Genomic DNA, 57,671 nt, shown 5'->3' with positions numbered 1-57,671 from the left:
CGGAGGAACTTTATGTTTTTCAAATTAATTAAAAGCACAATATTTCTGTGCTTGATTGTTTTTTATAGCTCATCTCTTTTTGCCCAAACAATAACTGGAACGGTAACTGATGCTCAAAGCGGGGAACCGCTGGCCGGTGCAAATATTGTGCAGGTTGGTACGTCAAATGGAGTTTCAGCAGAAGCCGATGGTCAGTTTTCATTGGATTTGATCGAAGATGAAGCTCAAAAGATTTCGGTTTCATTTGTGGGATATAAAACCCAAACCGTTGATCTTATCGAAGAGGAAACCTCGATTAATATTGCACTGGCACCAAAGACCATTATGAGTAATGAGGTTTTTGTAAACGCGCTACGTGTTGATGAAGCCTCACCGATGGCATTCGAAAATATCAGTCGAGAGGATATCGAGCAGCAAAATTTGGGACAAGATATGCCCTATCTGATTAGCAGTACGCCGTCGGTAACCACAACATCGGATGCCGGAGCCGGGATCGGATATACGGGCCTGCGCATTCGGGGAGTGGACCAGGCTCGTATAAATGTGACGGTAAACGGTATTCCCATTAATGATGCGGAATCTCATGGTGTCTTTTGGGTTAATATGCCCGACTTGGCCTCATCGGTAGAAAATATTCAGATTCAGCGAGGCGTGGGTACTTCTACTCAAGGTGCTGCCGCTTTTGGTGCAACCATGAATATCCAAACTTCGCAGATGAGACCGGATGCCTACGGAGAAGTGAATACGGCTGTGGGTTCTTTTAACACCCGAAAAGCAAATGTGATGCTCGGTTCAGGCCTGATGGAAAATGGCTGGCAGTTTGAGGGTCGACTCTCAAAAATTGATTCTGACGGATATATAGACCGTGCTTTTTCAGACTTGAAGTCGTTCTACCTGTCCGGAGCAAAACACGGCGAAAATAGTTTGCTGCGTGTTGATGTATTTTCGGGAGCAGAGGAAACCTATCACGCTTGGAATGGAGTGCCGGAAAGTAGGATTGAAAGTGGAGATCGAACATACAATTCTGCAGGCACTGAAAAACCGGGTCAACCTTACGATAATCAGACTGATAACTATCAGCAGGATCACTACCAGCTGCACTACTCATATCAGTTGAGCAATAATTGGAATGCGAATGCTTCGCTGCATTACACCTATGGACGCGGTTATTATGAAGAATACAAAGCGGATCAGGCATTGCCGGAGTATGATTTTGATCCTATTCAACTGCCGGATACAACCATCTCACAGAGCGATTTGGTTCGCCAACTCTGGCTCGATAATCATTTCTATGGAGGAGTATTTTCAACGCAGTACAACAAGGGGGATCGCTGGTCGCTAACTATCGGAGGTGGATATAATGAGTACGACGGTGATCATTTCGGTGAAGTTGTCTGGGCCGAATTTGCCGGAAGTACGGACGTTGAAAATCGTTATTACAAAAATAATGCCTTTAAAACAGACTTTAACAGTTATGTTAAAGCAAATTATAGTATCACTGATGATTTAAGTGCTTTTGCTGATGCTCAGATTCGTCATATTACCTATGAGTTTTTAGGTAAAGATCGTCAGGCGGCCCCGGGTGGTGGACAACAAGTGGTGAATGTACAGCAAACCGATCGCCTGACATTTTTCAATCCCAAGGCAGGGCTAACATATAGCTTTCAAGATAACCAGCGAGTATATGCCTCAATGAGTGTTGGCAATAAGGAGCCGACGCGTGATGAGTATGTGAACTCTTCACCCGAAAATCGTCCGAAGCATGAAACGCTCTATGATTGGGAAGCTGGGTATAAAGGAGAGTTTGATCGCTTTTTCGTAAAAGCTAATCTGTATTATATGGATTATAAGAACCAGCTAATTCTAACTGGTGAGATTAACGACGTAGGAGCTAACATCCGCCAAAATGTTCCCGATAGTTACCGAGCCGGAATTGAATTACAGGCTGGTATCCAACTTCTTGAAAACCTTGAATGGTCTGGGAATGCTACGTTTAGCCGCAATAAGATTCAGGAGTATACTTATTATCTGGACAATTATGACACCGGTAGTCAGGAAGAAACCACCTATACGGATACTGATATTGCCTTTTCTCCGGGATTTGTAGGTAATTCCTCGTTGCGTTTTACTCATAGGGGATTTTCGACATCGCTGAATACCAAATATGTTTCTAAACAATATTTGGATAACACCCAGACCGAAAGCAGAACGTTAGACCCCTATCTGGTGAACGATTTGCAGTTGAGTTATGACTGGAGCACCACTCCGCTACTGAATAGTCTCGCGGCAACCTTGAAGGTAAATAATATTTTCAATGAGATGTATGAATCCAACGGTTATACCTATGGATACATAGCCGGGGGGGAGCAGCAGTTCTTTAATTTTTATTATCCTCAGGCGGGACGCAATATTCTATTGCAGCTATCGTTTAAATTTTAGAAGATAGTTATGTTTAGATGATTAGTTGAAAGGCGGGCCGAAAGGTCCGTCTTTTTTTTATTATAAAATTAGTTTTCCTGCTTGGTTTCAGTAAAAAACGTCAAGTCTTCTTCTTTTTGTGTAGGTGTTGTGGATGTAGTTCCCGCCTCGTTGTCTATAACCTGAATAAATATTGCACCGGTGATAATAAATATCGCTGAAATTATTTCCATTAGGCTTGGATTTTCACCAATACTAAGCCAGGCGATAACCAAAGCAGCAATTGGCACCATATTACCGTAGAGCACTACTTGGGTGGGTCCCAGTATTTTTAGCGCTCGTACCTTCACCCATTGTCCAACTCCTACGCCGATAGCTCCACCGGCTAAAATAGCGATCCAGGTCCAAAGACCTAACGACATCCAAGTTACTTCAATTAAATCAGGGGTAGCTATGAGGATGTATAACGAACCGCCAATAGCAGTACGTAACGCTACGATAGAAACAGATCCGTATTCGCGTGCCAGAGGTTTTATGGCGTGCAATTCAATAACCGTAAGTGCCAATGCTATGATAAGGATGAGGTCGCCCAGCCAGTATCCCTGTTCCGGACGTAAGCCATCCCAAGCTAAAATAACAGTACCTATAACAGCAAGCAGAACTCCGATATATCCAAAGTTCCCCATTTTTTCGGTTCGAAACAGGTATCCTATGCCCGTACTGATAGCTGGTCCAAGAGCCAGCCAGAGCGAAGCACGTGCACCATGGGTTAATCCTAATCCTTCAATTCCCAGCCAAGGCGCCAGTGTAGCACCAATTACCGAAACAAAAAGGAGCCGGGGCCAGTGATCTCTTTTTATTTTGGGTAAAAAGGCGACTTTGCCCGGGGTATTGTTGCATTCGGTTCGGTATTGCAGGTACATTACCAAAAACATAGCAATGCCTCCCATCGCAAAGCGTGATACGCTAAATGAGATGGGAGACATTTCGGCAAGGGCTATTTCTGCCAGTATAAAATTAGCGCCCCAAAAAAAGACGAATAATACGAGTAGACCGTGATGGGGTAAAGCTTCCCCGTGTACCGATGGTTTAAGAGGATTAGGAATCGAAATAATGCACTCTATATATTAATTGTAAAGGGTACTTTAGTAGTATCCCACCGCAATACAACCGTTGCTGATTCATTTGTAACATCCTCAAAATAGAACAGTAAGCGCTCTATAAAGTCGGTATCCTGTGGTTCTACAGTAAACCTTAGTACATCTTTGGATTTATCATATTGCGTACCCCAGGAGAGTTTCGAATTTATGATTATTGTCCATTTATCTTTTCCGGGTACGGTATAGAGTGAATAGGTTCCGGCTTCCAGCTCATTTCCCTCAATGGTTACGTCATCAGAAACGACTAAAGCTGTAGATTCATTAGCTCCTGTTCTCCAAACCTCACCATAGGGGACCAAATCCCCAAAGATCGTTCGATCATTGACAGCGGGCCGTCCATAGGTTATGGTGATATCGGTGGTGCCAATAGTTTGGCTCACCGTTGCATTGGGACTTGTTCGGGGTTCATCATTGGCACGGTCTTGTGCTAAGGTGCCAATAGTTATGGAAAAGCTCATCAAGACAACAAGCGAAGTCTTAAGTAAAAAAGATGGAATAGTTTTCATAATAATTTTGGTTGGTTAAGAATTGGCGATGCATTCTTTTAACTTAAAATGATAGTAGATCGTTTCTATATAGTTAGCTAAAGTACGATGCTTATACAAGCTTTTAAAATGAAGCCCCTCACCTATTGTGACCATTAATTAATAAATGGATTGTTTTATTAAAAGCTGTTAATTGCTTATATATGTATGAATAAATGGTTTTGGTGGTAGAAATAAATTAGAGAATTAGGATCAGATAGCAGATGCAAGAAAATTCAGGGTTCCGTTTTTCTAAAGGTATAGAAGCTCTCTTTAGTAGTGGAACCGTTATCCTGTTTACTTGTGCTGCTACTTCAGATTTTCCAATCCTATCGGTTAGTCAGAACTCAAAGAAGATTTTAGGGTTTACGCCTTCCTATTTTATTGAACACGAAAACGGATGGTCTGGTCGGATTCATCCAGATGACAAAGAAGAAGTTTTCGATCAGTTTTCCAAAGTAATTGAGGAGGGAGGGGGAGCAATTAACGAGTATCGTTTTAAGACAAAACGAGGAGATTATATTTGGCTGCGCGATGAAATAAAAGTTATTGAGAATGAAGATGGTGATGAACTTATTTATGGTTCCTCAATAGATATTACCGGACGAAAGAAAGCAGAAATAACCCTCAAAGAGAATAAAACCGAGGAACTAAAGCAGGAAATCGCTCGCCGAACCCAGGCAGAAGAAGAATTGCAGAAACGGCTCGCATATGAGAAAGTAATCTCAAAATGTTCAAAACTGTTGTTGAAAAGTAACTCTACTGAAGCTCTGAAAAAAAGCTTGGAATTGCTTCAGGAGGTTACTGAAACCGACCGTGTTTTTATATACAAAAATAAAGAGATTGAGCCCGATTTGTACTTGGATCCGGTATTAGAAGTGACCAAAACCGGAGTTGAGCCCATTGTAGATCAATTAGACCGCAAATTTAAATACTCCGATGTTCCGTGGTTGTATAAAAGGTTGTCATCATTGCAAAAAGTGCATGCCCAAATTGATGAACTGCCGGAGCCTGAACGATCTATTTTACAAGATCAGCAGGTGCAGTCAATTTTGATTGTCCCCTTTACTATAGAAGATGAATGGAAGGGGTATGTTGGATTTGCCGATACGCGGAAGAAAAGAAAATGGGATGATGAAGAAATTTCATTGCTGGAGACAACATCACGGCTTATAGCCGCTTTTGAGAAACGGAAAATTATTGAGGAGTCGCTGGTTGAACAGCGGAACTATACCAATACTATTTTAAATAATCTTCCGAGTATTTATCTGCTGTTGGATGAGGACTTGGAGTTTGTACAGTGGAATGATTCTGCCGAGCAGTATAGCGGATTTGGAGGGGATGAACTTAAAACAAAAACGGTTTTTGATCTTATTAAACCCGGGCATCATGATTTGCTGAAGGAAGCAGTAGATCAGGCACGAGAACAACAGGGAAGGGGCACTGAATTAGATATTCGGACAAAATCGGGTGAAACGATCCCCTTTTTCTGGCATGGCTACTTTATAGAACTTGATAATGAGCAGTATTTCTTGTGTGTTGGTATTGATATTACGCAGCAAAAAGAAACCGAGGTGGAGTTGCGACATGAAAAACGATTTAACGAAGCCTTGTTAGAAAGCCTGCCGGGTATCTTCTATATGTTTGATGAGGAAGGAGAATTTCACCGCTGGAATCAAAATTTTCTTGATCAAATAGGTTATTCAGAGGAAGATATGCAGCAGGTTACACCGGATGATTTCTTAGGTGAAGAAGAATTAGGGGTCGCACAAAGAGCAATCGAGAGAGTGTTTGAAGATGGACATTCAGAGGTGGAAACGAAGCTTAAGACAAAAAATGGCAAAAAGGTACCATATTATTTAACGGGTAAATTATTTGAGCGAGATGGTAATAACTATTTGATTGGCGTTGGTCATGATATGTCGGAGCAAGTCAAAGCGCGGGAAAAATTACGTAAAAGTGAGAAGCTTTTTCGTAATCTGTTTTTGAATGCACCGGCTGGCATTGTAATGGTTGGACCCGAAAATGAAGTGCTGGATGTAAATAGGAGCTTTGAAAATATGTTTGGGTTCAATAAGGAAGAGCTCAAGGGTAAAGATGTTGATGAGTTTATTGTGCCAGAAGAAGAGCGTGAAGAAGTCCCCCGAATGCCATTAAAGAAGTATGCTTCTGAAAGTTTTCACAGGGAGGCCAAGCGTTTGAATAAAGACGGAGATCTTATCGACGTATTTATTGCGGTGATACCGGTTTATATTGATGATGAGCCCATTGCCGGTTTTGGAATGTATATCGATATTACGGAAGAAAAGCAGTATGAAAAGGAAATTTCCAGCTCACTTAAAGAAAAGAAAGTGATGCTGAAAGAAATTCATCATCGGGTAAAAAATAATCTGGCTATTGTGTCCGGTTTACTTCAGCTACAAATGTATGAGACAGATAACCCACTACTCCGTGATACACTGGAGGAAAGTGAGCGCCGTATTCAAACGATGGCGCTTATTCATGAGCAGCTCTACAGTTCCGAAAGCCTGGGAAGTATCTCCTGCGATACCTATATCGGTGATCTCGTAGAGACTATTCGAAATACTATTGGTTCGAATCGAGAAGTTGATGTGACTACTGATATCGAAAGTATAGAGTTGAATATTGAACAGGCAGTGCCCTTTGCACTTTTAGTAAACGAAGTGGTTACCAACTCATTTAAGCATGCTTTTGATGGAGATAGGGATAATGTTATCACTATTCGGATAACGGAGGAAAAAGGACAGGTCCATGCTCGGTTAAGTGATAATGGCAAAGGTCTGCCCGATGATCTGGACCCCGAAATGAGTGATACGCTGGGGATGAGTCTGATTGATAACTTTGCCCAACAGTTAGAAGCGAAGTGGGAAATGGGCAGTGATAATGGGACTTATATTAAATTACAGTTTAATATTAATGCCGAGAAGAGTTCAGCGTAAATCTCTTTATAGAGATATAAGCTATAGATTTACTCTTTTACCTTGTCTTTAAGCAGGTGAGGAAAGTCCTTCCGAAACTTTTTAAGCTTGGGAGCAATTACTACCTGGCAATATCCTGCATTGGGATTATTTTCGTAATAGTTCTGATGATAGTTCTCAGCCACCGAATAGTTTGTCAATGGTTCTATTTCAGTAACAATGGGGTCTTCCCAAAGGTCAGATTGGTCGGTTTTCTCGAGTGATTTTTCAGCAATTTCTTTCTGTTTTTCATTATGGTAGAAAATAGCTGATCGATATTGGGGCCCTACATCAGCTCCCTGTCGATTTTTGGTAGTAGGATTGTGTGTGTGCCAAAAAACTTCGAGCAGCTGTTCGTACGAGATAGCAGAAGGATCAAAAGTGATGCGTGCCACTTCAGCGTGACCGGTTTGTCCCGATGAGACCTGTCGATATGTGGGATTGGGTAACTTGCCACCGGCATAACCGGCAACAGCTGATTGTACGCCCTTTAACTCTTCAAAAACGGCCTCGACGCACCAGAAACAGCCAGCCCCAAACGTAGCTTCTTCCATAGTTTTTGAACTCATGGTGTCAGTGGTATTATTGGTTTGAGCGTGTACTACAGCTGATGAAAGTATTACGAAAGTAATAGCTGCAAACAGTAAACCCGATATATTATTAACTTGTATTATACGTGTAATCATAAATGTTCTCTTTTAGGTACACATAGTAACACAAAAGCAGGGGCAACCGTTTACCAAAAAAATGAACTCCAGAGTGGCTACTTACGGATCTCTTCGTAGGCTTCAATAAACTCATCCGGTGTATGTTTGCCGATTATGGTTGAAATGGCCTCCAGCGGTAGATCAGTAACCATATTAAAGCGGATACAGGAACGTCCCATATCCATTTTTTTACCGGCCTTTTCAAACTCTTCTTCCAACCAATCTTGCAGTTCCTCGTCCTGATATACCGACATCAGGTAAAGAGAATTATGATTTTCCTGTGCGGCCAGACCGATGTAGTTAAGAGGCTGGTTATTGTAGGTGTCAGGATATTTTTCAAGAGGAATCTCATAGCTGATCATTCCCCAACTGATTGTTTCTTCATAGCCTTCGGGAATATTATCGAGAATCAACTCTCGTATTTCCTCAATCGGTTCTCTGCGATATTCAGGAAGGTCTTCAATATATTCTTCTACAGTTTGAGCCATACTCTTTGCCATGACAGAAATTCGTTAGTTAATTTTTGAAAATTAAATAGTATCGAAAAATAATTGAGCTCAGCAAATTACTACTGCTGGTAATAGTACTGTTCTTACGATCATATTTAAACTGGCTCTCTATCAAGTAGAAACCCATTTTAATCAACCATAATATAAGTGCTATTAATACCAATTTCTGCCCCTAAACTGTTCTTATTCAATTGCGCCATCATTAAACGATTTTACTTTGAAAAACCTTGTAATTATGCCTTGACGATACACTATTAATCTAACTATTAAAGAGCTAATGCATTATTATGGAATACCGATTTTTGGGACGATCAGGACTTAAAGTTTCTGCTCTTTCATTCGGATCATGGGTTACATTTGGTGATCAAATTGATGAGGATAAAGCTTATGATTCGATGAAAGAAGCCCATGATGCGGGGGTCAATTTCTTTGACAATGCTGAGGTGTATGCCGAGGGACAGTCAGAAGTAATGATGGGAAATATTATCCAAAAAGCCGGGTGGAAGCGTACCGACCTGGTGCTGTCCACCAAAATATTTTGGGGCGGAGAAGGTCCCAACGATCAGGGACTTTCCTTCAAGCATATAAAGGAGGGCACCGAGGCAGCACTACAACGCCTGCAAACCGATTATGTGGATCTTATTTTTTGTCACCGTCCGGATAGGCATACTCCTATAGAGGAAACGGTCTGGGGTATGAATCAGATGATAAAAGAGGGAAAGGCGCTATACTGGGGAACCAGTGAGTGGTCGGCGCGGCAAATTCGTCAGGCATATGATTTTGCCCGACAGGAGCATTTGCGTCCACCGCTGATGGATCAGCCCCAGTACAACATGTTCCGGCGCGAAAAGGTGGAAAAGGAGTTTGCTCCACTGTATGATGAAATCGGTTTGGGTACAACAATTTGGAGTCCGCTGGCCAGTGGATTACTAACGGGCAAGTATAATGATGGTGTCCCGGAGGGGAGTCGCCTATCACTTGAAAAATACGACTGGCTGCGCGAAAAACTACTCGAGACCGAGAGTGGTCGTCAAAAGCTTAACAAAGTGAAGAAGCTGGCCGAAGTGGCTGATGACGCAGGAATACCTATGCCTCAATTTGCACTGGCGTGGTGCCTGAAAAATAAAGATGTAAGTACCGTAATTACCGGAGCTTCAAAGCCAGAACAGGTTCAGCAAAACATGAAAGCAGTTGATGTTGTTGATCAAATGACACCGGACATTATGGAGCGAATTGAAGAAATCCTTGATAATAAACCGGAACCGGAGGCCAATTTTCGAAGCGACTGATATTTAGTTGTCTTATTACTACTGAATCTGTGCCCGGGGATAGTACTCCGGGCATTATTTTTAAAAATGATATCCCATATTGAGTTTTACAGCATAACCGCTGGTAAAGTCGGGAGTTGAAAGGGCAACTTCGATGGGCCCCACAATTGATGTTGCTCCAAATGAAAGGGAATATCCCGTTTCCAGACGTTCTTGATCCATATTAAAGGTCCACTGATCGGCAAGATGAGCAACGTTCATGCCCCCGCCAATATAGATATTCTTGTTTATTCTAACCTGTAACTTTGAACGGAGTGCTTTCATATTCGCGGCGCGAAGCTGCTGGGTGGGATGCCCCATAAATGGTAGCTGTTTAAGTTCAAAAACAGGATTTTGTGATAACCCCCCCGCATAGTAATAGTAATGGAAGGGCAGGTCCGAAGAAGATGAATATCCGGCAAAAATTTCGTTGGAAATGTTTACTCCACTAATGAGTTGAATGGTAGAGAACCACTTGCCGGAGGTTTGAATAAAGCTTGCCGAGCTTCCCCATCCGGGTTCAGAAAATTCAGTTTTTAAATTCAGGGATTGTCCTCTCGTCGGGAAATAGCTGCGATTAAGCGTATTAAAATCTACGGTCAAAAAGGGTTTGAGCAGAAAAGTGTTATTGCCCAGCACAAGCGTATTTCCGATAGCTTCATTCAAGTTGTATAATTCTGTTTCGAGACCAATTTCAAAATCAGCCTGTTGCCATAATTGGGTAGCGATCGACGGTTTAAACGTCAGCTTTTCCACATCTATGCTTGATAAGGCTTGATTCTGGTTATAGTAATTAATGGGAGAACGCTGCAAGCTTAATCCTGTTTTGATATGCGTTAGTGGAGCAAGGCTGATTGGGATGCTGTAATCCGAGGTAAGTTCTAATATTTCACCGGCTCTTAGCTGCATGGTGATCCGGTCATTTAAAAAGATATTATCGGTAAATGAAGCACCGAATAGCAATGCCGCTTTGTATTGACTGTCGTATCGCATGCTAAAGCCGGCATATTCCTGTTCTTTGTGCTGAAATTCCAAGACAAGCTGATTTCCCTCGGGATTTTGGTCTTTTTGCAGGCGGTATGATATTTGGCTAAAAAGTCCCGAATCGTAAAGCTGGTTTATTTTCTGTTCGATCTGTGAGAGGGTAAGCTTTTCGGGTAGTTGTATATCAAGAGCAAGGAGTACCTGTTCTTGTTGGATTAATCCACTTAGATTATTGAATGAAATATCTGAGACAAGGATGGTATCTTGTCGTGTTGATTGAATGGGCTTAAAAGTTGAGGGGGCTGTTTCGTACTTTGCCAGCGCTTCTTTAATTTTTGGCAGTGCTTTCCGGGCTGCCTGTTCTCCACGACGAATAATTGCGTCTACTTGGTCATAGCTGAATGTGGAGAAATCACTAATATCCGGCCGGATATAGATATCTGTTTTTTCTTTTTGGATGACATCTGATTCCTGTTGATGAAATCCTACCGACTGAAAAAGTATATCCACGAATGTTTTAAGACTATCAACCTTTCTTATGGGTTCGCCCACATCGGATGCAATTACAAAATCAGCCCCGATATTTTGTACATCCTCGACTGGTATGTTTCGGGCAACACCACCGTCGATATATGATTCTCCGTCAATTTTAACCGGCTTAAAAATGCTGGGAATAGCAATACTGGCTCGAACAACATCTGGCAGGTAACCGCTGGAAAAAGATTTGGGTTCTCCAGTAGCTAAGTTGGTTGCCACCGCCGCAAAGGGGATTGGGAGCTCGGTAAAATCTCTTACATCATGAAAGGGAAGCATAAGCCGGTAGAGCATCATGGAGATGTTTTGTCCATCAACAAGGCCGACGGGAAGCGTAAGTTGGTTGTCAGTAAAGGGAAAAGTAACAAGGTACGTATCCTTCTTCAGGATGCTGTTTGATATTTGCTGTGGATTAATCTGATAGCTGTCATTTAAAAGAATATTCCAGTTTGAAGTTTGTGCTATCTCTTCGATCTCTTGAGGGGAATAGCCAATGGCATACAATGATCCTACGATTGAACCCATACTGGTACCACTGACCATATGCACGGGAATACCTTCTTCCTGAAGCACTTTGAGTACTCCAATATGGGCAAACCCCTTGGCTCCCCCTCCACTTAATGCAAGCCCCAGCTTTATTTCTTCGTTTTCGGTGCTTTTTTCGTTTTTCGTCTCGTTTTGTTGGGCAATTCCTAAAAACGGGATGCACAAAAAGAATATCAGCAGTAAGGTCCTTTGTATATCGAATTTATTCAAAATTGGACCGGTCATATAGGTTGGTTTTGATGAATTTTATTGAGGGTAAATATATGATAATATGAAAAGATGAGCGAATGGGAGGTATTAAATTTATAGGGGAGTGCTTTTGGTGAATATCTTAAAAATGGGATTATGAGATTTGGTAATATTTTGAAAGCAGGAGATAAATCAAGTTAAAAATCCAATTTTTGTTTGTATGAAAATCCACTTTTAAGTGTATCGGGGAGCTCTCTGAATTTTACATGTACCGACTTTGGCCCAGCCAGAACACCGAAGTGCAGATGTGGAGTGGTGGAATATCCGGTATTACCACTAAAACCAATAATTTCTCCGGCATACACTTGTTCACCCATATTAATGAGAGTTCCTTTGTGCCGCAGATGAGCATAGACAGCTACGGTTCCGTCGTCATGACAAATCATAATCTTATTAGCTTGCTGTAGGTAATCTTCATTGTTGCCGCCCCTTTTGTTATTCTGGCTTACAAATCCGACAGTACCACCGCGGGCAGCACTTATTAGACTGTTTTCGGGCATATAAAAATCGAAGGCATATTTCGAGTTTGGTAAGTTATGGGTGAAAGTCGAGTTGTTTCCCTGGATAAGGATATGTGATTTTTCCCGGGGATAGGGTAGTAAATATTTATAACTTGGATCGTGAATAGCATGGGGGTTGCCGAGGGTGAGGTGATAGCGTAACTGACCTTTAAATTTTTTTGGAGAATCTAAAGAATCGATGGGCAGTTGACCAAGCTTGTCTTTAGCACCTTTGGGAATAAAACGATCAAATTCTATATCCATAGAGTCGGGTTTGGCTTTCAAGTAAACAGGGCAGGGTAGGTTATTTTGAGCCCAAAGTGTGAAATCCTCCTCCGATATATCATCCCAAATAAAGACCGCCTGGGCGCTGGACTCTTGTCCAATCCCTACTATTAGAAGAAAAGTAAAGAGTACGCTGAGTATTCGCATAGAATCATTGCGTTGATTTTAAACAACCCTTTTTATCCAATTATAGACTATATAACAGTATTATATATTACGGAATTTGTGTATTAGCTAAGTTTACTTCCATTTGGGATATTTTTATCGGGTACCGCCAGTACTACATTGCCATCATTTCTGTGGAATCCGGTAATGAGACATTCAGAGATAAAAGGACCAATTTTTTTAGGCGGAAAATTTACAACGCCAACGACTTGTTTGTCAATTAAATCAGTTGTTGAATACAGGTCAGTAATTTGGGCACTGCTCTTCTTGATTCCTATATCATCTCCGAAGTCTACCCAAAGTTTATAGGCAGGTTTGTTTGCTTTAGGAAATTTCTCTGCTCTTGTGATGGTTCCGACCCGAAGTTCGACTTGCTCAAATTGCTCCCAGCTGATTGTTTGTAATGACATGCTCTTATTTTTTAAGTAATCAGATTACGAAGGATATATGAGTTGACCAAAATAATGTATTACGTCTTGTTGCATTTTGTAGTAAAACAATGAGCATAGGCTCACTATAGTCATCTCATGTTCCATACACACTGTTATCGATATCGAATGTTGAAATAGAACAAGTCAACCGCAAGAACTGAATGCGATCTATTTGTCATTTAATATAATTTTTTAGGTTTTAGTTTGTTAAAAGGAGGGAACAAATGATAAACGAATGCTTTTAATAGTATGAACACATAAAAGCATTAAATCGAATACCAAGTAATGATGTTATCCCAAAGATATTTTCCCTTCTCGCTAATTATTCTTTCCATTTTTTTAATGATGATATTCACCGGTTGTGACAGTAGTAAAAATAACGGTGGGGAAGAAGTTGAGATAAATCTCATTGAGGCGAAAACAGAGGTGCCTTCGAAAATCAGATTATTTTTTAAAGTAGATCTGGGGGAAGCGCATCAGTTTACTACTCTTGAGCCTTCAGATTTTGAGATATATGAAGATGGCTCCCAGATATCACGTCTCGAATCGCAGGCTGATATTCAAAGGGAGAGCGGGGATTTCTTGTATTCTTCTATTTTGATGCTGGATCTTAGCGGAAGCATATTGAATAATGCCGATCTGCCCAAATTAAAGGAGGCCGCTACGACTTTTATTGATCGTACAATGCCCGAAGAAGGGGAAAGTCTCTACGGAACCCAGGAAATGGCTGTATATTGGTTTGATGGTGAGAAAAACGTCCATCCCTTGGTATCGTATACCCATGAAGGTGACAGCTTGATCAGTGGAATAGAATCGATTAATGAAGATATAAGTAATGATGTATCCACAAACTTGAATGGAGCTGTAATTCAGGGCTTGTCAATCATGGATGGTCGCGTAAAGGAAATAAGGGAAGATTCTGATATTGCTACAGCCGGGTCCATGGTCCTTTTTACTGATGGAACTGATCAGGCCGGAAGGGTAAGTACTTCTACTGCTCTTGATTCGGTTAATGCCGCCAGCGATGAGTATTCGCTGTTTAGCATAGGTCTCGGAGGAGAAATTGATCAAGAGGTGTTGGAAAGTTTTGGTAAAGATGGATTTGAATTAGCCGAAGATTCACTGGCACTCAATGAAACGTTTCTTGCTGTTGCAGAACGGTTGGAAGCAGAATCAAATTCTTATTATGTCTTAGAGTATTGTTCTCCGAAACGTAGTGGCCAACACACGCTGGAATTGCGTGCAATTTACGAGGATAAGTTCGGAAGTTTTCAAACTGAATTTTCGGCCGAAGGCTTTACCGGTGGATGTTCCGTCGATTAAAATGTCAACTTACTCATGCCGGGAAATAAAAAAGGAGGATGTATCTTAACATCCTCCTTTTTGTTGTCTATCTACAAATAAATTCAGTGCGTTGATAGCTTGCTTGGAATTCTGATCATGCTGGTTCCCTCAGCCCCCCCTCCTTGCAGCGTTAACCTGATTTAAGTCGATCAGAGTGTTCCAGACAGAGTGATAGATAAAATATACCAACCTATCGTGCTTTCGGTGCATGACCTTAAAATTATGATGTGATCGATAAAACCTGCAGTGTTGTTGTCCACTGCAGGTTCAAATTGGAAGAGTTATCGTTTTCTATTCAATCGGACTCCAAAATGGAAGGCCATCATATTTAGAATGATTCGTTAAGTTATCCGGAATTCCACTGCCATCTGCATTAATTTTATAGATTTCGCTATTACCGTCACGACTCGTTTCGAAAATAATTTCCGACCCATCGGGCGACCAGCTGGAAAAAAGTTCCATAGCATTATTATTTGAAACCTGTTGTACATCTGTGCCGTTGGGATTCATCGTATAAATTTGGTAGTCACCGGATCGATTACTGGTAAAAGAAATTTTTCTACCATCGGGCGACCATCGAGGAACAGCATCTTCGGAAGAATTATCAGTTATCTTCTCGACCCCTGATCCATCGGGATTCATCATAAAGAGTTCGTCATCTCCATCCCGGCCACTGTAGAAAATGATTTTATCACCTTCAGGTGACCAACTTGGGGACCTGTCCGGTGCTTTATTATCTGTAAGTTGCGTAAATTCACTGCCATCGATCTTAATGGTATAAATATCCCAATTCGAATCGAACTTTCCGCTATTACTACTACTAAAAGCAATTTGTGAACCGTTTGCTGACCAAGTGGGATAGTCTGGTACATCCGAAGTATGGGTAAGCTGTCTCACTTCAGACCCATCGACATTCATTACGAACAAATTATCGTTTCCATTACGATCACTGGTGAAAGCAATTTGGGTGCCGTCGGGAGATATAACAACTTGACCTTCATCAGTGGTATTGTCAGTTACTTTTTCTGGGTTAGAGCCATCGGCATTCATCATAAATATTTCAGAATCTCCATCGCGATTACTTATGAAAGTAATTTTGTTATTGGCTACTTCTTGGCAGCTAATTTCGAAAGTAGCCGAGGTAGTATTCTCCGCAGTAATATCTACTTGCTGTGGGTTGTCCCCATCCACCGAGCAGTTATCAGCAAGCCCAGAGAGTTCGACATCGTAATTGCCTTCTTCGAGATCTTCGACGGTTACCGTCTCGTCGGTACCCAGGGTATGGTCAGCCCCGTCCACGGTAAGCGTATACCCGTCGGGATCCTTGTCAGATCCACTTGTGGAAGTGATTATTTCCAAAGTACCGGTTGTAGACTCTGGTTCCGGCTCAGGATTGGGATCAGGTCCAGTGCCGCCATCTCCGCCACAGCTAATTATAAAGAGTATTATAAATAAAAAACTGAAAATACTTGGTAATCGTCGCATGTTATAGAATTAATTACAATTTTAATTGCCGTATATAGCATATGCGTACCAGGAAGAAAAGAGAGGACAAATAAAATCTTCTTAAGGATTAATCTGATTTAAAGTGATCGGAGTATTCCAGACAGAGTAACAAGGTAATGCCATAGCCCAAGTGCATAATCAATCCTGCTATTATATTGAGTACAGGGAACCAGGTATCAAGATAAAATAGGCCAAATGATTCGCCGCCGGCCATAGAAATTGCGGGGGATATAATGACTGCCGCGATAATTGATATCCCAATACCATACATAATTCCTTGCACCAGCCAATTGCCCGGGATGCGGTCATCCAGAAAAACGACCCAGATTAAAGCCAATAATATTCCACCAATATAATAGGCTGCATTGCCCCATAGAATGTTGTAAGGATCCTGTTCATGAATATGATTGAAGATTTCTTTAAGCATGTATCCCACATCAATAACGGGAAGGCCAATACCGCTTGATAGAAATGAAAGCATGGACATCATAAACGTAGCAATAAGTCCGCAAATAACCGTCTCAGTAAAAGAATAGGTGCGTTCCATAATAGATTTACCCTACTAATTTGTTGAAAAGTTTATTTATATATAGTTAGGATGGAGAACAGAAACAAATAAAACCTATCTATAGAAGAGGGGTACTGAGATTACTTGATACTCATCGTAAACCAATCCACCTGTAATATAACAAAAGCCCGAAGCAAGGCTCCGAGCTTTTGTATAGTTTCTCCAACAATTATATACTGCGGATTAATCATCATCGTCATCCACTTCGATTTCTTCGACGCCGTTTTCAAACTCGGCTTCAAACTCAAGCAATTGCTGATGCTGATCCCAGTCTTACTGGGTAAGGTCGATGACGGACCCGTCAGATTGTTTAAACCATGTTGTGGGGTTGATACGTACTGAAACCACTTGCTGAATATTATTCTCCGTAACCTCAAGCGGTGGATTAAATTCTCGCTCAATCTCTATTTCCGCTTCAGCAAAAACGGTAAAAGATTGCGGATCACCATCAGTAGGGGTGAAGGTACCTACTATGACCATACTTGCTTCATTTGGCCAATCCGCAAATTCGGAGCGGATGGAATCAGCCAGGGTTTGATGCTCCTCGTCTTCTCCTTCCTCCTCATCTTCGAAGTCCAGGTTCTCAACCTCAAATTCTAATTCGTCGTACAGGCCGGCCTGAATCTGATTATTTGCCAGGCTCAGTGCCTCATCTACGAACGGCAGATCAACGAAAAAAGGTTCGGATTCAAACTCTTCGAGCTCGGTGGAGTTATCATCAGCCTCGGAGGGATCCAGCTCAAATTCTGCAACGATAAATCGAATATCATCAATCTGCAGTGTGCCGTTCGTGCCCTCTATGAGCAACGAATCATGGGAGGATGACATTATACTGCAAATGGGCACTCTTTGTTCAAGGTTGTACATAAAATAATAAACCCTTGCAAGATAAGAACTTACAAGGGTTTTTGTGCCCTGGACTAGAGTCGAACTAGCACTCCCAAAATGGGAACTGACCCCTCAAGCCAGCGCGTCTACCAATTCCGCCACCAGGGCAATAAACTTAAATAGCTTTCTAATCCTATTGTGTCCGCCGAAACTTTAGTACAGGCGGATCACCAGGGCAAAGATATAAAGTGCCATACTAAAATAAATCCAGGATGACACTTTCTTATTATTTTAGAAAGAACAATGAAATCACTACTGAAATAGAAAGCTGATCTCACAGAGTGATTTTCAAGGCCTCAAATATAGGAGTTAATCCCGAAAACTAGAAACAAAATTTATACAGAAAAAGACCTTCTACATTTCGCCGAGCTGCTCGTTGACGTACTCATTTTCCGGATCCATTTTGCTGGCCTGCTGATAAAATCCTCTGGCTTTCTCCTCCTGTCCGGCGCGCTGCAGAAGGTCGCCCATCAAGATCCAGTTCTCAACATCCTTCGGATTTTTCTTGATGCGGTCAAGCAGGTACTCATTTGCTTTGCTTGCTTCACCATTCATAATCATATACAGCACCTTGTTGCGGTGTGCGGCCGGAGAATCATCCAGGTCGATGGCCTTATTAAAGTCCTCTATGGCCTGGTCGAGGTTTTCAAGCTGCATGTTCGCAAAACCGCGCAAGTTATAGTAACCGCTGTTTTCCTCTTCCAGATCAATAGCTTTTTCCAGTGCTTCAATACTTTTTTCCCACTGGTTAAGCTTTTGAAATACTAACCCTTCTAAATGAAAACCATCAGAATATTCCGGCTTCTTTTTTTGTAGCTGATGGGCAATATCCAGCGCATGATCAAAGTCGCCTTCGTGCAGTAGCGATAATCCTTCTTCGAGCTGATCTTCGTAGTTCATGAGAAATAGCTGCTTTCGTGGTTAAGTATAAATTCAATAATGCTTCGAAAGATAAGGAATGTTCAAGCGTTAATCAGATGATTTTGAGGTTGTTTTTTCCTCGTCGGTAATTTCCTCAAATTCAGCCTCTTCAATTTGATCAAAGTCTTGCTTAGATGAATTCTGAGATCGCGAATCGCGATTCTGCTGGTTTTGTTGCTGCTGCTGTTGATACATCTGATAGAAAAAGTTTGATCCCTTTCTGCTTTTCTTTTTTGATTTGGAAGGCAGAAAAAGTCGACTGATGACCTTTATTAGAAGATACATCACCAAAAAAAATAAGAGGGTGCGAAAAATCATTACTGTTAATCTGTGATGTGAATATGTGTGTTGCCGCGAATAGGCTGATTGAAAATTTGTTCTTCTATGTAATCTAAGTGTTTTTCGTTACTAACGAAATCAATCTCTGATGTATTAATGATCATCAGGGGTGATTTATTGTAATGATGGAAGAAATGATTGTAGGCATCGCTGAGTTCCTTTAGGTATGAACGTGAAATATCGCGCTCGTAGTCCCGATCTCGTTCTTTAATATTTTGCATCAGTCGATCAACGTTAGACTGCAGGTAGATAACCAGATCGGGCTGTGCCGAAATGCCGGCCATTATCTTGAAAATGGTATCGTATAGCGCCAGCTCGTCGTCCTCAAGATTGAGCCGTGCAAAAATGCGATCTTTTTCAAAGATGTAATCCGAGATCGTCATCTGTTGAAACAGATCTTTGCTGAGCATTTCTTGTTGCTGCTGAAACCGACTGGCTAAGAACGACATCTGGGTAGGAAAGGCATAGCGTTCACGGTCTTTATAAAACTTGGGCAGAAAAGGATTTTCTTCAAACTGTTCAAGAACAAGGCGTGCATTATTACGTTCGGTTAGTAGTTTTGCCAGAGATGTCTTTCCTACACCAATGACTCCTTCAATGGCAATAAAATCGAACTCGTTTTTCATAGTTACCAACGTAGGTCTGTTTTTTCAAGTCTCAGCTCTGGTGCCTCAGACGTAAGTTCTGTTATGGAAGTTCCGGTTTGGGGATCGTTCCAGTCGGGTATAACTTCTGCTAAGGGCGTTAATACAAATAGTCGTTTCCGATATTCGGGGTGCGGAATAATAAGATTATACGTTTGAATCACCAAGTCGCCATACGAAATAATATCGAGATCAATCGTGCGTGCGCTCCATTTTGGCTGATTGGCACTGCGCCCGTGTTGTTGCTCAAAATCTTTAAAATTCTTGATCAACGGCTTCGGGTTTTTGTTGGTCGTCATTACTACAACGGCATTGTAAAAGTCACGCGTGGAAGGGCCGACCGGCGCAGTGATAAAGATGGATGATTTGCGCAGTGGCTGAACAGATAATTCTTCTAAAAATTCAGCGGCATCCATCAGATGTTGATGCCGATTACCTACATTTGATCCCAGTGCTACAACTACCGTTGCCATCGCATCGTAATCTCAGAATATGCGGTTTCTACGTCGAGGGGCGGCTGTAGCTTGCGGACGGAGACTTTGAGGGATGAAACTGCTGAAAATTGTTCAAAAAGCTGATCACCAATTCTTTTAGCCAGTGTTTCAATCAGGTTAAGAGATGGACCGTTCATTACCTTTTTGATGATAGCAAGCACTTCTTGGTAATCGATGGTATCTTCAAGTTGATCTGTTTCTCCAGCCTTGCGCAAGTCGGCCGAAAATATAATGTCTACTTCAAAATCATTTCCCTGCTCTCGCTCTTCTTCGTAATACCCGTGATACCCTTTTAAGCGGATACTTTTAAGCGTCAGGGTTTCCATAAATTAAAGCGTGGATACTTCAATTTTCTGGTGTAACTCTTCCACAATGCGTTTGTGCTTGGCGGTAGTTTGCATGCGTTCTTCAACAGTGGATATAGCATGAATGACTGTTGAGTGGTCGCGTCCGCCAAAATGCAGCCCAATGGTTTTTAAGCTCGAATCGGTAAACTGCTTTGACAGATACATCGCTATCTGACGTGCTTCAACAATTTCTTGCTTGCGCGTTTTTTCGCGCACCTTGTTGGTATCAATCCCAAAGTAGTCACACACATAATCTTGGATCTGTTCGATAGAAACAGTCGTCTGTGACTCTTGAATCATATCTTTGAGCACCCGCTTGGCCATCTGTGGCTCAATTTCATCCACATGCTGTAGCGATGCAAAAGCAAGTAGCTTAATAATGGCGCCTTCCAGATCACGGACATTCGACTTAAAATTATGAGCGATAAATTCGAGCACTTGGTGCGACAGCTCAATACCGTTATCGGAAGCTTTGCGTTCCAGGATAGCATATCGTGTTTCGTATTCCGGAATCTGCAGGTCGGCACTAAGTCCCCAGCTGAATCGAGAAATAAGACGTTCTTCGATATCAGGAATTTCGCGGGGGGCGCGGTCACTGCTCAGAATAATCTGCTTACCGTCTTGGTGAAGGGCATTAAAAATATGGAAAAACTCTTCCTGTGTTTTTTCTTTGCCGCTGAAAAATTGGATGTCATCGACAATAAGCACATCAATCTGCCGATAAAACATCGTAAATTCACTGGCCCGGTTATTTCGAATGGCTTGCACAAACTCGTTGGTAAAGCTTTCGGAAGAAATATAGAGGACAGCAAGTTCATTACCGTGCTCCTGTTTTACCTTATTACCAATACTTTGGATAAGGTGTGTTTTGCCAAGCCCGGTGCCGCCATAAATAAAGAATGGATTGAACGAACTACTTCCCGGATTTTCGCCAATGGCCATCGCCGCCGAGCGTGCCAGTCTGTTACAGTCACCTTCTATATAACGGTCAAAAACATAGCTGGAATTGAGATTGGAGTCGATCTTCGTTTTTTGGATGCCCGGTATTACGAAAGGATTTTCAATTTTTCCCGGACTATACTCTGAATATCCTTTCATCTCTTGTCCCTGGTTATTTTCTGGCGGCATGGGACGCTGGGGAAGTCGAACCGAGCGGTTATCAGTATTATTATCATCAGACTTTTCGAGTACTACCGAGTACTCAAGTTTGCCATCATCGCCCAAGACTTTTGCCAGCGTAGATCTCAACATCCCATAATAATGTTCCTCGAGCCACTCGTACCAGAACTGGCTGGGAACTTGTATGGTAAGCGTGTTTTCTTCCAGCTTTACCGGCTCGATAGGTTGGAACCAAGACTTGAACTTCTGGTAGCTGATATTGTCTTTAATAATTTCTAAACACTGCTCCCATGCAGCTTCGGAAGAAATATTACTCAACGTCTCTTAACCTCTTCTAAATTTAAAATTGTTACTCTGAATACCCTTCAGTTATCCACACACTTCTGTGTGATCCCATTTTTGTGTGAAACGAAGATGATAATTTCGAAGACAGATGTCAAAAAAATATTCCCCGTGTTCGCAAAAGTTATCCACATTGCTCTAAACATTGTAAGTACATGCGTCGCAATGGATTAGTTTTTTATCTACATTTCTATCAAATTTTACTTGACAGTACATAATATTGCGCTAACATTGATTTTACCTTAAAGACATATGGATATCACCGGCGCAAAAAAGTTTTCCACAAGTTATCCACAATAATATTGTGGAGTAAATAGTCCAAAATATGTAACCGATATTAATCGGCTAAAGAGGGGGAGAAATAGCTAATCAGCGTTGCTGAGCTATAATAAAACGAGGTTTTTTATCGTAGTCATTTTCAATACGTGCTGACCAGTTTTGCTCATCGAAAATAGCTAAAATTTCCTGACTATATTTTTCGTGTAATTCCAAATATAAATAGCCGTTTTCCGTCAATTTTTGGGATGCAAATTCGATAATGCTGTTATACATTTTTTCGAGGTCACCGAAGAATAATGCTTCAGCCGGTTCATAGTCCTTGACCTGTTGTTGCAGGATATCTTTTTCCCCTGGCTTAACATATGGAGGGTTGGAAACGATAATATTAAAAGGACCGTTCTCGATAATACTGTTGGGATTTAAAATATCTCCCTTGGTAAAGGAAACATCGGCATCATTTTGTTCAGCATTATTCCGAGCGGTGTGAATTGCACCTTCAGAAATGTCGATCCCAGAAACTTCCCAGCTCGTTTGCTCCATTTTTAATGCGATGGGGATACATCCTGATCCGGTCCCAATATCAAGTACAGACAGGTCTTCTTCCGATTGATGCTCATCAAGAATAATCTCAACAAGCTGTTCCGTTTCAATGCGGGGGATAAGGACCTGCTCATTGACCGAGATGTGGGCATTGATAAAGTCGGTATATCCCACAATGTATTGCAGGGGCTCGTGTTGAGCCCTGCGCTTGACCATCGGTCGTAACGTATCGAGTTCTTGAGGGGAGAGTGGGCGGTCAAATTTGAGATAGAGATCCAACCGTTTAATTTCGAGTGTCTCGGCTAACAGCCATTCAATACTGTGCCGTGGATCGGGAATGTCTTTATTCTCAAAAAAATCAGTGGCCCATTCCAACATAGAAAGGACCGTCCATTCCTCGACCTTTTTACTCATATTACGGTATAGAAGTAGTAATTACGACTCGTCTTCTTCGACTTGTTGCTCTTTTTCTTGCTGAACGGTAAGCCCAAAACGTTTGCCAAAATCTAAAATAAAATCGATTACTTCATCATCGATAGTGCGTTTTTCTTCATCCAGCGAGCTACCACGAAATCCCATGCGTCCACCGGTTTTTTTGAGCTCAAACCGATTTTGTTTACCGGTAAATTCAATAATACAGGTAAGGGTCACGCTTGCGTTTATTTGTTTTTCGTACTCCTCATAAACAGCAACGTGAACTTCGTCACCAGTGTCTGATGATTGATATTTATACAAATACTTAGGCTCTATATCATTAAAGAGCTGTTCGGGCATTCTCCGCAGTGTACCTGCCGGCCCAAAAACAAGATACTTGCTTACAGTAGCCATAATATGTTAACTTCTATTGGTAGATTTGAAAGGTTGTAAAGAGCCTGAATAAAAGTTTTTATATACTCAGAGTCAAATTTGTTTGTAGGTTCGTATATATTTATTTATAACAACCAAAAGTATTCACATAATTTATTGGTTGAACGATTGTTATTATAATACGTTTATAAATTAGTGAAAGTACAACATAGCGGCAGTAACACATGAAGAAATTGATGATAAAATATTTATTTCCTGTACTTGTTTTAACACTATTATTGAGTGTATTAGCCGATACCTCCATTGCCCAGATCGAAGAGCCTGATGTTATTGAAAAGGCTGATCCGAAAACACCATTGTCAGAGGGATATCAAAATAGTCTCGGTTTTGATTTGTTTGTCAATAATTTTGGATTCGGTATTGGAGGAACCTACGGTCGTGCGGTGACTCCTTATACAGAAATTACATTCCGTACCGGAATAACAGGGATTAGAGATGTAAGTGAACAAAACTTTCAGAGCTTTTTAACAGGACAGCAAATTATCCCAAATAAATATAAGCGTGGTTTGGGATTTCCCTTCCTGCTGGGGGTAAAACAGCGTCTTTTTGCTCGTCATATTGAGGATAACATGCGCTTTTTTGTAAGTGCAGCCGGTGGACCGGCGTTGGCATTTACTTATCCCTATGTTAGTGATACCACAGTTCCGGCATATGGGGAACCCAATGGTTTTCGAGATTTTCAAGTAGGTCCCGATGGATATTTATATCCGGTTGAGCGGGTGAATGACTTTTTTACTGGGTGGAGTGAGGGAGAAAGCAAATGGGGATACAGCGGTGCAATTAAAGTAGGGGTGGATTTAGGCAGTAAATTCAAGTCAAGAACTACTATCGAGTTTGGGTATTTCTTTTACTATTTCAGTGAGGGGCTTCAAATTATGGAGCCGTATAAACCAACCGAATATAATGCTGATGGCGAACCTGTTTTTGAATCGAGGGTTAAATTCTTTGATGCTCAAAAATACTTTGGAACTCCGCAAATTAAATTCACCTTTGGCGGCATGTGGTAGTACAGAATATCACGGTATAGGAATATTAGTAGCCCGCATTAAGGAACATGTATCTATGTCTATTTAGCGCCACTCTCCCAATCTATTCTTTGTTCTTTTCTCTTTATCAGTAGATAAAAACCTTGTACCTTTATCAACAATTTTCCACGACAATAAATAAGATATTACAATGAGTTTTATTGAAGAAGTTATTGGCCGACAAATTATTGACTCAAGAGGAAATCCCACTGTTGAGGTCGATGTGGTTTTGACAAACGATATGGTGGGGCGTGCAGCAGTACCATCCGGAGCATCTACGGGAGAACACGAGGCGGTTGAACTCCGTGATACAGAATCGGATCATTATCTGGGGAAAGGAGTTAGTAAGGCCGTCGAAAATGTGAATACAATTATCGCCAATGAGTTACGTGGACATGAGGTATTTAATCAAGTAGAGATTGATAATACCCTTATCGAAATTGACGGTACGGAAAACAAAGGGAATTTAGGGGCAAATGCTATTTTGGGGGTATCGCTTGCTGCTGCTGATGCGGCTTCAAATGCCCTTAACTTGCCATTGTGGCGCTATATTGGAGGGGTGAATGCAAAAGTACTTCCCCTGCCGATGATGAATATTATTAATGGTGGTTCGCATGCTGATAACAATGTAGATCTACAGGAATTTATGATTATGCCCAGTGGAGCAAGGTCTTTTTCTGAAGCAGTGCGCATGGGGTCTGAAATTTTTCATCATCTGAAAAAAGTGCTTAAGGATAAAAAATATAGTACTGCTGTTGGTGATGAGGGCGGCTTTGCGCCGGATTTAGATTCCAATGAAGAAGCGGTAGAAGTTATTTTAAATGCGATTGAAAAGGCCGGTTATATTCCCGGTGATGAAGTAGTCATTGCGCTCGATCCCGCTACAGCCGAATTTTATAATGCTGACAAAGGGGTTTATGAATTTCGATGGAGTGATGGCAGTGAGCGAAGCAGTGAGGAGATGGTTGAATTCTGGAGCAGCTGGGTCGATAAATATCCTATTATTTCTATTGAAGACGCCCTTGATGAAAACGATTGGGACGGCTGGAAAAAGCTAACTGATGCGGTAGGTGATAAGGTTCAGCTTGTGGGAGATGATCTTTTTGTAACCAATACCGAGCGACTGGCGCGTGGTATAAAGCAGGGGGTAGCCAACTCGATCCTCATTAAAGTAAATCAAATCGGGACACTTACTGAGACGCTTGATGCCATTGAGATGGCCCATAAAAATGATTATACCGCTGTTATTTCCCATCGGTCGGGAGAAACGGAAGACACTACTATTGCTGATTTGGCGGTGGCAACGAATGCCGGACAGATTAAAACGGGTTCTATGAGTCGCACCGACCGTATTGCAAAGTATAATCAGTTGTTACGTATCGAAGAACAGCTGGGTGAAAATGCGATCTTTATGGGAGGCGATGCCTTTGGATTTTAAGGAGTTCCAAATTTTGTAACAAGGATATGATAGCGCGGGCCATAGCTCGCGCTATTTTTATAGTTGAGAGCAGGGGCCAATGAAGATCACGAATTTAAAACTGCAGAATTTTCGGAACCACGAAGAAACCGTGGTTGAATGGGCTCCCCACATGAATGTGATTGTCGGTCAAAACGGTGCGGGTAAGACCAACCTCATTGATGCTATTCATTACCTGTGCATGAGCCGCAGTTTTGTATCAAGTAGTGATATGTACGTGGTAAATCAGGATGCCACTTTCTTTATGATCAAGGGACATTTTGAGGGAAACATTCGGGCCAGTTTTGACGTTGGATGCTCTTACTCCCGTGGAGAAGGGAAGAAGATTTTTGTCAATGAAAGTCCGCTCGATCGTTTGTCCGATCTCATTGGAATGGTGCCGGTGGTGGTACTTTCGCCATCCGATAAAAAGTTAACCAGCGAAGGTCCCAAGCAGCGGCGATCATTTATTGATTCGTTTATCAGTCAAATTTCACCGGCCTACCTGCAGGATTTGCTTGATTTTCGAAAAGCCCGCAAGCAGCGTAATAAATTGCTGCAGGAGTTCCGGGGCAACCGGGAGGTGCTCTTGGCTTACCTGGAGCCTTGGAATGTGCAGCTGATGGAATACGGATCACGTATTGTCGCCAAACGTACCGAGGTGTTGAATAAATTTCGGGATTATCTGGCTAAGGAGTACGAAGTAATATCGGGTATGCGGCACGAACCTCATCTGGAATATCAGACGTTTTGCGAACCCTCCGAAGATGAAGAAACAGTGAGAGAGCGTTACCAGGCAGAGCTTGAGAAAGAACAGGATCACGAGCTGGAACGTGAGCTGACGCTTATCGGACCGCACCGCGACGAGATCGTTTTTTATTTGGATGACTTTGAGCTGCGTAAGTATGGGTCACAGGGGCAGCATCGCTTGTTTGCTCTTGCTTTGAAACTGGCCCAGCTTTTGTATTTTTCGGATGAGTTGGATGATCTGCCTATATTCCTGTTGGATGATGTGTTTGGTGATCTCGATGCTCAGCGTACTGAGGTATTGCTGAATGCGCTGATAGAACATGCTGGACAGACTTTTGTTACGGCAGCTAATCCTATTCCTTTTGATGAGTACATAACCTTTGACGGTGAACGGAATAGAAAATACAAAGTGGATCAAGGACAGATTTCTGTTGTTAAAACGAAATAAATATTAGCAGTTATGGGACGATATAAGTCAAACTCCCCAAAATCCTTGAAGGAGGCGTTAAAGGATTTTTTGGATACCTATCCTCACCGTAAAAGATTGAAGCGGGGAATGATTTTATCACTGTGGGAACAGACGGTGGGTGAACGTATTGCCGAACAGACAGAGAATCTGCATTTTGAACATGGAAACTTGGTAGTGCACGTAAAAAATCCTGCCTGGCGACAAGAGATTCACATGAAGCGCTATAGCATTGCCAAAAAGTTAAATGATCAGGTGGATGAGAAAATAATCAAAGAGATTGTTGTGCGTTCATAATGTATATTTGATCGTTAACTTCTGTCCAAATATGATCGATTGATCTGAAAACTATTTATGGATACATCAAAAATTGAGGAATATAAAGAGAAGTTGCTGACGGGGTGGAAATCGCTCCTACAAAAATCAAATGAGGATGAGATTGCCGGCTTTGGTCGTGAACGCATCATTGTTTTTATAGTTGCGCTTATTTTAGCTATGGCTTTATGGCTGATGGTTAATTTAAGCAGAGATTATACCTTAAATATTGAGTTACCCATTCAGCTTGGGGCTGTACCCACTGAAAGAGCGCTGGTCAGTGATCTCCCTACTACCGCAACCGTGAGCGTTACGGGAGAAGGATGGAAGCTTATAAACTTATATAATAATCCCCCTACCATAAATATTGATGTAAATGATCAAGAGGTTAATTTATTTGATCAGGTACAGCAACAGATGAATGCGACGCTTAATATTAATATACAGCGTGTGCAGCCCCAGAATTTAACAGTGGAGCTGGGAGATCGGGTTTCAAAAAAAGTGCCGGTTCGTTCTGCTGTAAAAACCAGTTTCAGTGAGCAATACGGCTTTTTAAATCCTCCGATTATAACGCCTGACAGTATTACCATAGATGGAGCTGCTTCACTACTTGAAGATATTGAAGAATGGTCTACCAAATCCATACAAATCGATAATGTTAAGGAAGATATCGCTCGGACCGTACCGTTGGAGTCACCCAGTGAGGTTATAAATTTGTCGCAGGATGAAGTTAGTTTTGAGGCTGATGTTGTCGAGTACACCGAGGGGGAAATGCAGGCAAATATAAGTACTCGTAATTTGCCACCGGGACGTATGGTTAGTTACAGTCCGCTTGCTGTTAGAATTAAATACGATGTGCCCATTGAAGAATACGCTGATGTTCAGGACGAAAATCCTTTTGAGGTGTATGTAAGTTATCAGCAGGTTTTAGAAGATTCTACTGGTTTTGTAACCCCGCAGATCGAAGAAAACAATGAACGGTATCATATCAAGCTGCGATCCTTTCAACCGCGGCGCGTAGCGTACTTTATCGTACTCGATAATTGACCAATTATTTAAGCTACTTCGTCCATCTCTTCTTCGAATGGCTTGATCACTTCTTCTATTGATAGAGTATCTTCAAAATAATCGAGGATTTTCAGCATAACCTCGTCTACCAGCACATCGGGACATGAGGCCCCCGAAGTGATAGCAATATTTATTGGCTGATCTTTAGATGGAAGCCAATTTTTGGTTTGTTTGATTTCTTTATCCCACTGGTTAAAGTGCTGGATTTTGTCCGGAGATTCGATTTCCTCAGCATCCCGGACGTGATAGGTGGGGAAGGATTGTTCCAAAATTTCGACCAGGTGCATAGTGTTCGACGAATTGTATCCGCCTACCACAATTGAAAGATCAGCATCCGTTTCAGCCAGGGCCAGCGTTGCCGATTGATTTTCGTTTGTGGCATAACAAAGCGTATCCGAAGTATCAGCAAAGTGATCGAGAATATTGGCCTCGCCATATTTTTCGATAGCCGCTTCTTTGAGAATCCCCATGACCTCTTCCGTTTCGGTAGCCAGCATAGTTGTCTGGTTGATAACGCCAAAGTGCTCCAGGTCTTTCTGCGGATCAAACCCATCGGTGCTTTTATGACCAAAATACTCTTCAAAATCCGACTGCGGTCGATCACCCGTCATGATATCCGCTAATATCTGGGCTTCTTCAGGATTCAACACAACAACACATTCCGAATGATCGGAACTGTGCGAAAAGGTGGCACGAGTTTCTTCGTGATAGTGTTTGCCGTGGATAACCAGCGAATATCCCTTTTTTCCAAGTTGTTTTCCCCGCCGCCAAACCTTCTCCACAAAAGGACAAGTCGTATTGTATTCGTAGGGATCGATACCCTGCTTCTTCAACTTTTTTTGTATTTCAATGGTGGTTCCAAAAGCGGGAACAATCACAATATCATCTTCGTCCAGCGACTCAATGGGAATGAGTTCAGTTCCATCCGTCTCGAAAAGAAATTTAACACCCCGAGCCTGAAGGTCTTCATTCACCGTTGGATTGTGAATCATTTCGCTCAGCAGATAAATATCCTTCTCAGGATGTTTTTTTACGGTATCATAGGCGATATCAATCGCATTTTCTACGCCATAGCAAAAGCCAAAGTGCCGAGGTACGAAAAACCGAACGGGACCAAAGTCGAGCACACTGGGCTCGAGATCCTTCTTGGTTGGATCCATCACCTTATTGGCATCTTTGACCTTGCTGATGATGGGAGATTGATAAATATCCGGGATATTGAATTTCTTGCGAGCCATAACTATTTACTGGATTTGATTTAGCTCCTAAATATACGAATCTGAGCGCGAAACATCACGAAGAATAAGATGATAAAGTCCGAAAATGTCCAGCTAAATTGGGAGTTCAAATAAGATTAGTTGCCCGCTCGTACTGCTTATAACTCACTACTACAAAACCCTAAACTTCAGCGACTTCATCCAGTTTAACGCCAACAAGGCGACTGATACCTGTTTCCGGCATCGTTACGCCGTACATCATCTCGGCTTTGCTCATCGTCTTTTTATTGTGGGTAATAATGATGAACTGGGTCTCTTCGCTGAAATTGCGAATCATATCTGCAAAACGCTCGATGTTCGCGTCATCCAATGGGGCATCAACCTCGTCAAGAACACAAAAGGGAGAGGGCTTAACAAGATAGATGGCAAAGAGCAGAGCAATGGCTGTGAGCGTTTTCTCACCACCCGAAAGTTGGTTAATAGTAGAGGGGCGCTTACCCTTGGGGTTAGCCTTAATTTCGATACTTGCATCAAGCGGATCCTCGGCTTCTTCATCAATTACGAGATCGCAATAATCATCCTCGTTAAACAGTGTGTGGAATACTTTCTGAAAATTTACGCGGATTTTTTCAAAGGTTTTATTAAACCGCTCAACAGCCGTTTTATTGATCTCATTAATTGTTTCCTGAAGCTCTTCGGCAGCTTGGTGTAAATCACCGACCTGCTCCTCATAAAAATCGAGCCGTTCTTTTTCCTCTTCGTATTCTTCGATGGCCAACGGATTCACTTCACCGATTTTGTTGAGTCTCTGTCGCAGCCAGGAAATGCGTTCTTTGGCCTCATCGGGTTCGGTATCTTCGGGCAATTCTTTGTCAATCTGATCCATCAAAACACCGTAGGTTTCCCAGATGTGATCAGATAAGTTTTCTATCTGCATCTCGTACTTCTCCTTCGACATGGCAAGGTGGTGAACAAGCTCCATATTCACTTCTTTTCGTCGACGGACTTCCTTCAGATCTTTCTCAATCTCGTTAATGCGTCCGCGCTGCTTGCCCGAAGCCTCCTCGGCCTGTTCCAGCTGCTTATCTGCTTCCTGCTTTTTCTCTTTAAGGGTGCTGAGCTCGTCTTCAAGCTGATCAATGGTTGATCGGTACTTGGTGATACGCTCTTTAGCCTCTTCGGTCTTCTCTGAGCGAATTTTAAGCCTTTTCTTCAGGTTTTTAATTCCTTCTTGCGCCCGTTTAATATCGCGCTCGTGATTCTCAACTTTATTCTTCAGATCCTGATGCTTGAGCTGTGCATCATTGTATCGGCTTTGCGCAATGGATCGTTCTTCATCAAGTTCCTGCAGCGTTTCCTTTTTCTCCTCCTGCTGTTCGTGCAGATCCTTGAGCTTTTGCTGCAATGCCTTTTGCTTGGGTTGCAGATCATCCAGCTGTTGTTGAGAGGAATCCTCGTTATCGATGAGTGATTCGCGTCGATTTTCGAGCTCACCAATATTTTTCTGATAGATCTCAATCTTGTGCTCAAAGCTGTTGATGTTATTTTCGATCTTTCGCACTTGCTGCTCTTTCTCTTTGAGCTCCTGCTCCAGTTCGTTCAGATCAATAGCTTCATATTGCTGTTGGACTTCCTCGAGCTCTTCTTCAGATGATTGGATCTTACTGCTGATAGACCCGGCTTTGTCCTCCAGCTTGTCAATTTTATCCTTTAAGCCAACCCGAATACCTGCATTTTTGCTTTTGCTTCCACTCTTAAGAAATTGGGTATTGGTGATAACTTCGCCGTCAAGTGTTACGCCCGTCTGGCCGTTATCTTTGAGCGAAGAATAGGCGTTTTCAACGGAGTCGAAAACACGGACATTGCCCAGCAATAATTCTTTTAAAGCACTGAATTTTGATTCAGTTTTAACCTGGTTGGCAAGGGAATCAGAAACCGTTTGATAGGAGTCGGAAAGTTGGTCGAGCGGAATAAAAGTTGCCCGGCCTTTGTCGTTTTCTTTAAGCAGTGTTGCGGCTTTTCGGGCGTCATCTAATGTATCGACTACTACATAATTGAGCGCATCCGCTAATACAGCCTCAAGGGCAACAGCATGTTTTTCATCCGTAGAAAGCAGATTAGATACAACATCTAACTGATTAAACTGCCCACCATAATTTTCCAACAGAAACTGTACGCTGCTTGGAAAGGCCTCGTTAGAGTTTGCAATATCCTGCAGGAGTTCGATCTCAGATTGTACCGAATCAAGTTTGCTTTGATGACTGCGGATCTGATCTTTGAGCGTATTCTTCTTTTCACTAAGGTCCTCGCGCTGCTCGCGTGCAGACTGTAGTTTTTCCTGCTGCTGGTCCCGTGCTTTTATTGCTTGTTCAAGCTTTTCTTTTGCCAGCTTTTTCTCCCCGCGAAAGTTTGTGATCTCATCTTCGAGATCTTCAATTTCTTCACGGATGCGAACCAGATCACCCTCGGTATTCTCCAGCCGCGATTCAATTTTGATGCGCTTGGTTTGCAGATCGTTAAGATCCTGGTTAGCCTGAGAAAAGTCTTTCTCGAGCTGGTTTAGCTCTTCTTGCTCTTTATTGTACTGCTGTTGAATTTCTGAGTAACGCTCCTTCGATTCAGTAAGATTCGTTTCCGCTTTTTCGAGATCATCGTCGAAGGTAGCCAGTTTCTTTTTACTGCTTTCAAAGGCTTCTCGGAGATCTTCCAGATCCTTTTCGCTCTGCTCAATATCGTTGGTGTACTGCTCAATTACGTTTTCTTCATTGGAGATCTTCTCCTGCGTAATTTCGAGTGTTGTTTCGGTATCCCGAATTTTAGAATTAAGCTGGCTTACCCGCCGTTGAGCTTCAGATTGTTGCTTTTCTTTTTCATTAAGTGCCTTGCGAGCTTCTTCAGCTTCCTCTTCAAGTTTTTCCGCTTTGGCTATAATTTCCTTCTTTTCTTTGTCCGCATTGTCAATGCGTTCTTCAAGTGGCTCAAGCTCCTCTTTTATTTTACTGTATTCGTGCTTGTTTAGTGCCTTGTCGAGATGTTCTAACTCTTTTTTGTATTTCTTCGCCTTTTGGGCTTTTTCAGCCTGTTTTTCGAGGGAGTTTGTTTTTTTTCGTACCTCAACCAGAATATCCTCAACACGTTGGAGATCGGCTTGGGTTTCGTCGAGTTTACGAAATGTTTTCTTTCGCTTTTCCTTATATCGAGTAACACCGGCAGCTTCTTCAAAAAGTCGACGACGGTCGTTATTTTTATCATTGAGAATTTCTTCGACCATCTTCAGCTCAATCACCGAGTAGGCGTCCGAGCTCATCCCGGTATCCATAAACAGGTCGGTAATATCCTTAAGCCGGCAGGTAGTACCATTGATGAGATACTCACTTTCTCCTGATCGATACAGGCGACGCCCAATGGTAACTTCGTTATATTCGGTGGGGAGGAGACCCTTATTATTAATAAACGTCAGATAAACTTCCGCCATCCCCAGGGCATTTTTCTTGGCGGTACCGTTAAAAATAACGTTCGACATACTTGAAGAACGGAGAAGGGTAGGGCGCTGTTCGCCGAGGACCCATCGCATGGCATCAACTATGTTGGATTTGCCACAGCCGTTGGGCCCTACTATAGCGGTGATGCCTTTATCAAAAGATACATTGGTTTTGTAGGCAAAACTCTTGAAGCCCTGAAGTTCAAGTTCGGAAATATACATCTATAAGATCTGTTGTAAGGTTATTTGTTATTGATATGTAGCTAACAACCAATAACTAACAAACCATGAACCGATTATACGGTCATAATCTCTTTTTCTTTCTTCTCAGAAAGCTCTTCAACTCTTTCGGTGTGCTTATCAGTTAATTGTTGGATTTCATCTTCCGCCTCGTAGCGAGAATCTTCGGGTAATGATTCTTCCTGTACTTTCTTTTTTACCTCATCATTGGCATCGCGGCGGCTGTTTCGGATAGAAATGCGGGCTTCTTCAGCCAGTTCATTGACGCGTTTAACCAGTTCTTTACGCCGCTCTTCTGACAAAATAGGCAGTGGAATTCGTATAATATTTCCATCATTATTGGGATTCAACCCTAAACCTGCAGACATAATAGCCTTTTCAATTTCTTCAAGAGCAGATTTGTCAAATGGTTCTACGGTTAAGAGACGGGCTTCGGGTGCACTGACGTTAGCCAACTGGTTTAATGGTGTTTGAGATCCGTAATAATCTACTTTTATACCATCAAGTATAGATGGCTGAGCTTTGCCTGCGCGAATATGAGACAGCTCTTTTTTATAGTGGGCAACAGCCTGATCCATGTTCTTTTTCGCGGAGTTGATAATGGGTTCTAACTTTGGAGGAATCATAATATTCGCGGATTGTTTAATTCTTTTTGATGATGCTGTTATTAAATCAAAATGAATTTAAGAAATCTAAGAATCTTCCCAAACTACCTTTGATCCCACGGATGCATCTTCCTGTAAGACTTTTTTCAGGTTTCCAACTTTATTCATGTCAAAAACAATGATAGGCGTTTTGTTTTCGCGGCAGAGGGTAAAGGCCGTTAAATCCATAATATCCAGCTGCCGACTGAGTACTTCTTCACCAGTAATAGTGGGAAACTTGACAGCATCCGGGTTAATTTCAGGATCGGAATCGAAAATACCGTCAACACGGGTCCCTTTGAGAATGACATCCGCTTCGATTTCGATGGCACGAAGCGAAGCAGCGGTATCAGTCGTGAAGTAAGGGTTCCCGGTACCGGCGCCAAAAATAACAACGCGTCCTTTTTCAAGGTGTCGGGTAGCACGCCGGCGAATATAGGGTTCGGCAATTTCTTCCATTCTGATGGCTGACATCAGCCGGGTCTGCACGCCCATGCGTTCCAGAGAATCTTGCAGAGCCATACTATTGATCATGGTAGCAAGCATGCCCATGTAATCTCCTTGAACGCGATCCATGCCTTCGGTGGCACCCTTTACACCTCTAAAGATATTTCCGCCTCCTACAACAACAGAAACCTCAAAACCTTCGTCATGTATAGATTTGATTTCCTCGGAGTACTGGGTAAGAATATCTCCGTCAATGCCATGCCCCTGTTCACCTAACAGTGCTTCTCCACTTACTTTTAACAGAATTCGATGATAATTGCTGTCCACGTTTTTTACCCTATGTTAATTATTGAATTGATTGTCATTTTTAATACGATCTGATCAATCTTATAATCTCTTAAGCATAAAAAAAAGGCTACCGAATTGGTAGCCTTTTTTGCGAATCAAAATGATTACGAATCATCGCCGAGCTGGAGTCGATGGAACGACTTAACCAGCGGAGTGTCATTGTTTTTGAGATACTCCTCAACAGAGAGGCTGTTGTCCTTAACAAACTTCTGTTCCAAGAGAACGCGTTCTTCATAAAAGCGCCGCAATTTACCTTGTGAAGCTTTCTCGGCAATTTCCTCAGATTTACCTTCTTCAAGAAGTTGGTCTTTGGCGATTTCGAGTTCCTTTTCAACGATCGAGCTGTCAACACCGTCTCGTGTTACCGCCAACGGATTCATTGCTGCAATCTGCATGGCTACATCTTTACCGATTTCGGGATCTTCTACATCATCTTCAAACTCTACCAATACCCCGAGCTGATTGCCAGGGTGGATATATGAGATGAAGAATCCATCGGTTTCAGCAAAGACAACACGATTTATTTTAATCTTTTCACCGATTTTGCCAACCATATCTTTTACGTGATCGGCAATAGAAAGCCCGTTGTGTTCAGTTTCAAGCAGTTCATCAACCGATTCGATTTGGTTTTCAAATACGATATCTAAAAACTGTTGTGCACGGTCTTGAAAATCATCATTACGAGCAACAAAGTCAGTTTCGCAGTTGATTTCGAGTGCTGCGGCTTTACTTCCGTCGTCGCTTACGCGTGTAACAATTAGGCCTTGGTTGGCTTCACGGTCGGCACGCTTTTCAGAAAGCTGTTGTCCCTTTTTGCGAAGGATTTCAGTTGCTTTTTCAAAATCGCCGTCAGCTTCTTGGAGGGCCTTTTTGCAATCCATCATGCCGGCCCCGGTCTGTTCGCGTAGTTCTTTTACGTCTTTTGCAGAAATACTCATTGTTTGAGTTACGCTATTTAAATTGTTGTTCTAAGTTTAAAAGGATAGTACGGCCGTTTTTTACTCTTCTTCGTCCGAAGAGTCGTCGCTGGAATCTTTCTTCTTGCGACGTTTACGGCGTTTGCCCGTAGCTTTGGTTTTTTCTTTTACCTGCTGCTCTTCAGCTTTACGTGCTTCTTCAGTAGCTTGATCCATAATTTGCTCTTCACTTTGAGCTTCGCGCTCAGCATTACCTTCAATAATAGCATCGGCAATTTTAGAAGTAACAAGCTGAATGCTGCGAGCAGAATCATCATTGCAGGGGATAATGTAATCCGGAGTATCGGGATCACTATTGGTATCAACCATTGCAATAAGGGGAATATTAAGTTTAACCGCTTCGTTTACAGCGATGTCCTCTTTGGTTGTATCGACAACAAAGATGGCGCCGGGAAGATGTCCCATATTGGCAATACCGCCCAAGGTGTCTTCGAGCTTTTCATACTCACGTTCAAGCATGAGAGCTTCTTTCTTTGTGAGTTCCTCAAAGGTACCGTCCTTACTCATGCGGTCGATCTCTTCCATGCGTGAGATGCTCTTTTTGACAGTACTGAAGTTGGTCATCATTCCTCCTAACCAACGGTGAGTAACAAAAGGCATACCGCATCGGATAGCCTCCGTTCTAACAATATCTTGAGCTTGCTTTTTTGTCCCTACAAAAAGGATATCTTTTCCGGCACGGGCAAGCTTGGTAACTTCGTCCAGTGCTTCTTGGAAAAATTTCTGTGACTTTTTGAGGTCGATGATGTGAATCCCGTTGCGCTCCATGAAGATAAATTCCTTCATTTTAGGATTCCATCGGCGGGTAAGGTGTCCAAAGTGGGCACCGGATTTCAATAGTTCTTCTAAGTCAGGTGTAGTAGGCATAGGTTAGATTTATTTTTGAGTTAATCCTCTATGCAGATCATCCCCGGCGCTAATCCCAATAACTGCATGGGACACTCGGCGCACTGAGTAGCTGCATATGTGTGATTGAATGTTGTACGTGTGGAAAAAGAAAACGTATAAGCGCGATCTATTAACGCTTGGAAAACTGGAACTTCTTACGAGCACCAGGTTGACCGTACTTCTTACGTTCTACCATACGATCGTCGCGTGTAAGTAGATCATGTGCTTTCAATACATCGTGCCACTCTTCATTATGATCGTCAAGAGCGCGGGCCAAAGCATGTTGGATGGCACCGGATTGTCCGGTAATGCCACCACCGCTTACATTTACCAAAATATCAAACTGTCCGTCTGATTCGGTAACGTCAAGCGGAAGCTTGGCGATATTGCGATGTGCTTGAGTGCAAAAATATTCATCCAGGGGTCGTTTGTTTACAACAAACTCACCTGATCCAGGTTGAATATAGAGTCGCGCAGTAGAAGTTTTTCTTCTTCCGATGAAATTTTTTTGTTCCATTCGTGATTAAAGCTCGATTTTTTTTGGTTGTTGTGCTTCTTGTTCATGAACCGGACCGGCATAAATCCTAATGTTGGTCATAAGCTTGTCGCCCATTTTATTCTTTGGCAACATTCCTTTTACAGCTTTTTCAATAACCAATTCGGGATTGTGGTCCAGCATCTCTTCTGCCGAAGTAAAACGTTCGCTGCCGGGGTATCCGGAATAACGAAAATATTCTTTCTGCTGTAATTTATTGCCGCTCAGTGTAACTTTGCTAGCATTAATTACAACAACGTTGTCACCGGTGTCCATATGCGGTGCGAAGTTAGGCTTGTGCTTACCTCTAAGTAGGCTTGCTACCTTGGAAGCAACTCTTCCGAGCGCCTGATCTTCGGCATCAACAAGAACCCAATTCTTTTCGATATCACTCGGTTTTGGGGAGTAGGTCTTGTAACTGTTAGTATCCACGGTTAAAACTTGTTTATAATTGCTTTTATGTGAAGTCTCGAAAAATAGGCTTATTTAAATCCATTTGCAACGGTGAAGTTATGAATATTTTCTAAGCATCATTTATATGAATCTATGATGGTTTTTTTAATCAAATTAGAGGTATGATAGATAAAATTTATAGGGTTTAAGATAAGATATTCTTAAAAATTAATTATATCTTTCAGCTACAAAAAAGACCTATTAATGTAGGTTAAGCCAAGTTTAAAAAGGACAATCGAGAACCCATGAGTAACGAAAATAAATTTTTGCAGACGAAGACCCCTTTTGATACAGGAGCTGGCCAAGCGCACCTGTATAGTTTGAAAAAACTGGAAGAAATGGGGTATGGAGATATCAGCAAGCTTCCCTTTACCATTCGTGTATTATTGGAAGCTGTGCTCAGAGAGTACGATGGCTATGTCTTTTCGGAAGATGATGTAGATGCTTTAGCTAATTATAATGCCAAAGATCCGCAGGGAGAGATACCATTTAAACCTTCGCGGGTTGTGCTTCAGGATTTTACCGGGGTTCCGGCTATCGTGGATTTGGCGGCGCTTCGTTCTGCCATGGAACGCATGGGCGGTAATCCTACGTCTATTAATCCCCAGGTACCGGTAGATCTGGTTATTGACCACTCGGTACAGGTAGATGAGTTTGGTCAGGAGTACGCCTTTATGCATAACGTGGAAAAAGAATTTGAGCGAAATCGCGAGCGATATGAGTTCTTGAAGTGGGGACAAAGTTCGTTTGATAATTTTAGAGTTGTTCCTCCGGGGCGCGGTATTGTCCACCAGGTAAATCTTGAATATTTGGCCAAAGGAGCATTTAGCCGAGAGGAAGAAGATGGTACTACGGTTGTTTATCCCGATACTTTGGTTGGTACTGATTCGCATACAACTATGATTAATGGTCTTGGAATTCTGGGCTGGGGCGTTGGCGGTATCGAGGCCGAAGCAGCCATGCTGGGACAACCCATATATATGTTGGTGCCCGAAGTGGTAGGAATGAAGCTGACCGGTGAGCTCCGCGAGGGAATTACGGCTACTGATTTAACGCTGACGGTAACACAGATGCTGCGTAAGCATGGCGTTGTTGGTAAATTTGTTGAGTTCTATGGCGACGGGCTTAAAAATATGAGTCTGCCCGATCGCGCAACTATTGCAAACATGTCTCCGGAATACGGTGCTACGATGGGATTCTTCCCGATGGATGAAGAGTCAATGCGCTATATGCGTCGTACGGGTCGTTCCGAAGAGCATGTTGAAATGGTTGAGCGCTATATGAAGGAACAGGGACTTTTCCATACGGATGATACGCCTGATCCTGAATATACCGATACGCTGGAACTTGATCTGAGTGATGTAGAAACATCGCTTGCCGGTCCTAAGTTGCCACATGATCGTATCTCACTGCCAAATATGAAGGAAACATTTGAGAGGAGTTTGACGAGTAATGATCCGACAATGGGCTTTAACTTGGCCCAGGAGAAACTGGCTAATAAAGGTACTTTTAAAAATGGACAGGAAATTGAAATGGAGCATGGTGATGTTGTCATTGCTGCTATTACATCCTGTACCAATACCTCTAATCCGAGTGTAATGTTGGGGGCGGGTATTGTTGCAAAGAAGGCTCTTGAAAGAGGGTTGGAAGTACCTCCATATGTGAAAACGTCGCTGGCTCCCGGATCGCGAGTTGTTACTGAATATCTTGAGGAGGCCGGTCTTACGAATTATATGGACAAGCTCGGTTTTAACCTTGTCGGCTATGGATGTACAACTTGTATAGGTAACTCCGGCCCGCTGCCACAGGCTGTTGAAAATGCTGTGAAAGAAGGCGACCTGATTGTAGCAGGTGTTCTTTCCGGGAACCGAAATTTTGAGGGACGGATCCACCCTTATGTGAAAGCAAATTACCTGGCTTCACCGCCGCTGGTTGTTGCTTATGCATTGGCCGGGACAGTAGATATTGATTTGGAACACGAGCCGCTTGGCAAAGACAAAGATGGCAACGATGTGTATCTCAAAGATATCTGGCCAACATCAGATGAAATTGCAGAGCATCTCGATAATGCTATCCGTCCCGAGCTGTTTGAGGAGCAATATGGAGATATTTTCAAATCTGAAGAGTGGGATGAAATTCCTGTTGGTGGAGGAGAACTCTATGAGTGGAAGGATGAATCCACTTATATTCAAGAGCCGCCATTCTTTATAGATATGGGAGAAGAGCCCGATCCGATTACTTCAATCAATGGTGCACGAGTGCTGGTGAAAGTAGGCGATTCGATTACTACGGATCATATTTCTCCGGCGGGAAATATCCCCAAAGATAGTCCGGCGGGTGAGTATCTGATTGAGCACGGAGTTGAACCCAAAGATTTCAACTCCTATGGATCGCGTCGCGGTAACGACCGTGTTATGACACGCGGAACGTTTGCCAATGTACGATTTAAAAATCAGTTGGCGCCGGGCAAAGAGGGCGGTTACACCAAATACTTCCCGGAAGATGAAATCACAACTATCTATGATGCAGCCATGCGGTACAAAGAAAACGATACTCCGCTGGTTGCATTAGCTGGTGATCAGTACGGTACCGGGTCTTCCCGAGATTGGGCTGCCAAAGGGACTATTCTACTGGGGGTTGAAGCGGTTATTGCAACATCGTACGAACGTATTCACCGTTCGAACCTTGTTGGAATGGGCGTACTTCCGCTTCAGTTCAAGGAAGGAGAATCATCTGATTCACTCGGGCTGGATGGTTCTGAAGAGTTTAACATCCAATTGGATGATGAGCTTGAGGCGCAGCAGATGGTAAAGGTAGATGCCAAGAAAGAAAATGGAGAAACAATTTCTTTTGAAACCATTTGTCGAATGGATACTCCCGTTGAAATAGATTATTATCGCAACGGCGGGATTCTCCATTATGTTCTGCGAGATTATTATCGATCAGATCAGGAACAGTAGAATTGCGTAACTATAACTAAATGTAGTTCATAGGCCCGGCTTCTTTTTTGAGGCTGGGCTTTTTTTATTGATATCAGTTAGTAATTCTTGTATTAGTTTTTAAAAAAGCTTAAAAAATATTAAATAGATAAAGATAAGAGAGCAAAATAAATTAGGTTAACTGGGGTATAAGATTAAAATGTCATCATCTAATAGAGATAAGATAGCCGGTAAAATATCGTACGATGAAAAAACAAGCAGTAGTCTTCAAATTCTGCTAAAAAATATCAGCAGCGTAAACAGGGCGGTGAAACTGCGTACCGTCTTGCAGGAAAGTATTGAAGTTGTGCAAAACGTGATGAATACAGAAGCGAGTTCAATAATGCTTTTGGATGAAAATACCGGTGAATTAATTGTGAGTATGCCCACGGGGCCGGTTAAGAAAGAGGTTAAGGGGAAAAGAATTAAAAAGGGTAAGGGAATAAGTGGCTGGGTTGTTAAAAATAAAAAACCATTCTATTCGAATGATGTATCAAAAAGCGATCTGTTTGCCGGAGATATATCTGAGACCTTCACTAGTAAAAATATCATCTGTGTACCACTCAGGAACAGCGATAACAAGATGATCGGAGTCTTACAGGCAATAAACAAGCGTGATGGTGATTTTTCCGATCGGAATATCCCTGTTTTTGAGGCATTAGCGGACCATGTAGCAATGGCCATTGAACGGAGCAGGGAACTGCAGGAAGTTCAACGTAAACTGGAAGAGCGAGATCTGTTGCTGACGGAAATACACCATCGGTTGAAGAATAATTTATCTACCATAACTGCTCTAATTGAATTGGAGCTGCCTGATATTAAAGATGAGACGGCCAAAGAAACCTTGCAGAAAACGATGGCTCGTATTAAATCGATGACTGAAGTACATGATTTTCTATACAATAATAAGCCCGGTAATGAGATTAAGCTGAAGTTATATGTTGAGCGTTTATCCAGGGAGATTTCGAATATCCTATCCCACGCCTCACGAGATATTAAGATAAAAGTAAGATCCGAGGATGTGTTTTTGGATACCGACCGTGCTATGAGTTGTGGTTTATTACTTAATGAGCTGATGGTGAACTGTTATAAGCATGCTTTCGATGATGAAATTAATGATCCGAGAATTTTTATTGAGCTTGCTGAAGTAGATAATGGAACCATTGAGTTTAAAGTTTCGGATAACGGAACGGGGATCGGGGAGGATTTTTCTATTACAGAGTCGGGTTCAGTTGGGGGATGGCTTATTGATGTACTTATCCGCAGGCTCGAAGCAGATATAGATATTCAACGAGGGGATGGAACTACTTTCTTGATTCGCTTTGATAAATAAGGTTTAAAATAGGTTAGAATGGCCACTGCTCAATACCGCGCATTGTAAAAATATTTGCCATGAGTTGAGATATTGGGGGTTTTAGCATTAGGGCAAGTAATGGTTTGCGAACAAATTGAGTGGCAGTTTTTCTACCTAATTTCATGTTCATTTCTGCTCTTCGGATAGCAATGTTAGCGGCATGTTCTCTTCTTTTTTGATACTGGTTCAGGATCATATCTTTCTGGAAGGTATTGCCCAATACCTGGGGGAATGTATCTGCGAGATCACGGGCATCAAGCCAGCCCAAATTCATACCTTGTCCGCCAATAGGGCTTATGACATGAGCAGCATCACCGACTAAAATAGTGCGATTTTTAACTATAGGATGAGCTATCAATTTTTGTACGCCGAAGCTGCTAAGCATGGTATGATCCGTATTGCTTAATGAATGACTAATTCTATTAAAAACCCTTGATGTCAGCTGTTCTTTTGAAACATAATCAATATAATCAGCTGTTTTAACCACCCATCGGCGGCGGTTATTGGGCAGTGGGAAAGATTCAATAAGCCCCTCATCGCATAGAAAAATGGCTGCATCCGAATCAAAATGCGTGTTATCTGTGAAATCGCCCATAATATAGGTGTCGGGATAGTGATGGCCCTTAAACGAGATTTCGCTTTGCCTGCGAACCAGGCTATTTTTACCGTCACATCCCACCAAGTATTCTGATTGGAGCGTATGACTTTTTCCGTTGTGGTCAAACGTAACCTCAACATGTTCGCTATGTTTTGTGATGGTGCTGACCTCGGCATTACGGAGCAGAGCATTGGGATTTCTTTTCGTCAAGGCTTGTTCGAGCAATGATTCGGTTCGGTGTTGTGGGAGCGCTAAAATAAAGTTGTACGGTTTCGGACAATGCTCGAAAGAAAGTGCGCCCATTTTCTGGGTATTTACAAAAGCGTGTCCCGTTTGGATTTTTACTCCCTCCCGAATAAAATTGCTGACAATATTCAACTTCTCAAACAACTCCAGCGAGACCGGATGAATGCCCAGTGACCGAGAGCCGGGACGAGGTGCCGATCTTTTTTCAAGGATGATATACGAAATGCCTGCTTGCTCGAGACATAAGCCCAGGTAGAGTCCTACCGGGCCTCCACCAACAATGGTTACTTGATATGTGTCAGAAACCTCATTCATGTCTGTAAGTCATCAATAGTCGAAAAGGAAAGAGGTTCTGCACATTCCAATCCGGCGGGATAATCGATTGCAATTCTTTTTGGGTATAGCTTCGCTTAATGGAGGTAAGTCCATCCTCGGTGATGAAAGAATTCCGAAAAAAGGGACGAGAAAAGGTGTTGAAAAGTAGGTAGCCCCAATCGCTTCTGCGCAGATCATTAAAGAGGATCGATTTTGAGCACAACTTTTTTGCCTGCGGCAGTATGGATAAAAGTTTCTGTTCATCCAGATGATGGATCAAATGGTTGGATAGAACGAAGTCGAACTGTTGTGCATCTGGATTTAATTCTGAGAGTCCGCATTGCAAGAATTCTATGTTCGTGGACAGTTCAAGGGTTTGTACAAATTCTATAGCCCGGGGATCGGGATCGATAGCTGTAATTTTGAAGTTTATTCCGTCTTTTTTCAACCACTCGGCTAACTCTATAGGGATATCCCCTCCGCCAAAGCCGATATCCAGAAAGGTGAATTGCGAATATTGATCAAGATGTGGACGAATAAATTGCTCATAAATATGCCGCCAACGCGATATCAATGAATTGATCCGGCTAAACTGCCGATAGGTATTTTGTAGTTTTACGACATTGCAATGGGGATCATCCATGCGCTCTTTACTGTCGGTATCTCGTTGAGATAGGGACAGAGGCATCAGCTCACCTGATTTTTTTGAAGTAGTCCGCTTTCGATAGTTAAGCCCGGGCCAAAAGCCATCGCCAGAACAGCTTCTTGTTTTTTGGAAGCCGGCCGACTTAATAATTCTTTCAGTACGAACAGGATTGTTGCGCTGCTCATGTTTCCGTAGTCAGCCAATACTTTTCGCGATGGTGATATTTGCTCTTCTGAAAGCCCAAAGCTTTGTTGTACTTTATCAAGAATTGCACGTCCGCCGGGATGGAGTGCCCAGTGATTGATATCATCAGCAGTGAGCTGATAATCCGTGAACAGCGGCTGGATAGATTGATCGAGATTTGCCTCGATAATATCCGGTACGTAGGTAGATAATACCATATCAAAGCCGGTATCGCCAATTGTCCAGGCCATATCTTTTTCACTTTCTTGAGCGATGGATGTGGCAAACTGTGTCAGTTCAAAACTGTTAGTTTTTGTGGGTTTGTCTTTACTGATTATGACACCGGCAGCGCCGTCGGCAAATACGGATGCTGAAATTAAATTATCGGTAACTTCTGAAGGTTGCAGGTGAATAGAGCAGAGTTCGAGGCAAACAATGAGTACGTTTGCATCAGGTTGAGACTCACAGAAAGCTTTGGCCATTTTCATAGCGGGGAAGGCGGCAAAACATCCCATAAAGCCAAGGTGAAAACGTTGGGTAGACGGTGATAATCCCAGTTGTTGGATGATTTCGAACCCGGGTTCCGGAGCAAAAAATCCCGTACAGGATACCGTAATAACGTGCGTGATGTGTTCACGATCTACCGATTGATTCTCGTCGATGGTTTGCCGAGCTGTTTCTACAAAAAGCTCTTTGGCTTTTTGGGTGTAAAGTTCGTTGCGGGTTCCGGTAGAGGGTACGCTCAGAGTGCCATCTTCCTGAAAGAAAAATCGAGGATCACCGTTGGTGTTAAAATCAGGAATAACGGTATGGCGCTTGTTTATACCTGATTTTGAGTAAATACGATGGATGATTCGCTGTGTTATTTCTTTATCGCTGATGTATTCTTTCATGCGGTCGCGCAAAAAAGACTGATCATAGGAGCGCTCCGGGACCACCGTGGAAATATTTTGGATGTAAGCTGCCATCTACCATTAAATTAAAGGGTTAGAGTATGTACTCTATTAATACCCTAATTTTGTGGTAAAAATTCCGAATTCCTAATTGTAGGTTATTTTTTGGTGAGCAGATAGAATCGAATGTTATGCAAGATGGCTGCAATCGTAAGACCGGCAATAAGTCCCATCCAGAGCCCCTGCGGGCCAATATTGCGAATGATTCCTAAATAATAACCGAGCGGTAGGCCCACCATCCAGTAGGCGACAAAATTAACGGCCATCGGCACGGTAGTGTCTTTGAGTCCTCGGAGTGCACCATACCCGCTGACCTGTAATCCATCTGAAATCTGGAAAATGGCAGCCATATACAACAGGCTTACCGCTACTTTTTGTACTTCAGCATCCTGAGTATACATGCTTGTAATGAGTTCCGGGAAGAGATACATGATAATGGCAGTAATACTCATAAAAAAGGTGGCCATAATAATACCAAGATAGCCTCGTTTACGGGCTTCTACCATAGATCCCTTACCAATGGCATTCCCAACGCGCGTAGTAATGGCAGTTGAAAGTCCGAAAGGTACCATAAAGGTCATGGCCGAAAAGTTGATCGCAACCTGGTGACCGGCCACGGCAACAGCGCTTAGGGATCCCATGAAAAGGCTTACCAAGGCGAACATGGTAACTTCCATGGTGGAGCTGAGCCCGATAGGAACGCCAACGTGCAGGAGTTCTTTTAGGTATTTCCACTCCGGAAGCCTCCATTTTGAAAATATTTCAAATCGGTCGTAGGGTTTATGTTTCATAGTAAAAAGGAGCATCCCCAAAAACATTACAAATCCCACAATTGAAGAGGCGTATCCGCATCCGACGGCTCCGAGTTCGGGGAATCCCAGCTTGCCATACATTAGTACATAGTTGGCTCCAATATTGACAAAGACACCAATCAGAGCAAAATACATGGCCGGACGTGTTGCTGACATGCCTTCGTTGAAAAAACGAAGAGCCATATATCCGCAAACTCCAAAAGTACCCCAGGAGATAGCATCCAAGTAGCCCTGTGAGAGCGGAATAATTTCTGGCGTAACGTCCAGAAAATACATTACGAATTCGAGGTTACGGATCAGAAAAAAAATGGGGATGGCAAGAAAGAGGGAGAGCCAGAGGCCTTGTCGCACGTTAACGCCAATTTCCTCAAAATTACGTCCCCCTACGTGTTGTGCTACAACGGGCGTCAGAGCCATCAGGGTGCCGGCCGCCAGCATCATAAAGGGATTGAAAACCGCACCTCCCACAGCTACCGCTGCCAGATCTTGTGCAGATAAATTCCCCGCCATCACTGTATCTACAAAGTTCATCGACATTTGCAGCAGTTGAGCCATAATTACCGGCAGCCCGATCTTGAGGGTAATACCGGCTTCTTTGCGAAGGTTATATTTTTCTGACTTTAAATAAGCAAACATTGAAGAATATACTGCTTCAGGAAAGCGAAATTTTTTATTTCAGGGAATCGCGTATGGTACAAAAAAAGAGAGGGAAAAGTAAGCAGAGGCCGGATGTTATTTTTGGGGCAACTTAATCACAAAGGTGGTGCCTTCACCTTCAACTGAGGCAAAACTGATGCTGCCTTCGTGCGCTTCGATAATCTTTTTACAGATTGCCAGTCCCAGACCGGTACCGCTGGATTTAGTCGAGAAGTTGGGGACAAAAATATTGGGGCGATCTTCTTCGGCAATGCCGCTACCGTTGTCTTCTACCTCAATAAATGCATTTTTCTGATGGTAATATAGGCGGAGTACAATTTCTCCGTTCTCATCGGGCATGGCTTCGTAAGCATTTTTAACGAGGTTGATGATGATACGCTTTAACTCATCCGGTATACCTTGAACCTGTACGGGATGTTGGGGTGTTTTCAGAGTAATAGTAACTTTTTCGTCGTGCTCATAGAGTTTGGCGACCGAAGCTAAAATAGTTTTTAGATTAACTTCTTTAAAATCCTCGGTTAGAGGTTGAGAGAACTTTGAAAAGTCAGAGGCAATATTGCTGAGTGACTGAATTTGCTCAATCAAATTAGAGGTAATTTGTTGTACCCGTTTTTTAAGCTCTTCAGGATTTTGGCTATCGCTTTTGAGCTGTCGTTCTAAGTGTTGAACATTAAGCTTCATTGGTGTAAGCGGATTCTTAATCTCATGGGCTACCTGCTGGGCCATCTCTTTCCAGGCAGCTTCGCGTTCGGCGGTGGCCAACTCTTTTTGAAGTTTTTTAAGTCGCGAAACCATGTTGTTGTAAGCTTTGGCCAGATTCCCGATTTCATCGTTGCTGGTAACGGGAATAGTGGTGTCGAGATCACCGCCTGATATTTTGTTCAAACCTCGTTGGATATAAACCAATGGGCGTGTGAGTTGTTTTGATATAAAGGTCGAGGCAAGGATAAATAATCCAAATACAAACAGATAAACCAGAATAAGATAGCTGATGGTTTCGAGCAGTTGCTGGTCGTATTTCGGAGATTCCAAAAATGTAGGAATGGCGATAGTAGCCACCGGTACATTTTGATTATTTAGGATGGCGCGATAACCTATAAGCAGGTTCTGTCCGGCCAGCTGTACGTTTGAGTAAGCTTCTTGACGGTTTCGATTATTTAGCTGATGATAGATGTCGTAGGGTAGGGCGGCTGGTAAAAGGTGCTGCTGATAGATCTGTGGAGTGGTGGTTTCGGTAACGGTTTGTCCCGTGTAAAAACTGGCATCTACATCAAGTGGGGTGGTTAAAGAGTCCAATGAAAACGAAGAACCAACTTGGCTTTTGTTGCGAATTACTTGGTCCGACTCGATGGAGCTGGATAGCCGTTCAAGCTTATCAACCAATTCTTGCCGTACGATATCACGGTTTTGCTGTTTAATAGCGTAATGTGATGAAGCAATCAAGAATCCCAGAAAGATTAGCGTTGCCAAAAGAAAGCTGTCGATAAGGCGATCCTGAAAACGCACGTTAGAGCCGAGAAACTGGAAAGTAAATTTTGGGAGTACCTGTTTTATTATTAAAACCACTCCACTTATCAACAGTAAGAAAAAGCTGAAACGGAAAAATGAAAATAAGATAACTCGATAACCGGGGAGGGTAGTACTTGCTTTGATGATATTATTTTGGGACTCATTCCAAAACAAGGTACGATAGGAAAAAGTATCTGTTTGTTCTGTTACATGGATGAGGGTATCGTTTTGCAAAGCGTTAAGTTGGTTCTGTTCTAAGGTACGATACTTTGGAAAATAGTTGGTAAAGCCCTGCTGTACCGAGTTTACAAGTTTTCCGTCTTGGAATTTTTGCAAAAGATAAGGAGTGTTTAAATCATCAAAGCTAAGCCTGGACATAACCGTACGAATGGGCTTATTGTACTCCGGACGTTCCTGGTATACCGAGCAAAGAATCCAGGCAATAGGCTCTTGATCTGAAATTCCAAATACAGGAATCCATCCGCGATAAAAGGTACGATACTCTTGTTGGTTGATGAGCTGCGGCATTTGGACGACCGGCCGGATGGTGGATTTTGTAATCTGTTCAATTTCAGTGACGACCTGTAGCGTAGATATATTATATCTGTTTACCCAGTTTGGTGAGTTAAGATCAGTGGCATAATCACCGATCAGCTCTCCTGATGAGTTAACAAACTGAAGGTTTAACGAATATGTGTTACTTCTGGGAGAGATATAATTTTGTATTGTTTGGGTAAATCGGGTTTGTAGATTGGATCTGTTTTCTTGCAGATCTTTTGCAGTAATGCCTCGAAAACGTTCTTCAAGCTTGATAAGCAAGTTGCGGGTAAGGTTTTCTGCGAAATGATCTTCTTCCTGGGCATAGCTTGATGCGCGTTGCCAAAGTTTATGATCAGTACTATTGAGCGCTGCCTGATATAATACCGGTAAACAGACAGTAGCTATTAAAAAAGATCCGATAATTGATTTTCTTAATCGGGACTTATGAGTTAGTTGACTCACATTTTTTTCATAGGCAAAAGCAGTCATCAGCACGATGGCAAATCCCATAATGCTGCTGTAGAACATCCAGTTAAAAATAAATCGTTCGGGAATAAACAGCTGGGCAATAAATAGACTAATGAAAAAACTGGCTGATAGAACGGACGAAGTTAGCTTGAGATGCTCCCGGGAAAATCGAAATAGCATACGATTTAATACGATGAGTATATTACCGGCAGCTAAGGTGGCTAATCCAAGAACCAAGTATAAAATAATCGTTCCGGGCTCAGGGAAGATACGGAGGTCAAGAGTAGCAACAGCTGTATTATTGGCTGCCTGGAAAAGCATCTTAAAGAAACTGAGAATGGCCAGTGCATTAACAACGCCAAAAATACTGGCTAAACTGATGACGCTTAAATACCAGTCGGCTTTGAGCTCGTGTTTGTATTCCTGCAGTTTTCGTGTTGTTGCCCAAGAGGCAATAAGGGCAAAGGCAGCATTGGTAAATGAAGCACTTAAATTAGTGACTAAGTTAATCCACTCCGTATTTCCCGAAGAAGATATAGAAAGTATCCAGTAGGATAATAAATCGGAATACGAGAAAATTGTCCATCCAGCAATGACGAACAAAAGTTGTACCAGTAAGGCTTTCCACAACGAAAGATGTTCGGCAGCTGCAAAGAGAATCGAAATTATGAGTATAAAGCTGAGGATCGCAAAGATCGATCGCCAGAAGGTAGTGTTCTCTTCCCACTCTGCTTGTGTTTGTTCAAATTCATCAGCGGTAGCGTAAACCACACCAACCGAATCGCCCTGCAAATTTGTTAAGGTCTTACTTTGGACGGTTTGAGCAGGAGGATCACTAAAAATGCTAAAATCAAGCGGATACGAAGTTGAGAAATTATCAGAATTAAACAGGTTGAATTCACTTTCTCCCCCAATAGAAAGTGGGTTATTTTGTTGGATGCGATAGGTTGTAAATAGATCGTAGCTGATGGTGCCCGAACTGTCTTGGATGCTAAACGGGATATGGCATTCCCAGTAAATTGCATTGTTATGTCTCTTAAGGATGAGATCAGGAGTAGATGGATCTCGATTTTGAACGTGTGTAATATTTTGAAGCGCAAATCCCCTCCATATGATAGGTTCATTATCATGATATAGTGCTGCACTCCACAGATTGGAAATCTGATTTAATGTATTATAAAGATATTGGTCGGATCTGTTTTGAAGAAGAGGCGCTTGAAGGGTGCTTGCAAGATTTTCCGAATCGGACAACAGTTGCTTCTGTTTTTCCAGAAAGTAACTGGAAGCCCTGTCAAGGCTACTTTCAATGACTTCTTTGTTGGTTGTGGGTGATGGTTTTACGCCATACCGCCACCCTTCAAGAAGCAGTAGAGTCAAAAGCAAAGCCAGCAGCGACCAGCCAAGCCAGCGGTATAGTTGTTTTTTTGTCGAGAAGTTCATCATAACCACATCAATCGGTTCCGTGATACGGAATATGAACCGAAATTAAGGCTGAATCAAGTTGGGAATTTCTGAGGTTGGTTTGCCTTCTAAAATTCCAATGATGGCATCAGCGGCAAGCATGCCAATGGCTTTACGGGTTTGAAAGCTAGCACTGGCTATATGGGGGGTTCGAATGCAATTGGGTGCTGTTTTAAGTTTGGGATGTAATTCCGGTTCGTTTTCAAAGACATCAAGACCTGCGCCTCCAATAGATCCATTGTGCAGGGCATGGGCAAGAGCCTCCTCGTCAACCACAGCTCCCCGTGAAGTGTTGATTAAAATTGTGTCTTCCGGCATTAAGGAGAGAATTTCCTCATTTATCAAATGATGTGTTTCATCGGTGAGTGGGCAGTGAAGCGTTACAATATCCGATTGTTTGACAAGTTCTTGCACAGTTGAGCAGTATTGAGCGTCGAGTTCTTGTTCCAGGTCAGGATCCACTTTGCTACGGTTGTGATAGATGATATCCATCCCCAGGGCTTTTGCCCTGCGAGCTACCCCTGTACCGATACGTCCCATACCAATGACGCCAAGTGTACTGTCGTTGAGTTCTTTTCCAAGAAAACCGAGCGGTTCCCAGTTATTGAATTTTCCCTCTAAAAGGTATTTTTGGGCTTCAAACAGGCGACGCGATACGGCCAGCATGAGTCCGAGCGTAAATTCTGCGCAGGAATCGGTAAGTACGTCCGGCGTATTTGCCACGGCTACGTTGTGTTTTTGAGCAGCTTCAAGGTCGATATTGTTATAGCCTACCGCATGATTAGCAATAATCTCAAGATTCGAACCCGCGGCAATAACTTTTTCAGTGACCGGATTGGAGAGCATTGGAAGCAATGCATCATAAGCGGGGATATCATCAGCCAGGATTTGCTCGTCATTATAAGTGCCTGGTTCTCCTACATCTACCTGATACCGTTTTTCAAGTTTTTCAATTACGGATGGAATAATGGGTTCGGTAATGAGGACGCTTTTAGCCATAATAAATTATAAACTGTAAGAGCTACCGTTAATAATTACTTCTGCGTGACTGTTTAGTTCTTTTTCTGTGATGCTGTCATAGACATAGGAGAAAGGAGTGAGCACCTGTGAGCACATCATGTCAGGATTGCGCCAGGCTTTTATGTCCAAATACAGCGAGTCACCGGCAGTGCGATGAGTAACATGTTGGAGCTTTGTACAGGCATCCGGAAAGGTTCCGTTGATCACCAGTGCCAGCTCATCGTTATTCGTGACCTTTTTAACAGAATCGATATACACTTTTGATTGCTGATGTGGTTCATCATCAGGTTTCTGGATGGTCACCAGATTTTCATAGGATTCCACATTATCACTTTTTTGTGATGATGAAGCACAGCCGATTATTAAAGCAAAAGCCGTTATAGTGTAAAGAAATAATCTCACGTTATTGATGATCTTCTATTTTTCGCATAGGAGCATCATTCCACATTCGTTCAAGAGCATAATATTCCCGCAGTTCTTTTTTAAAGATATGAACCACAACATTTACGTAATCAAGAATAACCCATCGGCGCGATTCTCGCCCCTCTTCTTTCCAGGCTTTTTCATTGAGCTGCTCTTTCGTTTCTTTATTGACGTTATCGGCAATTGCTTTAATTTGCACGTCCGTGTTAGCATGACAGATAACAAATTTATCGGCCAGTGTTGTTAATTCATGCACGTCCAATACAGTGATATCTTCGGCCTTTCGGTCAAGGAGGGCTTCACCAATGACTTCAATGAGTTTATCAGAATCAACCGTTTTTTGGTCATTGGAGCTGCTAAACTGTTGATTAGTTTGAGGAGATGTATTTGTCATATAGTATTTGTTATAATTTGAGTGATTTGTAATCAGAACCGATTACCACGGTGGCATCCAGATAAAAGTCTTCTGAGGCTTCTATGAAAACATGTTCCTCTGCGATGCCAAGGGCGTCGGCAACGCGCTTAGCATTTTTTGTATCAAAGGTACGGGCAATAACAACCGTATTTTGCATGTCAAAGTTTTTAAAGTTCCCGGTTTCAACTACATCAAAACCGTTTTTACGCAAAGCGGATGTAAAATCATTGGCAAGGCCCGGAACGCCGCAACCGTTCAAGACCTCAAGTTGTATAATATCCCCAATTAATTCCGGATTATTTGTTGCTCGCTGATTTTCAATACGCGGATAGACAATACGTGTAAATAATCCGAAGATGAGGAGTGCCAGCAGGAGGCTTAAGAAGCCGATGGTTGCATTTAAAGCAAAAGAATTCGTTTCGCTATTCTTTGATGTCATTAATTATTATGTCCGAAACTCAAAAATTGCGATCGTGGAATGGTGATCCGAAAGGGTTATGACGCATACCCGAAGACCATGGGTTCATTCCATATCCATAGTTGGGCACCTGCTGGAATTGAATGCTAATATTGCTCCGGTCGCTGATTTGATAATTAAGTTCAGCGTTACGGATTAAAAACTGGGTATCCATGCCGTTGTTGGAGTTTGGAGACATCATATTATTACCAAACGGTGAATGTAGTAATGATAGGTCTACTCGTCCGGTTAAATCTTCAGAAAAGAAGAAGTGCATGGTGTTGGTATAGGCGTTCATGTTTTGGAACTGTCCGCCAGCGCTCGAGAACATCATCGAATAGGAGTGGTCCATCTGCATGTTAAATAGGTTGCTCAGATCTGCTCCTTGGCTGGGATCATTTTGTTTGACAATGGGACCCATTAGTTCAGAACTATTGTTAGCGTCTGACCTTAATTGCGCATGAGATGCGGAACTTAGCCCAATCAAAAATAAAACGACTAAACTTACCGTTGATATAAATGCTGTTTTTTTCATCATAAGACAGATATCTATTTTTAATCTCTTAAGAGCTAATATAACGATTACCTCTTAAAGAAAGTATAATTATAATAAAGTCTTCATCTAAGATAAAGAGCTGAGGATGATAATTGACAATTTTCATACACTGCAGAAAAGTCTAATAAACAAGTTTTGTCGACGGACAAATAATCGACAGGATTGGTGGGGTAAGCGGAGGTGGAGGGATTCGAACCCCCGGAACCCAAAGGTTCAACGGTTTTCGAGACCGCCCCATTCGACCGCTCTGGCACACCTCCATGCTAAATATTGCCGTTTGTCCAACGGAATAAAATAGAGTATATTTGGAACGCTTTGAATCTGACCAAAATACCGGTTAAGGAAAACAAATAAAAGCCCATAGTTCGATAATGAAACTTACCGATTTTAAATTTGATACAGAAGATTTTAATGTCCCCGACGAACCTGTGCAGCCTCGTGATGCTGCTAAGCTGATGGTTTTAAATCGAGAAGATCAATCCATCAAACATGAAACATTTGCTGATATTCACAAATATCTGGACGAGGGAGACGTTCTAATTTATAATAACACAAAAGTTTTTCCCGCACGGCTGAAGGGTAAGAAGGAGAAAACGGATGCCGACATTGAGGTGTTTTTGCTTCGGGAACTTGTGCCGGAAAATATGCTTTGGGATGTGTTGGTTGAGCCTGCACGTAAAATTCGTATAGGCAACAAATTGTACTTTGGACCCAACCTGATGGCCGAGGTCATTGATAATACGACCTCTCGCGGCCGAACGATTCGTTTTCTTTTTGAGGGGTCAAACGAAGAGTTGTATCATATTTTAGATAATATCGGTGAGATGCCGCTGCCCCCGTATATTGAGCGTGAAGCAAGGGAAGAAGACAAGGAGCAATACCAGACAATTTTTGCCAAAGAGCGTGGTTCAGTAGCAGCGCCTTTTGCGGCTATGCACTTTACTGAGGAGCTGGTTGAGAAATTGGAGGATAAAGGTGTTGAGATGCTGCCGATTACCATGCATATCGGATGGGGGACATTCCGCCCGTGCGAAGTGGAAGATTTGACAAAACATCGCACAGATTCCGAAAACTATTATATATCCGAGGAAACATCGTCTAAAATTAATGAAGCTTTGGCCGATGAGGATCGCAAGGTTGTAGGTTGTGGCACGACTTCGGTGCGAACTATTGAGACAAGTATCACCGCAAGCGGTATTTCGAAACCGGGTACAGGCTGGACGGATAAATTTATCTTTCCACCCTACGATTTTAAAATAACTGAAGGGGTCATCACTAACTTCCATCGTCCCGAGTCTACAATGTTGATGTTGGGTGCTGCTTTTGCCGGCTATGATTTTCTGATGGAAGCTTATGAGGAAGCACAGGAAAAGGATTATCGTTTCTTTGCTTTCGGTGATTCAATACTGATCCTCTAAGCTGTGACTACGAAAGCACTTATTATTCCGGCTGCGGGGGTAGGAAGTCGTATGCAGAAGAATACCCCCAAACCTTTTTTGCAACTGGAGAACTGTACTATTCTGGAGCAGACTATCCGTTGTTTTTTACCGCTCGATGGATTGCAACAGATTTTTGTTGCTACTTCAGAATCTTTTTTGGAGAAAGCGGAAAGTATTCTTGGAAAGATGCTTCCACCACAGATAAATGGCCGTTGCCTGGTAGGCGGAAAGACACGCCAGGAGTCTATATATAATGCTTTGCAGAAAGTTTCAGAGACCGACCTTGTGATAGTTCATGATGCCGTTCGGCCTTTTGTGAAGCTACAGCATATCCAAAAATGCTGTGATACGGCCGAGGAATATGGAGGAGCTGTATTGGGGGTTCCGGCAAAAGATACGATCAAGAGGATTGATGATCAGCAGCAAATTAAAGAAACACCATCGCGAAAATTTTTATGGCAGACCCAAACCCCACAAATTTTTCAGAAAGCTCTGCTTGTTCAGGCATATAACCAGGCAATCCAAGATGATTTTGTTGGAACAGATGATGCCTCTTTGGTGGAAAGATTGGGAGCTACGGTAAAAATGGTGAAGGGAGATCGATCCAATTTTAAGATTACATACCCGTTGGATTTGCAGCTTGCAAAATTGCTAATTAAAAAAGATGGATAAGATGCGCATCGGATATGGATACGATGTACACCGGTTTGAAGACGGTGGTCCGCTTATTTTAGGGGGCGTAGAGATTCCGTTTGAAAAAAGTTTGTCCGGCCATTCTGATGCCGATGTCTTGCTACATGCCATCACGGATGCTTTGCTCGGCGCCTGTGCCTTGGGGGATTTGGGGAGTCACTTTCCGGATACTTCCGAAGATTTTAAAGATATAGATAGTAGGGTACTGCTTCGAGATGCTTTAACACTCGTTGAGGAAAAGGAGTTTTCCATTGGAAATATTGACGCTACAGTGGTAGCTGAACAACCTAAACTATCATCTTATATAGATGAGATGCGTCAAGTTATTGCGAAGGATCTAAAAGTTGATGTTGGTCAGGTATCGGTAAAGGCAACAACCTCTGAAAGATTAGGATTTGAAGGTAAGGGCAAAGGTATCTCGGCAAGGGCCGTGGTATTGCTAACAGGGAGTTAATCATGGTAGACCAATTTATTCAAGAGGCCGTTCAGTTTATAAATACGCTTCCCCCGTTAAGTATTTACTTAGTTTTTTTCATGGTGGCCTACGTTGAAAATATCGTGCCTCCTATACCTGGTGACGTCTTAGTTGCTTTTGGCGGATATTTAGCTGCGGAATCAGTTATCGGTTTGGTACCGATTTTACTGCTTACCACTATTGCTTCGGTGATAGGTTTTATGAGTATGTATTGGATTGGCAGCCGGTGGGGTAGGCTAATTCAGCAAAAGAAGAAACAATTCTGGCTTCTTCGATTTATTCCGTTAAAATATATCAACAAGGTTCGGTCGTGGATGCAACGATGGGGAATGGGTGTAATTTTGGCAAATCGTTTTTTAGCCGGAACGCGATCCGTTATTTCATTAACAGCGGGGCTAAGTCATACCCATATTAGTGGTACTATTATTTATTCAACGATAAGTTCTCTTTTATGGAATGGCATTTTGCTTGGCTTTGGGTGGATCGTGCACGAGAATTGGCAACTTATTGGAAAATACCTCTCTATTTATGGAAGAATTATTTTAGCAGGTATAGCTATATTTATAATAATTAAGCTGATAGTCTATTACTACAACAAGCGGAGCCCGAATTGATGGATTTTTGGGAGTTACTGAGAAAAAAGATTTAATTAGTAATTTTGTGTTGACAAAAATAAAAACTGTACTTAGTTTTGGAGTCTTTCGGCCAAGGGCTGATTGTTGCATTGGAACGTCGGCCTAAATATGGAAAAGACTCGATAAGCCAGCGTAGCTCAGGGGTAGAGCAGCTGTCTTGTAAACAGCCGGTCATCGGTTCGAATCCGGTCGCTGGCTCACTTGGTTTGTCGGGTGTTTGGAAAGCTTGGTCGAATTAAATTTGACATACTGATTTCGCGGGGGGGATACCAAAGTGGCCAACTGGGGCAGACTGTAAATCTGTTGGCGTGAGCCTTCGTAGGTTCGAATCCTGCTCCCCCCACACTAAGCGGGCGTAACTCAATTGGTAGAGTGTCACCCTTCCAAGGTGAATGTTGCCGGTTCGACTCCGGTCGCCCGCTCAGCCCCATGCGGGATACGCACAAGCCGTTATAGCTCAGGGGTAGAGCACTTCCATGGTAAGGAAGGGGTCGTCGGTTCAATTCCGACTAACGGCTCTGCAAGTGCAGAAATAATTATTGATGTGATTCTGAACATTTAACTGTAAACTTATTTACTCATGGCAAAAGAGACATTTCAGCGAAACAAGCCACATGTAAACATAGGAACGATAGGTCACGTAGACCACGGGAAGACGACCCTGACGGCGGCGATTACGACCGTAATGGCCAAGCACCACGGCGGGGTAGCCAAGCAGTTTGTCGACATTGACAACGCCCCCGAGGAGAAAGAACGGGGTATTACGATCTCGACGGCGCACGTCGAGTACGAAACCGAGTCGCGTCACTACGCGCACGTGGACTGCCCGGGCCACGCCGACTACGTGAAGAACATGGTGACGGGAGCAGCCCAGATGGACGGGGCGATCTTGGTGGTAGCAGCCACCGACGGCCCGATGCCGCAGACCCGCGAGCATATTCTGCTGGCCCGCCAGGTAGGCGTCCCGCAGATTGTGGTCTTTATGAACAAGACCGACCTGGTCGACGACGAAGAGCTGATCGAGTTGGTTGAG

Annotated in this window: 53 protein-coding genes and 6 tRNA genes; 20 read left to right on the top strand and 39 right to left on the bottom strand. The window is 42.5% G+C overall.

What is annotated here, in order from left to right; genetic code table 11:
• Positions 1-51 precede the first annotated feature (51 nt).
• Complete coding sequence (locus tag CK503_RS07805; protein ID WP_255233360.1) at positions 52-2,439, top strand: TonB-dependent receptor; 2,388 nt, start codon at positions 52-54, stop codon at positions 2,437-2,439.
• A gap of 68 nt (positions 2,440-2,507) precedes the next feature.
• On the opposite strand, the gene CK503_RS07800 is transcribed toward CK503_RS07805, so the two are convergent.
• Entirely contained in the window at positions 2,508-3,524 is a 1,017-nt protein-coding gene (locus tag CK503_RS07800) for a DMT family transporter (RefSeq protein ID WP_255233369.1), read from the bottom strand.
• Between the two features lie 14 nt (positions 3,525-3,538).
• Positions 3,539-4,084: a DUF2911 domain-containing protein gene (locus CK503_RS07795; protein WP_095606240.1), complete on the bottom strand. Its 546-nt coding sequence runs from the start codon at positions 4,082-4,084 to the stop codon at positions 3,539-3,541.
• Between the two features lie 242 nt (positions 4,085-4,326).
• On the opposite strand from CK503_RS07795, the gene CK503_RS07790 reads away from it, so the two are divergent.
• Positions 4,327-7,062: a PAS domain S-box protein gene (locus tag CK503_RS07790; RefSeq protein ID WP_095606239.1), complete on the top strand. Its 2,736-nt coding sequence runs from the start codon at positions 4,327-4,329 to the stop codon at positions 7,060-7,062.
• A 29-nt stretch (positions 7,063-7,091) separates the two neighbouring features.
• On the opposite strand, the gene msrA is transcribed toward CK503_RS07790, so the two are convergent.
• On the bottom strand, positions 7,092-7,766 hold the full coding sequence (gene msrA / locus CK503_RS07785) for a peptide-methionine (S)-S-oxide reductase MsrA (RefSeq protein ID WP_095606238.1): 675 nt from the start codon (positions 7,764-7,766) through the stop codon (positions 7,092-7,094).
• 77 nt (positions 7,767-7,843) lie between these two features.
• The gene (locus CK503_RS07780; RefSeq protein WP_217988369.1) at positions 7,844-8,275 is read right to left on the bottom strand and encodes a DUF1801 domain-containing protein; all 432 of its coding nucleotides are present in this window, start codon (positions 8,273-8,275) and stop codon (positions 7,844-7,846) included.
• 308 nt (positions 8,276-8,583) lie between these two features.
• Between CK503_RS07780 and CK503_RS07775 the strand changes: the two genes are divergently transcribed.
• Positions 8,584-9,585: a potassium channel beta subunit family protein gene (locus tag CK503_RS07775; RefSeq protein ID WP_095606236.1), complete on the top strand. Its 1,002-nt coding sequence runs from the start codon at positions 8,584-8,586 to the stop codon at positions 9,583-9,585.
• A 60-nt stretch (positions 9,586-9,645) separates the two neighbouring features.
• Here CK503_RS07775 and CK503_RS07770 read toward each other — a convergent pair whose 3' ends face one another.
• From CK503_RS07770 to CK503_RS07760, 3 genes are all read right to left on the bottom strand, one after another.
• Complete coding sequence (locus CK503_RS07770) at positions 9,646-11,892, bottom strand: patatin-like phospholipase family protein (protein WP_095606235.1); 2,247 nt, start codon at positions 11,890-11,892, stop codon at positions 9,646-9,648.
• 161 nt (positions 11,893-12,053) lie between these two features.
• Entirely contained in the window at positions 12,054-12,848 is a 795-nt protein-coding gene (locus CK503_RS07765) for a M23 family metallopeptidase (protein WP_095606234.1), read from the bottom strand.
• An 83-nt stretch (positions 12,849-12,931) separates the two neighbouring features.
• Complete coding sequence (locus CK503_RS07760; protein WP_095606233.1) at positions 12,932-13,276, bottom strand: tRNA-binding protein; 345 nt, start codon at positions 13,274-13,276, stop codon at positions 12,932-12,934.
• Between the two features lie 363 nt (positions 13,277-13,639).
• On the opposite strand from CK503_RS07760, the gene CK503_RS07755 reads away from it, so the two are divergent.
• Positions 13,640-14,620, top strand: a complete 981-nt coding sequence (locus tag CK503_RS07755) for a vWA domain-containing protein (RefSeq protein ID WP_176466249.1) — start codon at positions 13,640-13,642, stop codon at positions 14,618-14,620.
• 312 nt (positions 14,621-14,932) lie between these two features.
• Here CK503_RS07755 and CK503_RS07750 read toward each other — a convergent pair whose 3' ends face one another.
• The 13 genes from CK503_RS07750 to CK503_RS07695 all read right to left on the bottom strand — a co-directional run bounded on the left by CK503_RS07750 (position 14,933) and on the right by CK503_RS07695 (position 23,456).
• Positions 14,933-16,126, bottom strand: a complete 1,194-nt coding sequence (locus tag CK503_RS07750) for a DUF5050 domain-containing protein (RefSeq protein WP_095606231.1) — start codon at positions 16,124-16,126, stop codon at positions 14,933-14,935.
• Positions 16,127-16,214: 88 nt separating this feature from the next.
• Complete coding sequence (locus tag CK503_RS07745) at positions 16,215-16,694, bottom strand: hypothetical protein (RefSeq protein WP_095606230.1); 480 nt, start codon at positions 16,692-16,694, stop codon at positions 16,215-16,217.
• 101 nt (positions 16,695-16,795) lie between these two features.
• A complete protein-coding gene (locus tag CK503_RS16100; protein ID WP_176466248.1) occupies positions 16,796-16,963 on the bottom strand; it encodes a hypothetical protein in 168 nt (55 codons plus the stop codon).
• Positions 16,964-16,988: 25 nt separating this feature from the next.
• Positions 16,989-17,582, bottom strand: coding sequence for a hypothetical protein (locus CK503_RS07740; protein WP_176466247.1), 594 nt, complete (start codon positions 17,580-17,582; stop codon positions 16,989-16,991).
• Between the two features lie 44 nt (positions 17,583-17,626).
• Positions 17,627-17,711 (bottom strand) — tRNA-Leu (locus tag CK503_RS07735).
• Positions 17,712-17,957: 246 nt separating this feature from the next.
• A complete protein-coding gene (locus tag CK503_RS07730; protein ID WP_095606228.1) occupies positions 17,958-18,503 on the bottom strand; it encodes a tetratricopeptide repeat protein in 546 nt (181 codons plus the stop codon).
• 69 nt (positions 18,504-18,572) lie between these two features.
• Positions 18,573-18,809 carry a hypothetical protein gene (locus CK503_RS07725; RefSeq protein ID WP_141239902.1) on the bottom strand — a complete coding sequence of 79 codons (237 nt, stop codon included), beginning with the start codon at positions 18,807-18,809 and terminating at the stop codon, positions 18,573-18,575.
• A gap of 38 nt (positions 18,810-18,847) precedes the next feature.
• Positions 18,848-19,489, bottom strand: coding sequence for a deoxynucleoside kinase (locus tag CK503_RS07720; protein WP_095606226.1), 642 nt, complete (start codon positions 19,487-19,489; stop codon positions 18,848-18,850).
• Positions 19,490-19,491: 2 nt separating this feature from the next.
• Entirely contained in the window at positions 19,492-19,980 is a 489-nt protein-coding gene (gene folK, locus CK503_RS07715) for a 2-amino-4-hydroxy-6-hydroxymethyldihydropteridine diphosphokinase (protein WP_095606225.1), read from the bottom strand.
• On the bottom strand, positions 19,968-20,327 hold the full coding sequence (gene folB / locus CK503_RS07710) for a dihydroneopterin aldolase (protein ID WP_095606224.1): 360 nt from the start codon (positions 20,325-20,327) through the stop codon (positions 19,968-19,970). The genes folK and folB overlap by 13 nt, the downstream gene beginning before the upstream one ends.
• Before the next feature lie 3 nt (positions 20,328-20,330).
• Positions 20,331-21,785: a chromosomal replication initiator protein DnaA gene (gene dnaA, locus CK503_RS07705; RefSeq protein ID WP_095606223.1), complete on the bottom strand. Its 1,455-nt coding sequence runs from the start codon at positions 21,783-21,785 to the stop codon at positions 20,331-20,333.
• Between the two features lie 393 nt (positions 21,786-22,178).
• Positions 22,179-23,042 carry a peptide chain release factor N(5)-glutamine methyltransferase gene (gene prmC, locus CK503_RS07700; RefSeq protein WP_095606222.1) on the bottom strand — a complete coding sequence of 288 codons (864 nt, stop codon included), beginning with the start codon at positions 23,040-23,042 and terminating at the stop codon, positions 22,179-22,181.
• A gap of 21 nt (positions 23,043-23,063) precedes the next feature.
• On the bottom strand, positions 23,064-23,456 hold the full coding sequence (locus tag CK503_RS07695; RefSeq protein WP_095606221.1) for a hypothetical protein: 393 nt from the start codon (positions 23,454-23,456) through the stop codon (positions 23,064-23,066).
• Positions 23,457-23,659: 203 nt separating this feature from the next.
• Between CK503_RS07695 and CK503_RS07690 the strand changes: the two genes are divergently transcribed.
• The 5 genes from CK503_RS07690 to CK503_RS07670 all read left to right on the top strand — a co-directional run bounded on the left by CK503_RS07690 (position 23,660) and on the right by CK503_RS07670 (position 28,554).
• Positions 23,660-24,502: a hypothetical protein gene (locus CK503_RS07690; protein WP_141239901.1), complete on the top strand. Its 843-nt coding sequence runs from the start codon at positions 23,660-23,662 to the stop codon at positions 24,500-24,502.
• 169 nt (positions 24,503-24,671) lie between these two features.
• Positions 24,672-25,958 carry a phosphopyruvate hydratase gene (eno, locus tag CK503_RS07685; RefSeq protein ID WP_095606219.1) on the top strand — a complete coding sequence of 429 codons (1,287 nt, stop codon included), beginning with the start codon at positions 24,672-24,674 and terminating at the stop codon, positions 25,956-25,958.
• A gap of 79 nt (positions 25,959-26,037) precedes the next feature.
• On the top strand, positions 26,038-27,174 hold the full coding sequence (gene recF, locus CK503_RS07680; protein ID WP_095606218.1) for a DNA replication/repair protein RecF: 1,137 nt from the start codon (positions 26,038-26,040) through the stop codon (positions 27,172-27,174).
• 12 nt (positions 27,175-27,186) lie between these two features.
• Positions 27,187-27,489, top strand: a complete 303-nt coding sequence (locus tag CK503_RS07675) for a DciA family protein (RefSeq protein ID WP_095606217.1) — start codon at positions 27,187-27,189, stop codon at positions 27,487-27,489.
• Positions 27,490-27,546: 57 nt separating this feature from the next.
• Positions 27,547-28,554, top strand: a complete 1,008-nt coding sequence (locus CK503_RS07670; RefSeq protein ID WP_095606216.1) for a CdaR family protein — start codon at positions 27,547-27,549, stop codon at positions 28,552-28,554.
• 8 nt (positions 28,555-28,562) lie between these two features.
• On the opposite strand, the gene CK503_RS07665 is transcribed toward CK503_RS07670, so the two are convergent.
• The 8 genes from CK503_RS07665 to rplM form a co-directional block, all read right to left on the bottom strand.
• Positions 28,563-29,813 (bottom strand): 4-hydroxy-3-methylbut-2-enyl diphosphate reductase, encoded by a 1,251-nt coding sequence (locus CK503_RS07665; RefSeq protein ID WP_095606215.1) that lies wholly within the window; start codon positions 29,811-29,813, stop codon positions 28,563-28,565.
• Positions 29,814-29,973: 160 nt separating this feature from the next.
• On the bottom strand, positions 29,974-33,495 hold the full coding sequence (gene smc, locus CK503_RS07660; protein ID WP_095606214.1) for a chromosome segregation protein SMC: 3,522 nt from the start codon (positions 33,493-33,495) through the stop codon (positions 29,974-29,976).
• A gap of 74 nt (positions 33,496-33,569) precedes the next feature.
• Positions 33,570-34,139 (bottom strand): ribosome recycling factor, encoded by a 570-nt coding sequence (gene frr / locus CK503_RS07655; RefSeq protein ID WP_095606213.1) that lies wholly within the window; start codon positions 34,137-34,139, stop codon positions 33,570-33,572.
• Between the two features lie 66 nt (positions 34,140-34,205).
• A complete protein-coding gene (gene pyrH / locus CK503_RS07650) occupies positions 34,206-34,931 on the bottom strand; it encodes a UMP kinase (protein ID WP_095606212.1) in 726 nt (241 codons plus the stop codon).
• A gap of 125 nt (positions 34,932-35,056) precedes the next feature.
• Positions 35,057-35,890, bottom strand: coding sequence for a translation elongation factor Ts (gene tsf / locus CK503_RS07645; protein WP_095606211.1), 834 nt, complete (start codon positions 35,888-35,890; stop codon positions 35,057-35,059).
• Positions 35,891-35,950: 60 nt separating this feature from the next.
• Entirely contained in the window at positions 35,951-36,796 is an 846-nt protein-coding gene (gene rpsB / locus CK503_RS07640; protein WP_095606210.1) for a 30S ribosomal protein S2, read from the bottom strand.
• 151 nt (positions 36,797-36,947) lie between these two features.
• The gene (gene rpsI / locus CK503_RS07635; protein WP_095606209.1) at positions 36,948-37,334 is read right to left on the bottom strand and encodes a 30S ribosomal protein S9; all 387 of its coding nucleotides are present in this window, start codon (positions 37,332-37,334) and stop codon (positions 36,948-36,950) included.
• A 6-nt stretch (positions 37,335-37,340) separates the two neighbouring features.
• Positions 37,341-37,784 carry a 50S ribosomal protein L13 gene (rplM, locus tag CK503_RS07630; protein WP_095606208.1) on the bottom strand — a complete coding sequence of 148 codons (444 nt, stop codon included), beginning with the start codon at positions 37,782-37,784 and terminating at the stop codon, positions 37,341-37,343.
• Between the two features lie 266 nt (positions 37,785-38,050).
• On the opposite strand from rplM, the gene acnA reads away from it, so the two are divergent.
• Together acnA and CK503_RS07620 are read left to right on the top strand one after the other, a co-directional pair.
• The gene (gene acnA, locus CK503_RS07625; protein ID WP_095606207.1) at positions 38,051-40,765 is read left to right on the top strand and encodes an aconitate hydratase AcnA; all 2,715 of its coding nucleotides are present in this window, start codon (positions 38,051-38,053) and stop codon (positions 40,763-40,765) included.
• A 178-nt stretch (positions 40,766-40,943) separates the two neighbouring features.
• Positions 40,944-42,116 carry a histidine kinase dimerization/phosphoacceptor domain -containing protein gene (locus CK503_RS07620; RefSeq protein WP_095606206.1) on the top strand — a complete coding sequence of 391 codons (1,173 nt, stop codon included), beginning with the start codon at positions 40,944-40,946 and terminating at the stop codon, positions 42,114-42,116.
• 13 nt (positions 42,117-42,129) lie between these two features.
• On the opposite strand, the gene CK503_RS07615 is transcribed toward CK503_RS07620, so the two are convergent.
• From CK503_RS07615 to CK503_RS07565, 11 genes are all read right to left on the bottom strand, one after another.
• Entirely contained in the window at positions 42,130-43,296 is a 1,167-nt protein-coding gene (locus tag CK503_RS07615) for an FAD-dependent oxidoreductase (protein ID WP_095606205.1), read from the bottom strand.
• Positions 43,289-43,984, bottom strand: coding sequence for a methyltransferase domain-containing protein (locus tag CK503_RS07610; protein ID WP_095606204.1), 696 nt, complete (start codon positions 43,982-43,984; stop codon positions 43,289-43,291). The genes CK503_RS07615 and CK503_RS07610 overlap by 8 nt, the downstream gene beginning before the upstream one ends.
• Positions 43,984-45,093 carry a type III polyketide synthase gene (locus CK503_RS07605; protein WP_095606203.1) on the bottom strand — a complete coding sequence of 370 codons (1,110 nt, stop codon included), beginning with the start codon at positions 45,091-45,093 and terminating at the stop codon, positions 43,984-43,986. The genes CK503_RS07610 and CK503_RS07605 overlap by 1 nt, the downstream gene beginning before the upstream one ends.
• A gap of 83 nt (positions 45,094-45,176) precedes the next feature.
• Positions 45,177-46,526, bottom strand: coding sequence for an MATE family efflux transporter (locus tag CK503_RS07600; protein WP_095606202.1), 1,350 nt, complete (start codon positions 46,524-46,526; stop codon positions 45,177-45,179).
• 96 nt (positions 46,527-46,622) lie between these two features.
• Complete coding sequence (locus CK503_RS07595) at positions 46,623-50,507, bottom strand: sensor histidine kinase (protein WP_095606201.1); 3,885 nt, start codon at positions 50,505-50,507, stop codon at positions 46,623-46,625.
• Between the two features lie 42 nt (positions 50,508-50,549).
• On the bottom strand, positions 50,550-51,524 hold the full coding sequence (locus CK503_RS07590) for a 2-hydroxyacid dehydrogenase (RefSeq protein ID WP_095606200.1): 975 nt from the start codon (positions 51,522-51,524) through the stop codon (positions 50,550-50,552).
• A 6-nt stretch (positions 51,525-51,530) separates the two neighbouring features.
• A complete protein-coding gene (locus CK503_RS07585) occupies positions 51,531-51,947 on the bottom strand; it encodes a hypothetical protein (protein WP_095606199.1) in 417 nt (138 codons plus the stop codon).
• Position 51,948: 1 nt separating this feature from the next.
• Positions 51,949-52,362: a ribosome silencing factor gene (gene rsfS, locus CK503_RS07580; protein WP_095606198.1), complete on the bottom strand. Its 414-nt coding sequence runs from the start codon at positions 52,360-52,362 to the stop codon at positions 51,949-51,951.
• Positions 52,363-52,372: 10 nt separating this feature from the next.
• Positions 52,373-52,822 (bottom strand): LytR C-terminal domain-containing protein, encoded by a 450-nt coding sequence (locus tag CK503_RS07575; RefSeq protein WP_095606197.1) that lies wholly within the window; start codon positions 52,820-52,822, stop codon positions 52,373-52,375.
• Between the two features lie 19 nt (positions 52,823-52,841).
• Positions 52,842-53,378: a hypothetical protein gene (locus CK503_RS07570; RefSeq protein WP_255233359.1), complete on the bottom strand. Its 537-nt coding sequence runs from the start codon at positions 53,376-53,378 to the stop codon at positions 52,842-52,844.
• 193 nt (positions 53,379-53,571) lie between these two features.
• Positions 53,572-53,656 (bottom strand) — tRNA-Ser (locus tag CK503_RS07565).
• A gap of 111 nt (positions 53,657-53,767) precedes the next feature.
• Between CK503_RS07565 and queA the strand changes: the two genes are divergently transcribed.
• From queA to CK503_RS07520, 9 genes are all read left to right on the top strand, one after another.
• Positions 53,768-54,814 (top strand): tRNA preQ1(34) S-adenosylmethionine ribosyltransferase-isomerase QueA, encoded by a 1,047-nt coding sequence (queA, locus tag CK503_RS07560; protein ID WP_095606196.1) that lies wholly within the window; start codon positions 53,768-53,770, stop codon positions 54,812-54,814.
• Positions 54,815-54,817: 3 nt separating this feature from the next.
• Entirely contained in the window at positions 54,818-55,507 is a 690-nt protein-coding gene (ispD, locus tag CK503_RS07555; protein WP_095606195.1) for a 2-C-methyl-D-erythritol 4-phosphate cytidylyltransferase, read from the top strand.
• 1 nt (position 55,508) lies between these two features.
• Entirely contained in the window at positions 55,509-55,982 is a 474-nt protein-coding gene (gene ispF, locus CK503_RS07550; protein ID WP_095606441.1) for a 2-C-methyl-D-erythritol 2,4-cyclodiphosphate synthase, read from the top strand.
• A 2-nt stretch (positions 55,983-55,984) separates the two neighbouring features.
• On the top strand, positions 55,985-56,617 hold the full coding sequence (locus CK503_RS07545; protein WP_095606194.1) for a DedA family protein: 633 nt from the start codon (positions 55,985-55,987) through the stop codon (positions 56,615-56,617).
• 147 nt (positions 56,618-56,764) lie between these two features.
• Positions 56,765-56,836: transfer RNA gene (locus tag CK503_RS07540), tRNA-Thr, on the top strand.
• 62 nt (positions 56,837-56,898) lie between these two features.
• Positions 56,899-56,981: transfer RNA gene (locus CK503_RS07535), tRNA-Tyr, on the top strand.
• Positions 56,982-56,987: 6 nt separating this feature from the next.
• Positions 56,988-57,060 (top strand) — tRNA-Gly (locus CK503_RS07530).
• A gap of 24 nt (positions 57,061-57,084) precedes the next feature.
• Positions 57,085-57,156 (top strand) — tRNA-Thr (locus CK503_RS07525).
• A gap of 62 nt (positions 57,157-57,218) precedes the next feature.
• Positions 57,219-57,671 (top strand): GTP-binding protein (locus CK503_RS07520; RefSeq protein WP_141239900.1); only part of this gene is annotated, 453 nt, incomplete at its 3' end.

The organism is Fodinibius salipaludis, from assembly GCF_002287075.1.
Classification (GTDB): Bacteria; Bacteroidota; Rhodothermia; order Balneolales; family Balneolaceae; genus Fodinibius; species Fodinibius salipaludis.
This window is presented reverse-complemented; position numbering and strand designations above follow the sequence as displayed.

Coding starts and splice junctions, on each gene's coding strand:
- CK503_RS07795 (WP_095606240.1), bottom strand. CDS start 4,084: ATGAAAACTATTCCATCTTTTTTACTTAAGACTTCGCTTGTTGTCTTG.
- CK503_RS07790 (WP_095606239.1), top strand. CDS start 4,327: ATGCAAGAAAATTCAGGGTTCCGTTTTTCTAAAGGTATAGAAGCTCTC.
- msrA (WP_095606238.1), bottom strand. CDS start 7,766: ATGATTACACGTATAATACAAGTTAATAATATATCGGGTTTACTGTTT.
- CK503_RS07780 (WP_217988369.1), bottom strand. CDS start 8,275: ATGGCTCAAACTGTAGAAGAATATATTGAAGACCTTCCTGAATATCGC.
- CK503_RS07775 (WP_095606236.1), top strand. CDS start 8,584: ATGGAATACCGATTTTTGGGACGATCAGGACTTAAAGTTTCTGCTCTT.
- CK503_RS07770 (WP_095606235.1), bottom strand. CDS start 11,892: ATGACCGGTCCAATTTTGAATAAATTCGATATACAAAGGACCTTACTG.
- CK503_RS07765 (WP_095606234.1), bottom strand. CDS start 12,848: ATGCGAATACTCAGCGTACTCTTTACTTTTCTTCTAATAGTAGGGATT.
- CK503_RS07760 (WP_095606233.1), bottom strand. CDS start 13,276: ATGTCATTACAAACAATCAGCTGGGAGCAATTTGAGCAAGTCGAACTT.
- CK503_RS07755 (WP_176466249.1), top strand. CDS start 13,640: ATGATGATATTCACCGGTTGTGACAGTAGTAAAAATAACGGTGGGGAA.
- CK503_RS07750 (WP_095606231.1), bottom strand. CDS start 16,126: ATGCGACGATTACCAAGTATTTTCAGTTTTTTATTTATAATACTCTTT.
- CK503_RS07745 (WP_095606230.1), bottom strand. CDS start 16,694: ATGGAACGCACCTATTCTTTTACTGAGACGGTTATTTGCGGACTTATT.
- CK503_RS07740 (WP_176466247.1), bottom strand. CDS start 17,582: ATGTACAACCTTGAACAAAGAGTGCCCATTTGCAGTATAATGTCATCC.
- CK503_RS07730 (WP_095606228.1), bottom strand. CDS start 18,503: ATGAACTACGAAGATCAGCTCGAAGAAGGATTATCGCTACTGCACGAA.
- CK503_RS07725 (WP_141239902.1), bottom strand. CDS start 18,809: ATGTATCTTCTAATAAAGGTCATCAGTCGACTTTTTCTGCCTTCCAAA.
- CK503_RS07720 (WP_095606226.1), bottom strand. CDS start 19,489: ATGAAAAACGAGTTCGATTTTATTGCCATTGAAGGAGTCATTGGTGTA.
- folK (WP_095606225.1), bottom strand. CDS start 19,980: ATGGCAACGGTAGTTGTAGCACTGGGATCAAATGTAGGTAATCGGCAT.
- folB (WP_095606224.1), bottom strand. CDS start 20,327: ATGGAAACCCTGACGCTTAAAAGTATCCGCTTAAAAGGGTATCACGGG.
- prmC (WP_095606222.1), bottom strand. CDS start 23,042: ATGAGTAAAAAGGTCGAGGAATGGACGGTCCTTTCTATGTTGGAATGG.
- CK503_RS07695 (WP_095606221.1), bottom strand. CDS start 23,456: ATGGCTACTGTAAGCAAGTATCTTGTTTTTGGGCCGGCAGGTACACTG.
- CK503_RS07690 (WP_141239901.1), top strand. CDS start 23,660: ATGAAGAAATTGATGATAAAATATTTATTTCCTGTACTTGTTTTAACA.
- eno (WP_095606219.1), top strand. CDS start 24,672: ATGAGTTTTATTGAAGAAGTTATTGGCCGACAAATTATTGACTCAAGA.
- recF (WP_095606218.1), top strand. CDS start 26,038: ATGAAGATCACGAATTTAAAACTGCAGAATTTTCGGAACCACGAAGAA.
- CK503_RS07675 (WP_095606217.1), top strand. CDS start 27,187: ATGGGACGATATAAGTCAAACTCCCCAAAATCCTTGAAGGAGGCGTTA.
- CK503_RS07670 (WP_095606216.1), top strand. CDS start 27,547: ATGGATACATCAAAAATTGAGGAATATAAAGAGAAGTTGCTGACGGGG.
- CK503_RS07665 (WP_095606215.1), bottom strand. CDS start 29,813: ATGGCTCGCAAGAAATTCAATATCCCGGATATTTATCAATCTCCCATC.
- smc (WP_095606214.1), bottom strand. CDS start 33,495: ATGTATATTTCCGAACTTGAACTTCAGGGCTTCAAGAGTTTTGCCTAC.
- frr (WP_095606213.1), bottom strand. CDS start 34,139: ATGATTCCTCCAAAGTTAGAACCCATTATCAACTCCGCGAAAAAGAAC.
- tsf (WP_095606211.1), bottom strand. CDS start 35,890: ATGAGTATTTCTGCAAAAGACGTAAAAGAACTACGCGAACAGACCGGG.
- rpsB (WP_095606210.1), bottom strand. CDS start 36,796: ATGCCTACTACACCTGACTTAGAAGAACTATTGAAATCCGGTGCCCAC.
- rpsI (WP_095606209.1), bottom strand. CDS start 37,334: ATGGAACAAAAAAATTTCATCGGAAGAAGAAAAACTTCTACTGCGCGA.
- acnA (WP_095606207.1), top strand. CDS start 38,051: ATGAGTAACGAAAATAAATTTTTGCAGACGAAGACCCCTTTTGATACA.
- CK503_RS07620 (WP_095606206.1), top strand. CDS start 40,944: ATGTCATCATCTAATAGAGATAAGATAGCCGGTAAAATATCGTACGAT.
- CK503_RS07615 (WP_095606205.1), bottom strand. CDS start 43,296: ATGAATGAGGTTTCTGACACATATCAAGTAACCATTGTTGGTGGAGGC.
- CK503_RS07610 (WP_095606204.1), bottom strand. CDS start 43,984: ATGCCTCTGTCCCTATCTCAACGAGATACCGACAGTAAAGAGCGCATG.
- CK503_RS07605 (WP_095606203.1), bottom strand. CDS start 45,093: ATGGCAGCTTACATCCAAAATATTTCCACGGTGGTCCCGGAGCGCTCC.
- CK503_RS07600 (WP_095606202.1), bottom strand. CDS start 46,526: ATGTTTGCTTATTTAAAGTCAGAAAAATATAACCTTCGCAAAGAAGCC.
- CK503_RS07595 (WP_095606201.1), bottom strand. CDS start 50,507: ATGATGAACTTCTCGACAAAAAAACAACTATACCGCTGGCTTGGCTGG.
- CK503_RS07590 (WP_095606200.1), bottom strand. CDS start 51,524: ATGGCTAAAAGCGTCCTCATTACCGAACCCATTATTCCATCCGTAATT.
- rsfS (WP_095606198.1), bottom strand. CDS start 52,362: ATGACAAATACATCTCCTCAAACTAATCAACAGTTTAGCAGCTCCAAT.
- CK503_RS07575 (WP_095606197.1), bottom strand. CDS start 52,822: ATGACATCAAAGAATAGCGAAACGAATTCTTTTGCTTTAAATGCAACC.
- CK503_RS07570 (WP_255233359.1), bottom strand. CDS start 53,378: ATGATGAAAAAAACAGCATTTATATCAACGGTAAGTTTAGTCGTTTTA.
- queA (WP_095606196.1), top strand. CDS start 53,768: ATGAAACTTACCGATTTTAAATTTGATACAGAAGATTTTAATGTCCCC.
- ispF (WP_095606441.1), top strand. CDS start 55,509: ATGCGCATCGGATATGGATACGATGTACACCGGTTTGAAGACGGTGGT.
- CK503_RS07545 (WP_095606194.1), top strand. CDS start 55,985: ATGGTAGACCAATTTATTCAAGAGGCCGTTCAGTTTATAAATACGCTT.